The sequence below is a fragment of the Mycobacterium rhizamassiliense genome (genome assembly GCF_900157375.1).
GTDB lineage: Bacteria > Actinomycetota > Actinomycetes > Mycobacteriales > Mycobacteriaceae > Mycobacterium > Mycobacterium rhizamassiliense.
The window spans coordinates 228220-283287 of the sequence record NZ_LT721901.1 but is presented as its reverse complement, the minus strand read 5'-3'; the positions used below and the strand labels follow the sequence as shown (position 1 = coordinate 283287).

Here is a 55068-nt window from a genome sequence, read left to right as displayed (position 1 = left end):
GCGGGGGAGATGCGCTCGCGACTGCGCACGCTGGACGCCATCGCGCCGGCGGCCGCGGGCGTCGGCGCGGTGCAGGCCCTGACGTTTCACGCGGCCGCGCACCGGCAGCTGCGCTACTTCTGGCCGCGCGTGGTCGGCGACACCGGCTGGCAGCTGCTCGACACCAAATTCCCCGTCGTGGCCAGGGCGGCCAGCCGCACCAGGATGAACGCCAGCACCGACGACGTCCGCGACCTGGCCGGCGAGATCGAATGGGCCAAGGCGTCGCTGATCAGCCCCGAGCAGTACCCCGCGGCCGTAGCCGCCGCCAACCGGGACATCCCGTTGGACGCCGCCAAGGTCGCGGCCGTCTACGACGCGTACGAGGCGCTCAAGGTCCGCGACGAATCGGTGACGCTGCTCGACTTCGACGACCTGCTGCTGCACACCGCCGCCGCGATCGAGAACGACGCCGCGGTGGCCGAGGAGTTCCGGGACCGCTACCGCTGTTTCGTCGTCGACGAGTACCAGGACGTCACCCCGCTGCAGCAGCGGGTGCTGTCGGCGTGGCTGGGCGACCGCGACGACCTGACCGTCGTCGGCGACGCCAACCAGACCATCTACTCGTTCACCGGGGCCTCGCCGCGGTTCCTGCTCGACTTCTCCCGCCAATTTCCCGACGCCACCGTGGTGCGCCTGGAGCGCGACTACCGGTCCACCCCGCAGGTCGTGTCGCTGGCCAACCAGGTGATTGCCGCGGCGCGCGGCCGCGTCGCCGGCAGCAAGCTGCAACTGTCCGGCCAGCGCCCGCCGGGCCCGGCGCCGTCGTTTCACGAGCACCCCGACGAGACCGTCGAGGCCGCCGCGGTCGCCAAGGCGATCGCCCGGCTGATCGAATCCGGCACCGCGCCGTCGGAGATCGCGGTGCTCTACCGCGTCAACGCGCAGTCGGAGATCTACGAGGAGGCCCTGACCGGGGCGGGCATCGCCTATCAGGTCCGCGGCGGCGAGGGCTTTTTCAACCGTCAGGAGATCAGGCAGGCGCTGCTGGCCCTGCAGCGCGCGGCCGAACGCGGCGGCAGTGGGGCCCAAGAAGGCCCGCTGCCCGAGCTGGTGCGCGCGCTGCTGGAGCCGCTCGGGCTGACCGCCGAGGAACCGGACGGCACCCGGGCCCGCGAACGCTGGGAGGCGCTGACCGCGCTGGCCGAGCTGGTCGACGACGAGGTGGCCCAACGCCCGCAGCTGGAACTGCCGGCCCTGGTGGCCGAGCTCCGGACGCGGGCCGACTCGCGCCACCCACCGGTGGTGCAGGGCGTCACGCTGGCCTCGCTGCACGCGGCGAAGGGGCTCGAGTGGGACGCGGTGTTCCTGGTCGGCGTGGCCGACGGCACGCTGCCCATCTCGCACGCCCTGGCGCACGGCCCCGAAAGCGAACCCGTCGAGGAAGAGCGTCGCCTGCTCTACGTCGGAATCACCAGGGCCCGAGTGCATTTGGCGCTCAGCTGGGCGCTGTCGCGAAGCCCGGGCGGACGGCAGACCCGCAAGCCGTCGCGGTTCCTCAGCGGCATCGCGCCGCAGGCCCGGGTCGACCCGGCGTCGGCCAAGTCCCGCCGCAAGCAGGGCAAGACCCGCTGCCGCATCTGCAACCAGGACCTGACCACCCCGGCGGCCATCATGCTGCGGCGGTGCGAGACGTGCTCGGCCGACATCGACGAGGAGCTGCTCGGCCGGCTCAAGGCGTGGCGCCTGGACGTCGCCAAGGAGCAGAAGGTGCCCGCCTACGTCGTGTTCACCGACAACACCCTGATCGCCATAGCCGAGCTGCTGCCCGGCGACGAGGCGGCCCTGATCGCGATCCCCGGAATCGGCGCCCGCAAGCTCGAGCAATACGGCTCCGACGTGCTGGGCATGGTCCGCGGCCGCTGAGCGGCAAAACGCGCAGGTCAGAAAATCGTTTGCCAGTTTGTGCCGCGACCGTTTACCCTCGAAATCGCGTTTTCGCTGTCAAAAGGCATGAGAGGAGGTGGCCACGATGATCAACAACCTTTGGGTAGTAGACGTGGCCGGCGCGGTGCTGTCCGCGGGAACCTTCCATGCCGCCCACGCCGCCGTGCCGGCGGCCGCGGTCAAGCATGCCGCCGCCGCCACGACTGACGCGTCCGTGGATTGGGGCATTACCTAACCCGCCCCCTTTTCCCACATGGCCACGGACCCGAAGTCACCAGGATCCGTGGCCATAGTTTTCGGGTAGGCACCCGCAACCTGGTCCGGATCACCTCAGCAGGACACCCAACCAGGAAGCAGGTGAGCAGAATGTCGGCAGCGACGGTGCCTAGACAGACGCGGCCGGTGTTGCCATGCCACGTCGGCGACCCCAACTTGTGGTTCGCCGAGACCCCGGCCGACCTCGAGCGGGCCAAGACCCTCTGCGCCAGCTGCCCGGTCCGTCGCCAGTGCCTGGCCGCGGCGCTGGAACGCGCCGAACCGTGGGGTGTCTGGGGCGGCGAGATCCTCGAACGCGGGTCGGTGGTCAGCTACAAACGCCCGCGCGGACGTCCACGCAAAAGCCGCCGGCAAGACGGAGTCGCCGCCTAGCCAACAGAGCTAAACGGTGGCCGCGGTCTCGGGATCGGCGAAGCCGGGGACCAGTTCCTCGGTCAGCGCCTTGATCGGCACGTGCGCGTCCAGCTGGCACAGGATCGCGGCCACCGACAGGATCACCCGCATCGGGATCACCAGCTTGGGCGGCAGGTCCATCTGCCGGGCCGTCTTGATCTGCGACACCGACCGGTCGATCTCGATCGTCGACATCCTCTGCAGCCACTTGCGCGTGTAGTGGAAGACGTCGACCTCGATGGGTTCCACGTATTGGCGCAGCATTTCGTCGATGTCGCGCACCGACACCTGCTCACCCTCGCCCTTCTGGATGAAGCCGGCCTTCTCCATCGTCGGCAACAGCAGGTCGTAGTTCTTGTCGCGGGCCAGCCGGATCGTCATGCCGAGCTCGATCGGCAAGCCGCCGGGCATCGGGGCCACCGCGCCGAAGTCGATCACGCCCATCCGGCCGTCGGGCAACAGCATGAAGTTGCCCGGGTGGGCGTCGCCGTGCAGCATCTGGAGGCGCCGCGGCGCGTCGAAGGTGAGCTCGAGCAGCCGGGTGCCGATCATGTCGCGCTGCTCTACGGTGCCCTCGCGGATGATGTCGGCCATGTGCAGGCCCTCGATCCATTCCTGGATCACCACTTTCGGCGCGCTGGCCACCACCCGCGGCACCGCGAAGTGCGGGTGGTCCTGGTACGCCTTGGCGAAGGCGCGCTGGTTGTCGGCCTCCAGCCGGTAGTCCAGTTCCATCTCGGTGCGCTCGATCAGTTCGTCGACGACGCCCTGAATGTCGGCTCCAGGCGCGAGCTGCTTGAACACCCCGACCATGCGCTGCATGGTCTTCAGGTCGGCGCGCAGCGCCTCGTCGGCGCCCGGGTACTGGATCTTGACGGCCACCTCGCGGCCGTCGGACCACACGGCCTTGTGCACCTGGCCGATGCTGGCCGAGGCGATGGGCGTGTCGTCGAACGACGCGAAGCGCGCGCGCCACTTGGTGCCCAGCTGCGCGTCGAGCACCCGGTGCACCTTCTCTGCGGGCAGCGGCGGGGCGTCCTTCTGCAGCTTGGTCAGCGCCTCGCGGTAGGGCTCGCCGAACTCGTCGGGAATGGCGGCTTCCATCACCGACAGCGCCTGGCCGACCTTCATCGCGCCACCCTTGAGCTCACCGAGCACGGTGAACAGCTGGTTGGCGGCCTTCTCCAGCAGCTCGGCCTGGACCTCGTCTTTCGACTTACCGGTCAGCCGTTTTCCAAATCCCAGCGCCGCCCGGCCCGCAAAGCCGACCGGAATGCTGGCCAGTTTCGCGTTCCGCGCGGCGCGCCCCCGTTTGATCTCCGACACAAGCTCCATCATCCATGACAATTCGCGGGTCGCGGGATTGATCTACACAACACTGACGGCCGTCAACACCGGCACAACGGATGCCTGGTCCACTGCCGCGCGCGAATGGCGCCCGCGTTGAGGTCGAATTCCAGCGTCGCGTTGAGCGCCTGCGGCGGACCGGGATCGGGTACCTGCTGCTGGCCGCGCACCGCGGCGATCACCCGGTTCACCTGGCCGAGCGCCAGCGCGGCGGTGGCGAGCAGGGTGGCCCGGTCGGCCACCCCGACCGTCTCGCGCAGCTGGGCGGCGATCGCGGGCCACGCGGCGTCGCGGTCGCGGCGATGCAGGTCGGCGCAGGCCAGGCACGACGTGACGCCGGGGATGACCAGCGGCCCCACCAGCCCGGTGCCGTCGCGGACCCGGACCGCCAGGTGCGCTACGGCCTTGGCGTGCAGGTCACGCACCATGCGCGGGTCGGCGACGAGGTAGTCGGTCAGCACCACCAGGTCCACCGCCGCGTGCGACACCGCGGCGTGCGGCTGGCTGGTGTGCGCCACCCTCGCGCCCGAACAGCGCAACGCCTCGACCAGCAGGTCCGACAGCGGCCCGCGGCCGTGGATGCGGATCGACGCGGCCCGCCCGCCGGCCTGGCGGCAGCGCCGGGTCGCCACGCCCGCGCGAACCAGCTTCGTGAGCAGGTCGGTCAGGCCGTCGGCGTCGGTCAGCCCGCGGTCGGCGGCCTGTCGGTGCAGCTCGCCGATCGCCAGCGGTGAGCGCAGGGACCGCAACATCGCGGCCAGCTCCGCGGCGGCCAGGCCACCCGGGGGGCGGATCAGCACGGCCCGGCGCGGATCCCAGCCGACCTGCACGGCGCCGTCGGGCCGCAGCAGCACCGGCAGCGCCGGGTCCAGCGCATAGAGGGGCGTGGCCGGCATAACGCCTGAGGGTGCCACTCCGCGGCGAGCGGTCGGCTCAGTTATCCACAGCGTCACCGCCGATCGCCCGCATACTGGTGCGAGACAATGTCTTTTCCGTTTGCGAGCCGGAGAGGTGATGGTTGGTGGACGAGCCGGCGCGCAGCGACGCCAGGGGTCGCGATTCGGGCGCTACGTGCTGAGGCGGCTGCCGGGCCGAAAGGTGCTGGCGCCGATCGTTGTCGTCGTCGCCGTGATCGCCGGGTGTCACTCATCGACGCACCCCACCCAGGTCGAGCTGCCGTTCACCGGGCTGGTCGGCCCCAAGGGGTTGGCGCTAGACGCCGCCGGCAACGTCTACGTCATCGACGACGGACACAGTCGCATGCTCAAACTCCCTGTGGGATCGAATGTTTCGGTCGAAGTGCCGCTTCCCGGCCTGAAAGATCCGTTGGGCCTGGCGGTGAGCGACAACGGCAGCGCCTATATCGCGGACAACAGCGACAATCGGGTGTACGAGCTGCCGGCCGGGTCGAAGACCCCGGTCGAGCTGCCGTTCACCGGCCTGAAAATGCCCTTCGGCATGGCGGTGGATACCGCCGGCGACGTCTACGTCACCGACTACACGCCCCGGGTGCTCAAGCTGCCGGTCGGGTCGAGCACCCCGGTCGAGCTGCCGTTCACCGGCCTGCGAGATCCGCTGGGGACGGCGGTGAACGCCGCCGGCGACGTCTACGTCACCAACTGCGACGTCCCCGACGGTCGAGACAGCAGGGTGCTGAAACTGCCGGTTGGGTCGAGCACCCCGGTCGAGCTGCCGTTCAGCGGGCTGAAGTGCCCCAAGGGGGTGGCGGTCGATGCCGCCGGCGACGTCTACGTCATCGACGTGGGCGGCAATGCCGGACGGGTATTCAAACTGCCGGCCGGGTCGAACACTCAGGTTCAGCTGTCCTTCGCGGGCCTGACGACTCCGCTGGGAATAGCGGTGGATTCAGCCGGCAGTGTCTACGTCACCGACAACACCAACAACCGGGTGCTCAAACTGTCGGCGAAGTAAAAGCCGTTACGCGGGGCCTTCGGCGCCCGGGTCCTCCTGCTCCAGCCGGGCGATGGCCTCGTCGATCCCGCTGGTGTCGCCGCCGATGACGCGGTCGATGAAGCCGGCCGGCTCGTCGAGATCGTCGGCGCCCGGCAACAGGTCGGGGTGCTGCCAGATGGCGTCGCGGGCGTCCACGCCGGCGGCCTCGGTCAGCCGCTGCCACAGGGCGGCGGCCTCGCGCAGCTTGCGTGGCCGCAGCTCCAGCCCGACCAGCGTCGCGAACGTCTGCTCGGCCGGCCCGCCGCTGGCCCGGCGCCGGCGCAACGTCTCGCCCAGGGCGGCCGCACCCGGTATCCGGTCGCCGAGGGCCTCGGTGACCACGATCTGCACCCAGCCCTCGATCAGGGCGAGCAGCGTCTCGAGCCGTTCCAGCGCCTGCGTCTGCGCGGGCGTGGCCTGCGGCTCGAAAACGCCCTGCCCGAGCAGGTTTTCGATGGCCGCGGGGTCCGACAGGGTCGCGGGGTTGAAGTCGCGGGCCAGTTCCTCGATGCCGCTCATGTCGATCTTCATGCCCATGGCGTAGGCCTCGACGGCGCCCAGCAGCTGGCTGGATAACCAGGGCACGTGGCTGAACAGCCGGTGGTGGGCGGCCTCGCGCGCGGCCAGGAAGGTCAGGATCTCGCTGCGCGGCTGCTCGAGTCCGGAGGCGAACGATTCGACGGCGTCCGGCATGATCGCGGCCACGCCCTTGGGGCCCAGCGGCAGACCGATGTCGGTGGAGGTCAGCACCTCGCGGGACAGCCGGCCGAGCGCCTGGCCCAGCTGCGAGCCGAACGCCATGCCGCCCATCTGCGACATCATCGCCAGCAGCGGGCCGGCCATGCTCTTGGCCTCTTCGGGCAGCGACGAGGCCCACACCGTCGAGATCTGGCTGGCCATCGGGTCGCACAGCCGCTTCCAGGTCTCCAGCGTGTTGTCGACCCAGTCGCTGGGGCTCCAGCCCACGGCCTTGGCGGCGCCGGCGGGCAGCGCGGTGGCGCCGTCCAGCCAGGTGTCGGCCAGGTGCACCGCGTCGGCGATCGCCGAACTCGTGGTCGCCGGGATCGGCGCGACGAAGCCGATCGAGCTGGACGCCACCTGCCGGGCCAACTCGTAGTTGACCGGCCCGGACGTCTGGTCCCCGGAGGTCATCGTGCCTGCGTTGGAAAACATCTGACCCAGCTGCGTGAAGATCTGCCCGAGGTCGCCCACGCCGAAATCGCCGCCCATTCCGAACGGGTTGGATGCGCCCGAGCCGGACTCGGGATCTTTCCCGTGCTTGTCGCGGTCAGGGTCTTCTCCATGGGAGAAGCCGAAAGGCAGGTCAGGCATAACCACAACGGTACCCACCGCAGGAATGGAAAGCGCGACCTCGGGTCCTGCTTGTAGCTGAACGAGCCCGATCGGCGTCCGGTTAGGGTAATCGGCGTGAACAGGCGGATTCTGACCCTGATGGTCGCGCTGGTGCCGATCCTGGTCTTCGGCGTGCTGCTCGCCGTGGTGACGGTGCCGTTCGTCTCGCTGGGCCCCGGTCCGACGTTCGACACCCTCGGTGAGGTCGACGGCAAAGAAGTCGTCGCGATTCAGGGCACCCAGACCCACCCGACCACCGGCCACCTCAACATGACGACGGTGTCCCAGCGCGACGACCTGAGCCTGGGCGAGGCCTTGACGCTGTGGTTGTCCGGGCAGGAACAGCTGGTCCCGCGCGACCTCATCTACCCGCCCGGCAAGTCGCGTGACGACGTGGACAAGGCCAACAGCGCCGACTTCAAGAACTCCGAGGACAGCGCCGCCTATGCCGCACTGGGATACCTGAAGTACGCGCCCGCGGTGACGGTCGCCTCGGTCACCGATCCCGGCCCGTCGGCGGGCAAGCTCAAGGACGGCGACGCCATCGACGCGGTCGACGGCGATCCCGTCGTCAACGTCGAGCAGTTCACCGGATACCTGAAGAACACCAAGCCCGGGCAGGTGGTGACGATCGACTACCGCCGCAAGAACGAGCCGGCCGGCGTCGCCCAGATCACACTGGGCACCAACAAGGATCGCGACTACGGCTTCATGGGAGTCGCGGTGCTCGACGCGCCCTGGGCGCCGTTCGTCGTCGACTTCAATCTCGCCAACGTCGGCGGCCCGTCGGCGGGACTGATGTTCAGCCTGGCCGTCGTCGACAAGCTCACCACCGGCGGGCTGGCCGGATCGACGTTCGTCGCCGGGACCGGCACCATCACGTCGGACGGCAAGGTCGGACAGATCGGCGGCATCACCCACAAGATGGCCGCCGCCCACGCCGCCGGGGCCACGGTGTTCCTGGTGCCCGCCAAGAATTGCTATGAGGCCAGCTCGGACAATCCGTCCGGCCTGCGCCTGGTGAAGGTCGACAACCTCAGCGGAGCGGTGGACGCGTTGCACGCGGTCACCTCGGGAGGTCAGCCACCGAGCTGCTAGCCCGCAATCGCCGTGCGGCGATGCGTAGAGTTGTGTCCGCGCCAATAAACTGAATCGACGCCAGCCACCTTGACCAGGGAGCGTAGCCAGTGGGGATGCGGCCCACCGCACGGATGCCGAAGCTGACTCGCCGGAGTCGGATTCTGATCTTGATCGCACTGGGTGTGATCGCTTTGCTGCTCGCGGGGCCGCGACTGGTCGACGCATACGTCGACTGGCTGTGGTTCGGCGAGCTCGGCTACCGCTCGGTGTTCACCACCGTGCTCGTCACCCGGATCGTCGTGTTTTTCGTCGCCGGCCTGCTGGTCGGCGGCATCGTGTTCGCCGGCCTGGCGATCGCCTATCGCACCCGCCCGGTGTTCGTCCCGAGCAACGACAACGACCCGGTGGCGCGGTATCGCAGCGTCGTGGTGTCGCGGCTGCGGACGGTGGGAATCGGGGTCCCGGTGGCCATCGGCCTGCTGGCCGGCATCATCGCGCAGAGCTATTGGGTGCGGATCCAGCTGTTCCTGCACGGCGGCAACTTCGGCATCCGGGATCCGCAGTTCGGCAAGGACCTCGGCTTCTACGCGTTCGAGCTGCCCTTCTACCGGCTGGTGCTCAGCTACATCTTTGTCGCGGTGTTCCTGGCCTTCATCGCGAACCTGTTGTCGCATTACATCTTTGGTGGCATTCGGCTGTCCGGGCGCACCGGCGCGCTGAGCCGATCGGCCCGCATCCAGCTGGTCAGCCTGATCGGAACGCTGGTGGTGCTCAAGGCCGTCGCGTATTGGCTGGACCGCTACGAGCTGTTGTCGCACACGCGCGGCGGTAAGCCGTTCACCGGCGCGGGCTACACCGACATCAACGCCGTGCTGCCGGCGAAGCTGATCCTGGCGGCGATCGCGCTGATCTGCGCTGCCGCGGTGTTCTCCGCGGTCATGTTCCGCGACTTGCGGATCCCGGCCATCGGGCTGGTGCTGTTGCTGCTGTCGTCGCTGATCGTCGGCGCCGGCTGGCCGTTGGTCGTCGAGCAGATCAGCGTCCGACCCAACGCCGCCCAAAAGGAAAGCGAATACATCGGCCGCAGCATCGCCGCGACCCGGCAGGCCTACGGCCTGACGGCGGATCAGGTGACGTACCGCAACTACAGCGGCGACAGCCCGGCCAACGCCCAGCAGGTCGCGGCCGACCGCGCCACCACGTCGAACATCCGGCTGCTCGACCCCACGATCATCAGCCCGGCGTTCACCCAGTTCCAGCAGGGCAAGAACTTCTACTACTTTCCCGACCAGCTGTCCATCGACCGCTACCTGGACCGCAACGGCGCACTGCGCGACTACGTCGTGGCGGCCCGGGAACTCAACCCGGACAGGCTGATTGACAACCAGCGCGACTGGATCAACCGGCACACCGTCTACACCCACGGCAACGGATTCATCGCCTCGCCGGCCAACACGGTGCGCGGCATCGCCAACGACCCCACCCAAAACGGTGGCTACCCGGAGTTCATGGTCAACGTCGTCGGAGCCAACGGCGGCGTGGTATCCGACGGGCCCGCGCCGCTGGACCAGCCGCGCATCTACTTCGGTCCAGTCATCTCCAATACGGCGGCCGACTACGCGATCGTCGGCAAGAACGGTGCCGACCGCGAATACGACTACGAGACCAACACCGAGACCAAGAACTACACCTACACCGGGATGGGCGGAGTCCCGATCGGCGACTGGCTGTCGCGCAGCGTGTTCGCGGCCAAGTTCGCCGAGCGAAACTTCTTGTTCTCCAGCGTGATTGGCTCGAACAGCAAGATCCTGTTCAACCGCGATCCGGCGGCGCGGGTGGAGGCGGTCGCGCCGTGGCTGACGACCGACAGCTCGGTGTACCCGGCGATCGTGAACAAGCGGCTGGTGTGGATCGTGGACGGCTACACCACGCTGGACAACTACCCGTATTCCGAACTGACGTCACTGGAGTCGGCCACCGCGGACTCCACCGAGGTGGCGTTCAACCACCTGGGCCCGGACAAGCAGGTGTCCTACATCCGGAACTCGGTGAAGGCCACCGTCGATGCCTACGACGGCACCGTGTCGCTTTACGCGCAGGATGAACAGGACCCGGTGCTCAAGGCCTGGATGCAGGTGTTCCCGGGGACGGTCAAGCCCAAGAGCGACATCACCCCCGAGCTCGCCGAGCACCTGCGCTACCCCGAGGACCTGTTCAAGGTGCAGCGCATGCTGCTGGCCAAGTACCACGTCAACGACCCGGTGACGTTCTTCTCCACGTCTGACTTCTGGGACGTGCCGCTGGACCCGAACCCGACCGCCAGCAGCTATCAGCCGCCGTACTACATCGTCGCGAAAAACATTGCGAAGAACGATAATTCGTCGTCGTACCAGCTGACGAGCGCGATGAACAGGTTCAAGCGTGACTATCTGGCCGCCTACATCAGCGCCAGTTCCGATCCCTCGACGTACGGCAGGATCACCGTGCTGACCATTCCGGGTCAGGTCAACGGACCGAAGCTGGCCAATAACGCGATCACCACCGACCCGGCGGTCTCGCAGGACCTCGGTGTGATCGGGCGCGACAACCAGAACCGAATACGTTGGGGCAACCTGCTCACGCTGCCGGTGGCTCAGGGCGGGCTGCTTTATGTCGAGCCGGTCTATGCCTCCCCGGGCGCCAGCGACGCCGCGTCGTCGTACCCGCGGCTGATCCGCGTGGCGATGATGTACAACGACAAGATCGGCTACGGGCCCACCGTGGGTGATGCACTGACGGGTCTGTTCGGGCCCGGTGCGGGTGCGGCCGCGACGGGGATCGTTCCCACCGATGGCGGTGGTGCTCCGCAGAGCCCGCCCGCGCCGCAGGGCACGCCACCGCCGCCTGGCTCGCCTCCGCCGGCTGCGGTACCGCCCGCCCCGGACGGTGCGACGACGTTGTCGCCGGCGAAAGCCGCTGCGCTGCAGGAGATTCAGAGCGCGCTCGGCGCCGCGAAGGACGCGCAGAAGAAGGGCGATTTCGCGGGCTACGGCGCGGCGCTGCAACGCCTCGACGACGCCATCACCAAGTACAACAACACGAAGTAGCCGTCACGCGTAGGCGGTTTGGAACCTGCCCCGGTAGGCCTTCGGGCTGATGCCCAGGTGGTTGACGAACACCCGTCGCAGCGTCTCGGTGCTGCCGAAGCCGGCCATGCCCGCGGTCTCGGTGACCGACCGGCCGGATTCCAGTGCGCCGCGGGCGAAGTCGATGCGGACCAATTCGACGTAGCGGGCCGGGCTCATACCCAGCTCGGACTGAAACAGCCGGGTCAGCTGACGGGTGCTCAAAGATGCCCGGGCCGCAAGCCTTTTCACGCTGTGGTCGCCGGCGGGGTCGGCCGCGATCGCGTCGGTGACCGCGCGCAGCGGCGACTGTGGCGGCGGGTCGGCCTCGACCAACACCGAGAATTGCGATTGGCCGCCGGCGCGTTTGAGATAGACGACCAGCCAGCGGGCCACGTCGCGGACCAGCGCGCTGCCGTAGTCCATTTCGACGAGCGCGAGCGCCAGGTCGATGCCCGACGAGATACCGGCCGAGGTGAACACGTCGCCGTCGCGGACGAAGATCGCGTCCGGCTCGACGGTGATGTCGCGGAAGGCCCGGCCCAGCCGCCGGGCATCGTGCCAGTGCGTGGTGGCGCGCCGGCCGCTGAGCAGCCCAGCTTGGGCGAGGACGAACGACCCGGTGCAGATGGACCCCATCCGCCGGGTCCGCGCCGACATCGCCCTGACGGCCTCCACGAGCGCGGGGTCGATCGGCCGGCCCGGCAGGTCGTCGCTGCCGGCGACCAGCACGGTATCCGCGGATTCGATCGACGAGATGCTGTCGGTGACGCCCAGCCGGGTCCCGATCGACGAGGTCACGTCGTCGCCGTCCAGCGACGCGATCTTCAGCCGGTAGTCGGCGCCGAACCGGTTGGCCTCGACGAAGACCTCACCCGCCCCCGCGACGTCTAACAGCGTCACCCCGTCGAAGACGACGATCACCACCACCCGCGAACTTTGCGCCACCCAGCCATTGTGTCGCTTTCTGTGGACAGGACGGCTCGAACGCCGAAGGTCGAATCGCCTGCGCGTCGGCAAACTGACTCTCCAGACCGCCTAACCAAGGAGACCAAGATCATGGATATTCAGTTGATGGACACCATCGCCGACGTCGTCATCCCGGACACCGCGCTGGTGCGCGACATCACCGAGTTCATTCGCGGCGCCGAGGACGATCTGCTGTTCGACCACTCGCGCCGCGTGTTCCTGTTCGGTGCGCTGCAGGGCCGCCGTCGCGGAATCGAGCCCGACCTGGAGCTGCTGTACGCCGGCGCGATGTTCCACGACATGGGCCTGACCGAGCGCTACCGCACCTCGAACCTGCGCTTCGAAGTGGACAGCGCCAACCTGGCCCGCGAATTCCTGCTGGACCACGGCGTCGAACAGGCCGATGCTGACAAGGTGTGGTTGGGCATCGCGTTACACACCACCCCCGGCATACCGGACTTCCTCGCACCCGAAATCGCCTTGGTCACCGCGGGTGTCGAGACCGACGTGCTCGGCATCGGCCGCGACGACCTTGCCCCGGAGGCCCTTGCGGCCGTAACCGCCGCCCACCCGCGGCCGGATTTCAAGCAGCGCATCCTGACGGCGTTCAACGACGGCATGAAGCACCGCCCGCACAGCACCTTCGGCACCGTCAACGCCGACGTGCTGCAGCACTTCGACCCGACGTTCGACCGCGACAACTTCGTCGACATCATCCTGCGCAACACCTGGCCCGAGTAGCGGGACGGAACGGCGAAATGGACATCTACGAAGGCCTTTACACCACCAGGATGATGCGGCGGCTGCGGCCGGATCCGGTCCCGCTCGAGACGCAGGCCCGCATCCTCGACGCGGCCGTGCGCGCCCCCAACGGGGGCAACACGCAACGCTGGCACTTCCTAGCGGTCGACGATCCGGAGCTCATCGCTGCGTTCGCTCAACTGTTCCGGCGGGCCCGCGCGCTGGAGTACGAGAAGTTCCAAACGGGGACCGGACCGATGGTGGCGACGGCGCCCGGTGCCGACGCCGCCGCGCATGTCGCGACGATGCGGCGGATGAAGGGCTCGGGCGATTACCTGGCCGACCATTTCGAGGAAATCCCGCTGCTGCTCTTCGTCTTCGCGATCGACGACCTCGGCGGCGCCAACATCTACCCGGCGATCTGGAGCGCGTTGCTCGCCGCGCGTGCCGAGGGTGTCGGCGGGGTCATGACGATGGTGCTGCGCAATTTCGAGGACGAGGTGAACGGGTTGCTCGGTGTGCCGGTCGAGGAAGGCTGGAAGATGTCGGCGATGCTGACGCTCGGTTACCCGTTGGGCAACTGGGGCGTGGCAGCCAATCGCCATCCCGTGCAAGAGGTTTCGTCCCGAAACCACTGGGGCAAGCCGTTCGGTCTCGAGGTGCCGCAGCCGCTGTGGCCACCACAGGACGCAGTGAGCGCATAGGAAGGAGCGTCAATGGCCAACATCGGGGTTTCGGTCGTGCAGCCCGGGGAGGGTGACTACGCAGCCATTCCGGGCTTCGGCGCGACGTTCAAGCTATCCGGCAAGAACAACAACGGCGAGGTGTCCATCGTCGAGCATCCGTTCGAGGTCGGCTTCATCTCCGCCGCGCACCGCCATACCCGCGAGGACGAGCACTCGTACGTGCTGGCCGGCGAGATCGGCTTCCGGTCCGACGACAGCGAGGTGGTGCTCGGCCCCGGCGGTTACATCACCAAGCCGCGCGGCCAGATGCACGCGATGTGGAACGCCGGCAGCGTGCCCGGCCGCATCATCGAGATCATCACCCCCGGCGGATTCGAGCACTACTTCCGCGAGCTGGGGGAGCTGCTCGACGAGCACGCGGCCGACTCGGCCGGCAAGCCGCTGCACGAGCTGCCGGAGTTCGGTGAGTTGGCGACCAAGTACGGCATCACCTACGGCTCGCCGGCGTGGATGGACGACATCGCGCAGCGGTATGGGCTGCGGCCGCCCACCCACTGAGCTGGCCCGTTGCGCCTACTTAGCCCGCGATTTGGTTGGCTCGACACCGGTTCGGTAACCTCTCATTTACCAACGCGGGGTGGAGCAGCTCGGTAGCTCGCTGGGCTCATAACCCAGAGGTCGCAGGTTCGAATCCTGTCCCCGCTACTAGCGGGACGGCCCCCGGAGATTCTCCGGGGGCCGTTTTCATGCCGTCCGCATCTCGCCCGGGCGTTGTGCCGTGCTGAGAAGCGGGTAACCGACGCCGTAGTGCTGGGAATCAGGTCTAATCGGAAGGCGGGGTCATGGGTGGTTACGAAGGCGGCCGGTGGGATGTCGGTGTCGAGGGTGGTGCGGTCTACGTCGAGCGCATCTCTGAGGACGACAAGTCGCTATTCGAAGACTCGTTGGAACCGGAAGAGGCTCGCCAGCTCGCCGGGCTCCTGACGAAGTACGCCGACAAAGCCGAGCAGGCTGGGGAGTCCGACGAGGATGACGAGGACTCCGACGACGAGGACTCCGACGGCGAGAAGTCCAAGTCCGCCAAGTCCGACGGCGAGTCTGACGACGACGACTCTGACGACGACTCTGACGACGAGGACTCCGACGACGAGGACTCCGACGACGATAAGGCCAAGGACTCCGACGACGAGGACTCCGACGACGACAAGTCCAAGGACTCCAAGGACTAAGGCAGCACGGCCTCGATCGCGCTGATCACCTCGGGGGCGTCGGGCTCGGTGCGGGGCCGGAAGCGATTCGCCACCTCACCGCCGGGCCCGATCAGGAATTTCTCGAAGTTCCACTGGATGTCGCCGCCCTGGCCGTCGGCATCGTTGGCCTTGGTCAGCTCGGCGTACAGCGGGTGGCGGTCGTCGCCGTTGACGTCGGTCTTGGCCAGCAGCGGGAACGTCACGCCGTAGGTCGTCGAGCAGAATTCCTGGATCTCGTCGGCGCTGCCCGGCTCCTGGCCCATGAACTGGTTGCACGGGACGCCGACGACCGTCAGGCCGCGGCCGCCGTAATCCTTGGCCAGCTTCTCCAGCGCGGTGTACTGCGGGGTCAGCCCGCATTTGGAGGCTACGTTGACGACAAGCGTTGCGCCGTCGGACAATTCGGCCAGCGTGGTCGGCTTGCCGTCGAGGGTGGTTAGGGCGATGTCTTTGAGGGTCACGCCGATGACGCTAACACCGAGGATCATCGGCGGAAGACCAACCACCGCATCGCGGAGTACATGTACACGGCCTCGCAGATCGCCGCCGCCAGGCGCGACAGCTGGTACTGCACGCCCAGGGCCGCCAGCCCGGTGGACACCCCAAGGATGAAGGCCAGGTAGTTGACGATCACCACCACCACATAGATCGCGAGCTGTGGCCCGACCGGCGCGTGGGACTGAAAGTTGAAGGTGCGGTTGAGCGCGTAGCTGAGCGTGAACGCGCACGCATAGGCGACCGTGACGGCGATCGGCACCGCTACACCGAGGCCGCTGTGCAGGCCGGTGAGGATCGCCAGGTCGACGCTGAACGTGAAGCCGTTGATCAAGCAGAAGCCGAGAAACGTCGGCGCGACGACCGACGCCAGCCCGAACGGTAGCCGGGCGACGACGGCCTCACACCACTGATGAAAGCGGTCGATGAGGCGTGGGGGATGGGTCCGCGCTTCGCCTGCCACAGGCGCACCGTGCCATGAACAGGTATCCGCGACGTGACCGGGTGGCAACTGCCAGGCAGACAGAACGGCCGGCTCCCCGCCCGGTGCGGGCATTTCGGCAATGTCAGGCGCCCGACCCCCGCGTATGCGACAGTGTCCAGTGAACGCCGCAAATGCGCGTCAGCAACGATTCGCTCCGCGAGGAACGTAATCCCCATATCGAGGAGTCAACAATGAAGAGCACGGCACGGTTGACCGGCACCGTGGTGGCCGCACTGGGGGGCCTTTGCCTGGCCGCCGCCCCGATGGCGAGCGCCGATGTCATGGATGACGCTTACCTGCACGCGCTGACGCAAGGTGGCATTAGCTGGGACAATGGCGCGGATTCGAAGATGATCACGGTCGGCCACGCGGTGTGCCAGGACTGGGCCGGCGGCAATACGCTCGACCAGACCGTCACCGACGTGCGCAAGGCGCTCGGGCTGAGCGACAACGGCACCGGAACCATCATCGGTGCCGCGACTGCGGCGTACTGCCCGCAGTATCAGAGCAAACTCCCGACATAACGCCGAGTTAACGCGCGGGCGTCTTCGCGCCGAGGCGGCACGCGATCGAATCGAAGAGCGCGGCCACCAGCTCGACGACGTCCTGCCGGGACAGCCCGGACTCCCCGTTGAGCCACTCGAGCAAATAGGCGTCGGCCGCGGCGACGACGCCGAGCCCGAACATGTGCCTGTCCCGGTCGCTCACCTTCGGCGTCGCGGGCAGCAGATCGGCGACAAGCTGGGCGAGTTGGGCCAGGCCCGCTTGCCTACTGTTCCGCGCCAGCGGGCCGCCGCTGATGACTTCGCGCAGCTTGATGCGGCCTCGGCCGGGGTTGCCCTCCAGCTCGCGGCTGATCGCGTCGATCATGGCGCGCGCGCCGTCGGTCCCGCCCTTCGAGGCTTCGATGGCGGCGCGGCTGCCCGCGATCTCGTCCGCGACCAGCTGGTCGTAGACGGCGGCCAGCAGCGAGTCCAAATCCGGGAAGCTCTCCCCGAAGTAGCGATCGCGCAGGCCGGACTGACGCAGTACCGCCCGGATCGAGGTGCCCGCGTAGCCGTGCTCGCCGAACAGCTCGATGCCGGCGTCGATCAACCGCGCGCGGCGTTCGGCGACGCGTTCGGCCGCCGTCTTGCCGTCGTAATCCCGCATCGGTCGATGCTAGATCAACGCGACGCCGGCGGGAGCGATATGTGAGGGCAATCACTATCAGATGACACGGAGCCGCAGACGCACGCATCCGAAATTGGCTGCCGCCACGCCACTTCGGTGGCAATGCGTGTTGTCAATGCCCCGCTCGGTGAGTAAATCCCGCGACCCTCGGACAGAATTGCGCTGTGCCGCAACGACGCTCTGCCGGGTTCTTGTCGCGCGAACGAATCGTCGCCAGCCCAGGCTGGAGCCGATGGCTGGTTCCTCCCGCCGCGCTTTCGATACACCTCGCTATAGGCAGCGTCTACTCCTGGAGCGTGTTCAAGCTTCCGCTACACGAAACCCTCGGAGCCTCAGGACTTCTCAGTGCCATGCCGTTCACTCTGGGCATCGTCATGCTGGGGCTGTCGGCGGCCGTCTTCGGCACCGCGGTCGACCGCAGGGGCCCGCGTTGGGCGATGTGCATCGCGGCTTCGTGTTTTTGCGGGGGATTGTTGGTCTCGGCGTTGGCCGCCGAGATCGGCCAGATGTGGCTCATCATCGTGGGTTACGGGGTGATCGGCGGGATCGGTCTCGGAATCGGTTACATCTCACCGGTTTCGACGCTGATGAAGTGGTTTCCCGACCGGCCGGGCATGGCCACGGGATTCGCGATCATGGGATTCGGCGGTGGCGCACTCATCGCCTCGCCGTGGTCGTCGCAGTTGATGAAGTGGTTCGGCATCGATCGACAGGGGCTGGCCGCGACGTTCGCGGTGATGGGGCTGGTGTACGCGGTGTTCATGTCCGCGGGAATCCTCCTGATTCGGCTGCCCGCAGTGGATTTCGCGCCGCCGGTCGCCCGGGCCGCGCCCAAGGCGCGCCGCGTCGCGGGTCCCGACCGCACGGCCGACGAGGCGATCAAGACCCCGCAATTCTGGCTGCTGTGGGTGGTGCTCTGCTTCAACGTCACCGCGGGAATCGGCATCCTGGAGCGGGCGGCGCCCATCTACCGCGACTACTTCCCGCGCGCGACCTCTCCGGCGGCGGTGACGGCGGCCGCGGCGGGATTCGTGGCGATGCTGTCGCTGGCGAATTCGATGGGGCGCATCCTGTGGTCCTCGGCTTCGGATGCGGTCGGGCGCAAGAACTCCTATCGGCTCTACCTCGGTGTCGGCGCGGTGCTCTATCTGGTCCTGATCCTCGCGCACAACGCCAGCAAGCCGCTGTTCCTGCTGGTGTGCATCGTGTTGTTGTCGTTCTATGGCGCCGGCTTCTCGACCGCGCCGGCCTATCTGCGCGACCTGTTCGGCTACCAGGAGGTCGGCGCCATCCACGGCAGGTTGTTGACCGCCTGGTCGACCGCGGGAGTCTTCGGGCCGGTTATCGTCAACGCGATAGCCGACAACCGGATTGCCGCCGGCGTCGTTGGGCCCGCCCGTTATCGATGGTCATTCGCGATCATGCTCGGACTGTTGCTGATCGGATTGGTTTGCAACGAATTGATCCGTACGCCGCTTCCGCCCAATTCGGTTGCACCCAAAGCTAATACAACCGTGCGGGCGGCGGCGATTCCCGAGGAGGTCGGCTGATGACTCAGCGATCGAGCGTGGCCAACGCGATCGCAAGCTGGTTGTGGGTGGGGGTGCCGTTCATGTATGGCGTCTACCAGCTGGTCGCCAAGATTCCCGCCCTTTTCACCAATTGACGCTGCGCCGGGAATAGCCGGGCGTTCGCGGGGGTTCCCCCGGCCATGACTGCTTTCAGTGAGCCCCAGCGTGAAGATTTCCTCGCGGCACTGCACGTCGGCGTGTTGTCGGTCGCGGCCGAGGACGGCCGTCCCCCGGCCAGCGTCCCGATTTGGTACGACTACACCCCCGGCCAGAACATTCGGGTGAACACCGGTGCGTCGTCGCGCAAGGCCAAGCTGATCGAGCGCGCCGGTGTGGTGACGCTGGTCGTCCAGCGCGAGGAGCCGCCGTATCAGTACGTGGTCGTCGAGGGCAGCGTCGTCGACACCACCGAGCCCACCCCGATCGAGGTGCGCGAGGAGATCGCGATCCGCTACCTCGGGGAAGAGGGCGGGCGCGCGTTCGTCCGCAGCCTCGAAGGGCAACAGAGCGTGCTGTTCACCATCCGCCCCGACCGTTGGATCACGGCGGACTTCTCGGGTGAGCTCTAGGCGCTTTTGACGCGCTGATGCGCGGTCAACAGCAGGTGGTCGAACTCCGCGTGTGAGGTCAGGCCCGGCCCGGCGCCACGGAACTCGTCGCAGATCCGCTCGGCCAGCGGCCGGAGCTTGACGTTTGCGTCCTGTGACAGCCATTTGAGCAATTCGAACGCCGCGGTCTCGCCGATCCCGTAGATCAGCATCAACATCCCCTTGGCCTGCTCGATGCACGCACGCTGTTCGGCGATTTCGGCCAGCCTCGCCGTGACCATGTCTTCGTTTTGCTGATCCGACGGCGGCGTGACGTCGACATAGAAGCCGTGCGATCCGATGATGTCACCGTTGTTGTTGTACAGCTGGTCACCCACGACGACGACGTGGTGAACCTCCCCGGCGGTGTCGATGATGCGGTGCCGGGTGCTGAACGCCTGGTAGGTGTTCAGGATCTGATCGATGGTGGCCGCGACCTGGCCGCGGTCGTCGGGGTGCTTGTGCGCGAGCACCAGGTCGGTGGTGGGGGTGACGGTGCCCGGCGCGTACCCGTGCATCCGCTGCACCTGCTCGGACCATTCCCATCGCTGGTCGGCGAAATAGAACCGGAACCATCCCGCGCGCGCAGGCTCACCGCCGGCCAAGGCCTGCTCGACGTCCGCCGAATCGCCATTCAGGTTCCAATTCATTTCGGCTCTTCTCCTCGGGCTCAGTTCACCGGGCGCGCGACCGTGGAATTGGGCGTGCGCCATTGAACCGGGTGGGTACGGGGTGAATGCGAAAACTCGCGAGCCGGTCCGACATTGCGGGCCGTTGGGGATGGTGCTGACTGTTCAACACCGAGGGCGGAATCAAATATGTCATAAGGCGCTGACCTCCGGTGGAATGCTCGATCAATGGCGGAGTGCTGTTGCTGGGCGGGCGGCGACGGCCGGGCGGCGGCCGCCGCCCGCCACGCGATCAGGCGTTGATGACCTCGCGCTTTGCGGTGCTCTCGGCGATCGCCTGGTGCCCGGCGTTGCGGCCGACCGAGATCTTGCGTGGCTTCGCCTTTTCGGCCACCGGAATGCGCAGACTCAGGACGCCTTCGGAGTAGGTCGCCTCGATCCGTTCGGTGTCGAGGTTTTCGCCGAGTATCAGCTGACGGCTGAACACTCCCCGCGGCCGCTCGGTGGCCAGCATTTCCCGGTTGGGGTCGACGCCCGGCCGTTCGGCGCGCACAGTGACGACGTTGCGCTCGATGTCGATGTCCAGCGAGTCGGCGTCGATCCCGGGCAAGTCGAATTCGACGACGAATTCTTCGCCTTCCCGCCAGGCGTCCATCGGCATCACCGCCGGACGAGCCGCCGTGCCCAGCACGTGGTGGGCGAAACGGTCCAGCTCCCGGAACGGGTCGGTACGCATCAGCATTGCAGTCACCTCTCACTCCAATCTGTTGCTCTGTGCTAGCGTTATATCTATGCCATGAGGCACAGATTTTATATATCACCATCGAAAGTTCAGTGCAAGTGTAGTAAACAGATTTTCTGTGGCAGTCCAGCAAGGGGGTGCTCGATGACCGATCTTCCGGGTGGCGGCGGTGGGCCGTCGTCCGATCACGGCGTATACGGGATCTCGGTGGCCGCGGAGCTTTCCGGTATTCCGGTGCAGTCATTGCGCCTCTACGAGCGCCACGGATTGCTTATGCCAGACCGAAGCGGTGGCGGGACCCGCCGCTACAGTGCCGACGACTTGGCCCGCCTCAAGCGAATCAGCGCGCTGGTCGAGGCCGGCGTCAACCTGGTCGGCATCGCGCGCATCCTCGGCCTCGAGGACGACAATGCCGCGCTGTCGGAGGCCAATACGGACCTGCGGTCCAGCAACCGCTCGCTCCGCGAGTCAGCGAAATCTGCTCGCCCCGAACGTAACTCGGATTAGTTTCCGGCATCTGAGTCGCCACTGGCTTCACCGTCGGGCTGATCTTTGCGCCGAGGTTCACCCGGTTGATCGCGGGCACCTGCCCAGCGCACCGTGATTCACCTCTCGACGTTGTAGAACGATTCGCCGTCTTCGGGCGTGCCGTCGATTTGGCCGCGCTCGCGACCGTGCGCATCGGGGTCGATGCCGTCCAGGTCGGGCTGCTCGGCCGGACGGTCCAGGCCCGCGCGGTCGGAGATCTCGGCCGCGAGCTTCTCGTCGAGAGTTTTGTGTTCCTCGGCGCTGATCCAGCGCTCGGGTGGATCGACCACCGCGTCACCGTCGTCGTTGCGCACCTCGTCGGAGTCCAGGCTCTCCGACTGCTCGAGCATGTTGTCGCTGTTGTCGCTATCCACGATGGCCGGTTGCCCGACACCGCGGGGGATTAAACGGCCGGCGTCAGCTGATCTTCGGCAGCGGGATGCCCTCGCTGGTGGAGAACTGCGCGTCGTCTTGCGACGACAGCCCGATCGACACCACCGAACGGGCGAACAGCGCGTCGGTCAGGTAGGCCAGCGAGACCGCCCACCGGTTGACCGGCCGCGGGATCGCGTACAGGTGGTAGGCGCGCGTCACCACCTTGGCGGGAAAGCCGGACAGGTGGACGTTGAGCGGGTTGGCCACCGCGTAGTGCGGTCCGAGGTCGACCACCAGGCCCAGGTTGCGGTGTTTGTATTCCTTGGCGGTGCCGTGTCCGAGGCTGGCGGCCACGTTGCGGGCGAGCACCTTGCCCTGGCGGGTCGCGTGCTGGGCGGTCGGCGGGGTGATCTTGCCCGGCTGGGTCAGGTCGGGGACCGCGGCCGCGTCGCCGGCCGCGAACACCTCGGGGTGCTCGGGCACTTGCAGGTCGGGTTGCACCTTGAGCCGGCCCTTCTCGGTCGGCAGGCCCAGATCCGAGATCAGCGGCGCGCCGGTGACCCCGGTGACCCAGGCGACCGTATGCGTATCGATGCGCGAATCATCTTTGAGGACAACGTGATCGGCGTGCACTTCCTTGAGCGTCATGCCGAGCCGGACGTCGATGCCGCGGCGGCGCAGCACCTTCAGCGCGGCCTTGCCGAGTTTCTCGCCGACCTCGGGCATCACCTGCTCGGCGGTGTCCAGCAGCACGAACTTGACGGAGTCGGCGTCGAACCGCATCTGCTTGGCCGCCGCGTCGGCCAGTGCCCGCAGCTGCGCGACGAGTTCGGTGCCGGAATAGGACGCGCCCACCACCACGACGGTGCGCCGCGCCGCGGCCACCCTGGGGTCGTCCTCGATGTTGGCCAGCTCCAGCTGCTCGACGATGTGGTCGCGCAGGTAGAGCGCCTCGGCGGCGGTCTTCAGCCCACGCGCGTGCTCGGCCAGCCCCGGGATGTCGAACAGCCGGGTCACCGAGCCCGGCGTCAGCACCAGCCGATCCCAGGACATGCGACGTTGACGTCGCTCCAGATCGCAGTAGGTCAGGGAGCGTTGTGCGAAATCCACGCCCTCGACCCGGCCGCGCACCAGGCGAACGCCTTTGAGGGCGTTGGCCAGCGGCACCGCGACGAAGCGGGCGTCGACCACGCCGCCGGCGACATCGGGCAGCAGCGGCGTGTAGAGCATGTAATCGACCGGGGAGATCACGGTGATGTCCACATCGTCGTGCCGTCGACGAAGGATGCGGGACAGGCGGCGGGCGCAGGTGAATCCGGTGAAACCACTGCCGACGATCACTATTGAAGTCACGGATCCGAGTCTAAAGCGCAATCGGGGGCATTGTGAAAAGTGTTGCGCTCGAATGTGTTACGCGGACGATTTCGTTAATTGGTTACGGAGTTCTATTTTGCCTAGACAGCCGAACTTTCGCGGGTGACCATGGGGTGAGGGGGTGGCGTAGCCTTGAGCTCGCAATATGGGCCGAGGTCGACGTCCAGGAAGGGGCGCTTCATCACGGACAGCACGAACGCGATCGTCGCCCAGCTGGCCGACCTCGTCGCCAGCCTGGAGCGCGAGGACACCGACACCACGACCGGCCTGCGCGAACTCGTCGACAATGGCGCTCGGCACGTGGCGGGGTCGCAGTACGCGGGGATCACGCTGGCTGAGGGCGGCAAGGCGGTCACGAATGTCGTTGCTACACACCGCTATCCCGAGATCCTCGACGCGGTCCAGAACGAGTATCGGGAAGGGCCGTGCGTTGCGGCGGTCTGGCAGCACCACATCATGCACGTGACCGACCTGAGCTTGGACGAGCGCTGGCCGCGCTATCAGCAGTACGCGCTGGCCCAGACGCCGATCCGCTCGATCCTGTCCTTCGAGTTGTTCGTCGAGGGCGATACCACCGCGGCGCTCAATTTCTACGCCGAGGAGCCGCACGCGTTCACCGAGGACGCGGTGGAGCTCGGCGCCGTCTTCGCCAGTCATATAGCGCTGGCCTGGTCGATGCTTCGCCGCCAGGACCAATTCCGCAGCGCGTTGGCCACCCGCGACGTCATCGGGCAGGCCAAAGGGATCGTGATGGAGCGTTTCAATCTCGACGCTATCGAAGCATTCGAGCTGCTGTCCCGCCTGTCGCAGCAGTCCAACACCAAACTCCACGACATCGCGCACGCGCTGGTCGACAGCGAACATCCGCTCAAGCGCCGGCATCGCTGAGCCGCAGCCGTTACTCCATCGGCATCGGACACGGCCGCTGCTCGGCGATCAGCCGCTCGCCGAGGTCGTAGTCAGCGTCGGCGTTGTAGGTCAGGACGCCGACGGTAGCGTCGCCCGATTCGTACCAGACGGTGAAGCCGTCGCCATGGTCGATGAACCGGCTGCGTTCGTAGCCGCCGCCCCAGGCATGGTACTTCAGCGTCGCCTCACCGATCGAGGTCCAGAAGCCTGGCACCCCAACCCATTTCGTCTGCGAGCCCGCCGCGCAGGTACCGGCGATCGCACCCTGGTCGGTCGCGTCCTGCCAGTGTTCGATCGCCACGCGGCGCCCGGCGACCTCGTGGTAGGCCAACGCGACGTCGCCCGCGGCGTACACACCGGGGGTCGAGGCGCCCATGTCGGAGCCGACGATTATCCGGGAGCCGTCCAGGCTCAGGCCGGCCTCCGCCGCGATGCGGCTCTGTGGCTCGACGCCCGTGGCGGCCAGCACCAAGTCGGAATCGATCGTGACGCCGTTGTCCAGCCGCACGCCGGCTTCGGTGATCTCCTGGACCGACACGCCGCCGACGTGGCGGGCGCCCGTGTCGTTCACTAGGTCGCGCAGGCGTTCGGCGGCCGCGGTGCCGAGCCGCTTCTCCTGTGGAAGTGGTTCGGGCGCAACGAGAGTCACCGGCACGCCGCGCATCGCCAGGGAGGCGGCGGCCTCACAACCGATGAAGCCGGATCCGATCACCACCGCCGAGGTCGCGGTGTGCGCTTTGTCGCGCAGTGCGGCGGCGTCGGCCAGTGAGCGTAACAGCCGCGCGCGCTGAGCGCCCGGCATCGGTGGCGCGACGGGGGCCGCCCCGCAGGCCAAAATCAGGGTGTCGTAGCCATGGCGCTGCCCGCCGGCGTAGACGGCGCGCTCGCCCACGTCCAGGCGGTCGACCGTTGCGCTGCGGGTGATTTCGATGTCCCGGTCGTCGAACCACTGCGCCGGATGCAGCGCGACGTCGTCGGTCGCCCCGCGCAGAAATTCCTTGCTCAGCGGCGGTCTCGCATAGGGCAGGTCGGCATCGGCGGTGAGGATTCGCACCGGCGCCGTGGAGTCGTGCTCGCGGAACGATTCCGCGGCGGCCACTCCTGCCGGCCCGCTGCCCACGATGATCACGCCGAGATTGGTCACCTCGGCGTGGTTACCCACCCGCGTCCGGCGCAACCGCCGCCGTTTCGGCGTCGATGAGGCGGGTACCAGCCCACCATGCGAGCTGTTACCTGGCAGGGCAAACGCGATGTGCGCGTCGAGTCGGTGCCCGACCCCAAGATCGAGAAGCCCACCGATGCCATCGTGGAGATCACCTCGACGAATATTTGCGGGTCCGACCTACACCTCTACGAGGTCCTCGGGGCGTTCATGAAGCCCGGGGACATCCTCGGGCACGAACCGATGGGAATCGTTCGCGAGGTCGGAGCCGAGACCGGTGACTTGCGGGTGGGCGACCGGGTGGTGATTCCGTTCCAGATCTCTTGCGGCAGCTGCCACATGTGCCACAAGCAGCTGTTCACCCAATGCGAGACCACCCAGGTGCGCGACCAGGGGATGGGCGCGGCGCTGTTCGGTTATTCGGAGCTCTACGGCGAAGTCCCCGGCGGCCAGGCCGAGCTGCTGCGGGTGCCCCAGGCCCAGTTCACCCACATCAAAGTTCCTGAGGGGCCACCGGATTCACGGTTCGTCTACCTCTCCGATGTGTTGCCGACCGCCTGGCAGGCGGTGGCCTATGCGGACATCCCGGACGGGGGAACGGTCGCCGTGCTCGGGCTGGGGCCCATCGGGGACATGGCCGCGCGCATCGCCGATCATCTCGGTTACCGGGTCATCGCCGTCGACCTGGTGGCCGAGCGCCTCGCCCGCGCCGCCAAGCGCGGCATCCATACCATCGACCTGAGCCGCCTGGACGCGCCGCTGGGCGACGTGATCCGGGACCTGACCGACGGGCGGGGCGCCGACTCGGTCATCGACGCGGTGGGCATGGAATCTCACGGCTCCCCGGTCGCCAAGTTCGCCCAGCAGGCCACGACGATATTGCCGGACGCAATTGCCAAGCGGTTCATGCAAACCGCGGGCGTGGACCGCCTCAACGCGCTGTACTCCGCGATCGACATCGTGCGCCGCGGCGGGACGATCTCGCTGATCGGGGTCTACGGCGGGATGGCGGATCCGCTGCCGATGCTCACGCTGTTCGACAAACAGCTGACGCTGCGAATGGGCCAGGCCAACGTCAAGCGATGGGTCGACGACATCATGCCGCTGCTGAGCGACGACGACCCCCTTGGCGTCGACGATTTCGCGACGCACGTGTTGCCGCTGGACCAGGCGCCGCACGCGTACGAGATCTTCCAGAAGAAGCAGGACGGGGCCGTCAAGGTCATCCTCAAGCCCGGGCTCGCGTCCACCGCCTGAGGCACTCAAAAGCGCTGGCCGCCAAAGACTTTCGGCCGCGGGTTTGGCTGTGGTCGCCGTAGGGTATCAAGTGGCCCATGACCAGAGCAGACGCGCCTCTTCCGACGCCTACCGGTGAACTGTGGCCGGGCAAGGCGTACCCCCTTGGCGCCACGTACGACGGCGCGGGCACCAACTTCGCGCTGTTCAGTGAGGTGGCCGAGCGCGTCGAGTTGTGCCTGTTCGACGCCGACGGCACCGAAACGCGAATCACGTTGCCGGAGGTCGACTACTTCGTCTGGCACGGCTACATACCGGGCATCGAGCCCGGGCAGCGTTACGGCTATCGCGTGCACGGCGCATACGAGCCCGAGGCCGGGTTGCGGTGCAACCCGAACAAGCTGCTGCTGGACCCGTATGCGAAGGCGATCGATGGCACGTTCGAGTGGAACCAGTCGCTGTTCAGTTACAACTTCGGCGATCCCGACAGCCGCAACGACGACGACTCGGCGGCGAGCATGCCCAAGTCGGTGGTGATCAACCCCTTCTTCGACTGGGGCAACGACCGCCCGCCGGAACACGAGTACGCCGACACCGTCATCTACGAGGCGCACGTCAAAGGCCTGACGCAGACCCATCCGGACATCCCCGAGCAGATCCGCGGCACGTACACCGGGGTGGCGCACCCGGTGATGATCGAGCACCTGAAGAGCCTCGGGGTCACCGCGATCGAACTAATGCCGGTGCACCACTTCGCCAACGACTCCACGCTGGTCGACAAGGGTCTGTCAAATTACTGGGGCTACAACACGATTGGGTTTTTCGCGCCCGACTTCAAGTACACCAGTTCCACGTCCCCGGGCGGGCAGGTGCAGGAATTCAAGGCGATGGTGCGCGCCCTGCACGAGGCCGGCATCGAGGTGATCCTGGACGTCGTCTACAACCACACCGCCGAGGGCAACCACATGGGGCCCACGCTGTCGATGCGCGGCATCGATAACCCCGCCTATTACCGCCTGGTCGACGACGACAAGCAGTACTACATGGACTACACCGGCACCGGCAACAGCCTCAACGTCGGGCATCCGCACGCGCTGCAGCTGATCATGGACTCGCTGCGGTATTGGGTGACCGAAATGCACGTCGACGGTTTCCGATTCGACTTGGCCTCGACACTGGCGCGCGAGTTCTACGACGTCGACCGGCTGGCGGCGTTCTTCGAACTCGTGCAACAGGATCCGGTCGTCAGCCAGGTCAAGCTCATCGCCGAACCGTGGGATGTCGGACCCGGCGGCTACCAGGTGGGTGGCTTCCCGCCGCAGTGGACGGAGTGGAACGGGAAATACCGTGACACCGTCCGGGACTTCTGGCGCGGCGAGCCCGCCACGCTCGACGAGTTCGCCTATCGACTCTCCGGATCGGCCGACCTCTACGAGCACACCGGGCGCCGGCCGGTGGCATCGATCAACTTCGTCATCGCCCACGACGGGTTCACCCTGCGCGATTTGGTCTCCTACAACGAGAAACACAACGAGGCCAACGGCGAGGACAACAACGACGGCGAGAGCCACAACCGGTCCTGGAACTGCGGCGCCGAAGGGCCGACCGACGACGCGGGCATCACGGCACTGCGCGCCCGCCAGGAGCGCAACTTCCTGACCACGCTGCTGCTGTCGCAGGGCGTCCCGATGATCTGTCACGGCGACGAGCTGGGGCGCACGCAACAGGGCAACAACAACGGATACTGCCAGGACAGCGAGCTGACCTGGATTGACTGGGACGCCGTCGACACCGACCTGCTGGCGTTCACCCGGGTGGTGTCGGCGCTGCGCGCGAACCATCCGGTGTTCCGGCGGCGGCGCTTCTTTTCCGGCAAGCCGGTGGGCCGGCGCGGGCAGGGTGGTCTGCCAGACATCGCTTGGTTCGCACCGGACGGCTCGGAGATGAGCGACGAGGACTGGGGCGCGGGCTTTTCGAAGTCCGTCGCGGTGTTCCTCAACGGGCATGGCATACCGGACCGCGATGCGCGCGGGCAGCGGGTGCTCGACGACTCGTTCGTGCTCTGCTTCAACGCCCACTACGAAGCCATCGAATTCACCCTTCCGCCAAAGGAATTCGGGGCCGCTTGGCAATTGGTCGTCTTCACCGGGCCCGAGGAGGAGACGCCCGCCGACGAAGTGCCGGGGGGCGGCACGCTGACCGTCGACGCCCACAGCGCCGTGGTGCTGCAGGCCCTGTCCGCCGAGGCATAAATAGCATCTGACGCACCAACATTCGCCGAAATGCGCGCATTTGTCGATCGCGTGACATCGGTGGGTTTCTTCGCGCACAATAGCGATGCCGCAGAAACGCTCGGTGTCATCGCGGCAGGGGAGGCGGCGGATGGAGGGACCGCGCCCCGACGTGCTCCTGGAATCCGCGTTGCCGCGGTTTGCCCGGGCGATTCCGGCGTTCGTAATCGTGGTGGCCACCGTTGCCTGGGTGGGCTGGACGACCGGCGTCGACTCGTTGACGAGGCTCTATCCGACCTGGCCGGTGATGACGCCCTGGACCGCGATGTGCCTCGCTGCCCTGGGGGCCGCGACATTGACGCAATTGGGGCATCCGTTCCGCGGGCGGGTGTGGGTCGCTCGGGGCCTGGCTCTCGCGGTGGTTGTCTTCGCCGTCGTCGTGCTCGCGGAGTACATGACCGGCAGGTCGTTGGGTGTGGACCAGGTGTGGTTTGGCGATGCCGTGCGACTACGCCAATCGTCCTGGCCGGGACGCCCCAGCCCGCAAACGGCCCTGTCGGTGCTGTTCGTGGCCGCCACGGTCGCGCTGATACGCCTGGATCGTGGTATGCGCCTGCTGTGGCCGCTGTGTGTGGCGGCCGGTGCGGTCATCCCGGTTGTCACCGTCGCGGCCTACCTGTTCGACGCGCTGGCGCTGGTGGGTGTGTCGACGTCAACCGGTCAGGCGATGGCTACCGGGTCGGCGCTGCTGCTGCTTGTCGTCGCGGCTTCGCTTGCGCGCCCCGACCGGCCGCCGCTGGCCCTGCTCATCGGCAGGCCCGACTGGCGCTCGTTGGTCCGGCTGGTGGGCATTCTGGCGGCTTTCCCGCTCGTCGTGGCGCTCGCCAGGGCGACCTTCCTGGCGGTCGGCCTGCGCGGCGAGCACGCGGAGTGGTCCCTCTCGATAGTCGTGGGCACCCTCGTCGTCGGGGTGGTCACGTTCTACCTGAGCCAGCGCGAACAAAAGGAGCTGATCCAAAAGGAGTCCGTCAGCAAGCTGCGCGCCGACGCCGAGATGCGCTACCGGATCCTTGCCGACAACGCCGTCGACGTCATCGTCCACCTTCGGGGCCGCGACGCCGCGTGGGTCTCGCCGTCGGTCGTGGGCGCCCTGGGCGGGCCCCCGCAGCGGTGGCTCGGCCCAGGCTTCAGCGACCGCATCCATCCCGACGACGTCGCAACCGTCGAAGCGGTACTGCGGGGAATCACCGACAGCGATTCGGTCATACAGCGATTCCGGGTCCACTCCGTCGACTCCGGGTACCGCTGGGTCGACGGCCACGCGAAGCTTTATGTCGACGCCGACGGCAACGCCGATGGTCTGATCGCGGCGCTGCGCCTCGCCGACGATCAGGTCGAGACCGAGCAGCGGCTCTTGCGCTTGGCCCGTTTCGACACCCTGACCGGGCTGGCGAACCGCGCCGAGACCATGACGCGCCTCGAATCCGCGCTAGCGCAACCGCGACCCGCCGGAACCTACGTCGGCATCCTGTTCTGCGACGTCGACCATTTCAAGGACATCAACGACACGTGGGGACACGGCATCGGTGACGTCGTGCTCGCGACCCTGGCGGAACGGATCCGAGAAAGCGTCCGCGATGGGGACACGGTCGGGCGCACGGGCGGCGACGAGATACTCGTCGTGGCGCCCGACGTTCGCGGCTTCGACGAGCTCTCTGAGATCGCCGAGACTATTCGCCACCATGCCGCCGAGCCGATCGACGTCGCCGGAAACGCCCTGCGCGCGACCCTGAGCATCGGCGCCACCATTGCCCTTCCCGGCGAGCCCATTTCGTCGGTGACGGCCCGTGCGGACGCCGCGATGTACCAGGACAAGCAGGGCGACAAGAATGCCGTCGCCCGATTTTCGGCGGAGCGATCCCTGCGCCGCGCGCGCAGAGCGTCGTCGTGACCCAATTACCCAGGCGCACATAGCCTTTCGGGTCCCAGCCGGGCCAATGGTCCGCCCCTCGTCGTCCGGCCCGGTCGCGGTCGATACGCTGTGCTGCAGCGTGCTCGTTACAGGAGAGGGCAAATATGTCACGGACAGTGGTGGTTGGCGCGTCGAGTGGCCTGGGGCGCTGTATCGGAATCGGGCTTGCCCGGCGCGGCGATCAGGTCGCGCTGCTGGCCCGCCGGCGCGAGCGCCTCGACACCGCCGCGAAAGAGGCCGGTGGGGGCGCGATCGCCGTCGAGTGCGATATCACCGACCAGGCATCGTGCCAGGCGGCCATCGGTGAGGTCGCCAACGCGTTCGGCGGCATCGACAACATCGTGTACACGCCCGCCATCAGCCCGCTGGTTCGCATGGTCGACACCGATGCCGACACCTGGCGCCGGATCTTCGACACCAACGTCGTCGGGGCGTCGCTGGTGACCGCGGCGGCGATTGCCCACCTGACCGAGTCGGCGGGCAAGGTGGTCTACCTGTCCTCCGACGCGGGGCCCTACGGGCCGGTGTGGCCGGGCCTGGGCGCCTACGGCGTCAGCAAGGCGGCCCTGGAGCGACTGGTGGAGGCGTGGCGGTCCGAACACCCCGAGGTCGGCTTCACCAACCTGATCGTGGGGGAGTGCGCGGGCGGCGAGGGTGAGGCGGCGACGGGAATGAACGCCGGCTGGGACACAGACCTCACCATGCAGGCCTATCCGCTCTGGGTGTCGCGCGGCTGCATGCCGGGCAAGCTGATGCCCATCGAAGACCTGATTTCAGTGGTGCACACCATCCTGAGCACCAACTCCTCGACGTCGATGCCGCTGGTGGTCGCCAGGGGCGCGCCAACCGGCACGGCCGCCTTTCCAGCTTCCTAACGACGCCCTAGCTTCTCCCGAGCCAGATCCGTCAGGAAGCGCCCGGCCGAAACCGGCCGAAACGCCAGGGCCGCCTCGGTGAGCGCGTCCCGGGACGCGGTGGGCAGCTCGATGTCGGCTGCCGCGACGTTGAATTCGAGCTGCTCGACGCTGGACGCACCCGGGATGGCCACCACGCCCGGATAGCTGATCAGCCAGGCCAGCGCGACCTGTGCCGGCTTGGCGTCGACCTGCGTGGCGACGTCGCGCAGCGTCTGCAGCAGCGGCTCGACGCGGCGCAGGTTTTCGGTGCCGAACAGGGAGTTCAGCGCGCGGATGCCACCGGGCCGGTTGTCCACGCCGTACTTGCCGCCCAGCAGCCCCTGCTCCAGCGGGCTCCAGGCGATCACTACGCGGTTCTCCCGCTCGGCGAACGGCACCAGATCCCGCAGCGCCCTGGGAAAGGCCAGCGAGAAATGGACCTGGTTGCTGATCACGGGCCGCCCGAGCGCCGCGTCGGCCTTCTGCCACCGCTGTAGCGAATAGTTCGAGACGCCGGCCGCGCCGATCTTGCCACTGTCGAGGAGGTCGCGCATGCCCGGCATGATCACCGAATCGGGGACCACCGGGTTGGACTGATGGATCTGGTAGAGCGGGATGCGGTCCAGCTGCAGCCGTCGTGCGCTGGCCCGCGCGCGCTGCTTGATCACCGGGGGAAAGGGTGCCACCGGGAAAATCTTGCTGGCGACGGCCACCTCGGCGCGCTCGTCGCCCAGCGCCTCGCCGAGGATCCGTTCGCTCTTGCCCAGCCCGTAGACCTCGGCGGTATCGAAGAACGTCACCCCCAGGGCTCGGGCGCGTTGCACGATGTCGCGGGCGGGACCGGAGGCGTAATCGTCGCCGTAGCCCCATTCGCGTGAGCCGAACTGCCAGGTGCCCAGCCCGATTCGGCTGATCGGTCCCACTCCGTCGACGTCGATGAATTTCATAGCGCCACCGTAATCGAAAGGCCTAGCCCGGGATCTTGGCGAGTACGTAGTTGGCGATCGCGACCGCCGCCTGCCGGGCACTGCCGGCGTCGGTGGTGCCGAGCTGGACCACATAGAGGTCGACGACGACGTTGGCCTTGGCCGCGGCCGCCCGGACGAAACGCACCTTGAGTCCCTTGGGCGCCAGATCCATCGTGGTGATGCCGTTGCCCGCGTCGGCGGGCGGGCTCAGCGTCAGGGTGTACGTCAGCCCGCCGGTGGCCGTCAGCGTCACGGGCACGCTGCCGCACTGGCGCCAGCCGTCCACCAGCTTCGCCTCTTGCGATTGGGCGGTGGACGGATCGCGAAAGCCGATGGCCACCTGAGTCACCTGGATCGACTTCAACAGGGTCCGCGTGTCCGAGTACGTCTCCGCGCGGTACCGGACCATGGCGTCCGAGGTGTACGCCTCTGGGGCGCCCGGGATGATGCTGCCCCAGCACTCAGGGCGGTCGACGGCGCCGTCCTTGTCGGACCTGGCGGGACGGTCGTAGGTCTGGCCCGCCTCCAGATTCTGGTCGCCGGTGAGGTCCTTCAGCACGCCCAGGCTGGGCAGCAGCTTCATGACCGCGTCCGGCGCCACCGTCGGTGGCGGTGGCGTGTCACTGGTGGTGGCCGGTGCGCTGGTCGCCGGCGCCGCGACGTGGCTTTGGGTGGCGCCCGGCAGGGTCGCCCAGCCGGCCAGCGCGACGACGGCGAGCACGATGAATGCATACGACAGGGAAACGCCGACCAGCGCCCGGCCGCGGCCGAGTTCACCGGTGCGGCGGATCTGCGCGAGCCCTAGATGGCCCAAAACCGCGCCCACCGGGGCGAATACGAAGGCGAACACCAGCGACAACGTCGCGAATGTGTTGACGCGCGGGCGGTATGGCGGTGGTGGTGGGGGTGGGAACATCGACGGCCCCATCGGTGGCCCCATGGGCGGACCCATCGGCGGTTCGACGGGCGGCCCGGCGTACGGGACGCGGCCGAGCGGGTCGTAGGTGAACGGGTTGTTCCAGAACGGATCCTGAGGGTTGGTCAACGGGCGCCCTCCTTCGCCGGTGATCCTGTCGCGACTGTAGTTCACGGCGCCCCCGCGTGCACCGAGGCCAGCCGTTTGCCGCCTAGACCGCCGGGTATTACGCAACCGCGGGCCTTCTCGTCGAGACTGCGCAACGCCTTTCACCTGTCGGGACTGCTGCGTGGCCGGATCTACCCGCGATACCAATGAGCGCAGGCAATTGATCGGGGAGGGGACACGATGACCGGAAAGCACCGCAAGGAAAAGGCAGCGGAAGATATCGAGGCCGATCCCAACGTCGCGGGATCGAGGGCCAGCCGCAACGGCGACGGCAGCTACGTGGGCCGCGCGTCCGCGGACGACGACTTCGGCAGCGGGGAAACCGGCGCCGAGGCGCGCAGCCAAGGCTAGTTACGGTCAAGTGCCGTGTGGCACAACGGTATCCGTGGCGCGGTCACACGGTCGACGCCGCGGGAACGAGCGATCTCGACCACTGCATCCCGCGTCCCCTCAGCCTGGCGGTCACGCGAGATCCGGCGGTTCCGGTTGGCCCCGATAACAGCGACGGTGGTCGTTCACTTCCGGTTTCAGTGGTCGATTGCACCACCCGACCGCAAAACGTTCAAACGGGCGCTGTGGCCAGAATTTTCGCGAACCTGCGTGACCCGGACAAGTTTGACGATCCCAGCCCCGGGAAGCCCTTAGTTGCGGACGTGTTGAGCGGCGCGGTGTATGTGCCGAGGCGGTACCGAGCAGCGTAGTCGGACCCAAAGCAGTTCAGCCGATCCGCAACCCTGAGGGGAACAAGCTCAACAACGCCGAGAGAGAGGTATATCCATGGGCGAGAAGAGTGGACCACAAGAGGCCGTCGAAGGTGCCGTCGAGGGCATCAAGGGTAAGGCCAAGGAATTCGGCGGAACGATCGCCGGCCGTGATGACCTAGTCAAAGAGGGCCAGGCGCAGCAGGACAAGGCCGACGCGCAGCGCGACGCCGGCAAGAAGGAAGCCGAAGCCGAAGCCGCCCGCGGTGGCGCGAAAGCCGCCGAAGAGCGCCAGAAGGAACATCAGTAATACGCACGCGAAAGTGGTCCGGTCCGGCTGCGGGCCGGACCACTTTTATGCGCCCATGCTGGTGTAGCATCGGCGCCGGCCAAAGCTTCATCGCCATTTCATCGACTGGGAGGTTTCGAACCGGCATGCGAGGTTATCCCAGCGAGTGACCAACGCTATTGAACGGCGTTCGGTGAGGTTAGCGAGGTAGCCGATGGGCCTGGGCCACAGCGTTTCGCGCGTCGTTGCATTCTTTCGCGGTGGGTATCCCGCCGGAACACCCACCGTGGGCTACGCGCCGCTGTTGGCGCTGCTGCCGCGACGAGTGTCCGAAGACGAAATGGCTTTGTTGGCAGCCAAACTCGCCAGCGCCAAGCGCCGATTCCTGGACCGAATCGACCTCGGCGTCGAAATCACCAGGCTCACGCACGAAATGCCGTTGCTGGACGACATCGATCGCCTGCAGCGACGCCTCTCCGCCTTCGGACGGCGCGGCAGTGGCTCATCCACCGGTCAGGTCGACGACTAGCGGCCGGTGATCCGAGATCGGCGTCAGCTCCGACTCCGTCACTCCACCGCGCAGCCGATCGTCGTCGGTGAGGATGTGGTCGAGCTGACGGCCGGGCGCGTCCGCGGGAAACGTGTCCGCCACGGCCAGCGGCCGCATGCCGGACCAGCGATGCACCGTCGCGGGCGTCATGTTGAGATCCCCGAGGAGCATCCGCGGCGTAGGGAAGCCGCGCATGTCGTGAACGAGCCGCCGCAGCTGCCGCCGATTCCAGCCCGGTACGAAAGACAGGTGCGTGTTCGCCACCGTGAGCAGGCCGAGCGGGGTGTGCATCTGCGCGATGACCGCCGCCCGCGGCTCTTCGTCGACGATCATCACCCGGTTGGGCCCCGGCAGATACATGGGAAACCGCATCGGGATTCGCGGCAACCGCACGACTTGCCAACTGGCCACCGGGAATCGGGACAGCAGCGCGATCCCGTACGCCGCGGTCCCCGGTTGCTCCAGCCCGGTGGCCGCCATCCACGTCGCTCCGGGGGTACCGGAGATCGCGGCCACGAATCGGTGCGCCACCGCCCCCATCGCCTTGGCGGCGACCGCGGTGAGGTCGGCCAGGGAGGACCGTGGTTGGTCGCAGTCCACTTCCTGCAGCGCCAAGATGTCGGGGTCGAGCCGTCGCACGCAGTCCTCGAGCCGCTGCGGATGCACCCCGTCGCCGACTGTGCGCCCGTGCAGGATGTTGAACGTCGCCACGCGCATGGGCTTTAGCGGGCCCCGGGCACGTCTTCGCGGGCCGCGACCGAGCGGCCGTCACCGGTGTCGAACACCTCGACGACGACATCGCGATCGCGGTAGCGGCCCAGCGCCGTCAGTCCCGGCGTCGCGGCGATGACCTCGTGGGCGGCATCGCCGGAGAGCGGGTAGTCGGCCACCGGATGACGCCAGTGTGCGGCAACGACATTCGCGTCGGGTTGCAGGCGGGCACATTCGCGCTCCAGCACCTGCGCCAAGTGGTCCGCCTCCAGGTAGTAGGCGACCTCGCTGAGCACCAGCAGATCGAAGGGGCCCGCCGGCCACGCCGCATCCACGGATGCCCGGCTCAGAGTCACCCGATCCCGGCAGCCGGCCTGCCGCAGCCGCATACCGGCGCCGCGCAGCGCGGCCTCGGCCACGTCCACCGCGGTCACGTGGTCGCAACGCTGCGCCAGCAGCTCAGTCAGTGTGCCGATCGAACAACCCGGCTCGAAAGCGTGGCGGTAGCGGGGGTTTGGCAGCATCGCCAGCGTGATCCCGTACTTGCGTTGCTCGTACCACCGCGTCGACAGTTGCCACGGATCGTCGTCGCCGGCATAGATCTCGTCGAAGTATGTGTCGGGCAGCCGGGTGCTCACCGGAACACCAGCTCGCCCACCGCCAGTAGCCGCGGCAGCACGAACGCAGGCAGGACGGGCGCCGACTGGGCGGCACCCGGCTCGAACTGGCTGCGGAAGCATTGCGCCGCAAGGCGTTTGCGCGCGACCGCCCAACCGGAAACGGCCACCGCAGATGCGTTTTCCCACGGCACCGCCGTGTCGAACGGGCGGCCCCAGTGCCACATCCAGATCGGATACTCGAGCAGCGTGGCGCCGGTGCGCGCGCACGCTGTCGCCGCGGCCCGGCCGACGGCTTCGTGATCGGGATGCCCGTCTCCCCGCCAGTTTGCGGCGCACCACGCCCCGGGCCCGGCGGACGCGAGGGTCTCGGCGAGCAGATCCGCGAGCCTGTCCTCATGGTCGGCCAGCTCACCGTCCGGCAGGCCCAGCGACACCGGCAGCGGCACCTTCAAAACATCTGCCGCTCTGCGTAATTCATGCCTGCGGGTGGCTTCCAAGCGGGTCCGCTCCCACCGCGTCGCGTTCGGATCGGCGGCCCCGCCGTCGCTGGCCGACACCACGCGGACGTCGACACCCGCGGCGACCAGTTGCGCGATCATCGCGCCTAGGCCCAGTGTCTCGTCGTCGGGGTGGGCGGCGGCGACGACCAGGCCCGGGCACTGCGTCAAATCCAGTTGGGGCAGCGACTTTTGGTCGAGGCCGGCCAGCCACACCGGCGCCGGTGTCCCGCCGTGCGTCAGCGGCTTGGCCGCAAACCGGGCGCAATTCCCCATCGATGTGATCGCCACGTCGGCCCTCAACGCTGGCGTCCCGCCAGCCGCCCGAGTGTGGCAAGGTCGCGCTCGGCGTGGCTCTGTCGTATGTAGATGCTCAGGTCCGCCACCCGTTGGGCGTGGCGCCCATCCTGACACAACGGTCCCGGGCCTAGGGCGCGGCCGGTGCGGGTGATCGCTTCGTCGGCGGCGTGTTCCACGATGGCGCGGGTGCGGTGGGCCAGCAGTTGCGCGGACTCGGCGCGGTCGAACGGATCCGAGTCGACCTGCGCCGCCGCGACGGTCAGCATCGCCTCGCCTGCGGCCAGCGCGGCGTCGACGGCGCCGAGATGCGCCAGCGAGTAGGCGTCCGCCGATTCGGCTGCGGCGCAACGGTATAGCGGCTCGGCCACCCGGCGGGCGCCGCCGAGCCAGCACGCGGCCACTCCGATGCCGCCGTGCCAGAATCCCGGCCGGTCCAAGTAGGCGCCGGGGTCGCCGACGGCCACCGCCTGCGCGTTGGTGAACTGCACCGGCCGGGTGTCGCTGCCAGCCATCCCGGCGTTCCACCACGTGGTCGGCAGCGCCTTGATCCCGGGGTCGTACAGGGACACCGCGAACAGGCCGCGCTCCCCGTCGTCCAGGCGTGCGGTCACCAGGGCATGCGTGCAAAACCCCGCTCCGGAGCACCACACCTTGGTCCCGCTGAGGGTGTACGCGCCCCCACCGACGCTCGTGGCCTTCAGCACGGCGTCCGGGGCCTCGGCGGCCCAAACGCCCCACAGCTGATTGGAATCCGGTGGCTTGCCGCCTAGTTCGTGCAGTATGGCAACCGCGTCGACGTGTGCCTCGGCGATGCGGGCCGCCGCAATGTCATCCTCGGCGAGGGAGGCCAGGCGTTGCCAGCGTTCCGCGGTACGTCCGGACGCGGGCAGCGGCATCTCGAGCCTGCCCGAGTCCAGCCAATGCTGTACCAGCCCCGCCGTCACGCGCAGTCACCCGCCGCCGTTCTGCCCAATTGGCTGAGGTAGTGAGCGAATCCCTGAGGGGCCCGACCCTGGGTTCGCGCTGATGTGATGACCGACAATTCGGTGTCGCGGTGAATGCGGTAGCCCGCGGCCTCGAACTGCTCGACCAGGTCGACGTCTTCGCCCGTGGGAAGCGTGCGAAATCCGCCGACGCGCCAATACGCCCGGGCGCTGAAACCCATGTTGGCTCCGTGAATGTGCGGGTGGCCGTCCTGGCCCGATATGCCGGCCCGGTAGGCCCGCGCATAGCGATCGGCGAGCTCCGCGGGACGCTGGCGCCAGCTGGCAATCCGCACCACGCCCAGCACCATGTCGACGCCGAGCTCGAGCTGGTGGATCAGCCAGTTGGGATCCACCTTGCTATCGGCGTCGGTGGTGGCGTACCAGCACACGTCGTCCGCCGCGCACAGCGAGCGCCCGTAGCCGAAACCGATCGCTCGCGCGGCCCCCACGTTGTGGACGTCGACGCTGACGAAATGTACGTCGGGCCCGTACTGACCGGCCAATTTGACGCTGCCATCGTCGCTGGCATCCAGCACCACGATCACCGTGACGGAAATCGGCACGCATAGGGCGGCCGTGAGCACCGCGCGCAGACACGCCGGCAGGTCCGCTCGTTCATTGTGGGCGGGGATCACCACGACGGCGCGGTCATAGGCGCGAGACGCAGGCGCAAGCATATTTTCCGATTGCCCATTCGGCCGTTACTTAAACAGGCGACAAACGGTGACGCAGTGCGTTGTTCACTCCGGCGGTGGGTATGACATACCCACCATTGCACACACCGAGCCGTCGAATTCGCCCCTCTGCTCCGCGCCGTTGCGCGAAGCGCTGCGCGCGGCGGCGTCGGCGCTCAAGGCGCACGGCCCGCGGTTCGCCCTGGCCGGTAGTTACGCGCTGTGGTCTTACGGCGCACCCGAACCGAGCCACGACGTCGACCTGGTGGTCGCCGAGACCGACGTGGCGGCGGCAACGGTGACGCTGCGCGACGCCGGCTTCGTCATCGAACGTCCGCCCGAGGATTGGCTGTTCAAGGCCCGCGCCGGCGACACCCTGGTGGACGTGTTGCACCGGGTCAACGGTGTGGCGGTGGATCCGGCCTTACTGGACTGCGCCGAGCTGCGCGACGTGTTGGCCGTCAGAATGCCGGTGCTGCCGCCGACCATGGTGCTGACTCAGAAGCTGCTGGCCCTCAACGAGCACCATTGCGATTTCGCGAAGCTGCTGCCGGCCGCCCGCGCCGTCCGGGAGCGGCTGGACTGGGACGGCATCAGGAAGGAAACCGACCACAACGATTACGCGGCCGCATTTTTGGTGCTCGCGGAGCGGCTAGGCCTGACCACGTGACCGCGTCAGTGGTTGCGCAGCTTGCTGACCAGTTTGTCCTTGCTCAGCCCCGAGTAACCTGACATGCCAAGCTCTTTGGCGCGCTTCTTCAGCTCCGGCACCGTCCAGTCGCTGTAGGACCCGGCCTTGCCGCCCTTGCGGGCCACCGAGGACTTGCCCCGGCCGGCGGCCGCATTGGAAATTCGCGCGGCCTTTTCCTTGGAGTCGCCCTGCTTGCGCAGATCCTTGTACATCTTCTCGTTCTTGATCGACGAGTTCGGCATTGGTCTTCACCTCCCGTGCTGATGAGACGCCGTTGCCAGGATTTCCCGGCCTGACCGCCGTCAAACACGGGTGTCGGTGTCGCGGACGCCCTGCTGGGTGGTCAGGTATCCGGTGTCGCGCTCGGTGCCCAAGGGCTGCGGGTACCTCTGCCAGACGAGGACAAACGGCAATAATTCGCGCACCTATCCACCACGGTCAGGTTGTCCAGGCTAAACGGGGGTAGTCGAAAGCGGTGACCACCGGGGTGAACGGCGACCTGTGCGGCGTGCTGGCGCTCGGCGCAGCGGCGGGTGGAGTCGGTGAGGTCGATGACTGAATCCAGCACACTCATCCAGATCGAAGCGGAACGCCACGATCAGGTGGCGATTCTCGCGGTGAGCGGAGTACTGGACAGCGCGACCTACCGCGAGCTGCGCGATGCCGTCATCAAGGCCGCATTGGAGGAGCCGCGTGCTGTTGTCGTCGACGTCAACTACCTGGTCGTGCCCTTCGAATCGGCGTGGTCGGCGTTCACCAGCGCCCGATGGCACGTCAGCACATGGCCGGATGTACCGATTCTCCTGGTGTGCGAAGACCAACATTCCCGGCGAGCCATAATTTCGGTCGGTGTGACCCGGTACGTTCCTGTGCATCGCAGCCGCGAGTCCGCGGTAGATGCGGTGGGCGACCGGTCGCTGGATGACCGTCGGTGGGCGCGGACTGAGCTTCCCCCGCGGGGAGTCAGCGTAAGCCTGGCCCGGGCATTGATCCGCCGGTGGTTGGCCGGGTGGGCGCAGAGCCATCTCATCCCCGTGGCCGGAACAGTGGCGACGGTATTCATCGAGAACGTTCTCGAGCACACCGACAGCGCGCCGGTACTCATCGTCGAGAACCATCGCGACACCATCACCGTCGCCGTGGAGGATCACAGCACGTTACCCGCCAGCCGGATCGAAGATGCCGAGAGCGGCGCCGACATCCTGTCTGGTTTGGCCATCGTCGCGGCCTTGAGTCGTGCCTGGGGAAGCTCCCCGACCTCGTCGGGCAAGACGGTGTGGGCGACGGTCGGTCGCGAGAACCAGCTGTAGCCTCGCGACGAGTGTTCGAGACCGTGCCAGCGCGGTCTGAAAGTCGTTTATCCAGTACTCCGTTCGGGTAGTCGGACACCGCCTGCGTAGAGATTCGAAGGCGTTGAGAAGCCTTCTGTCCCAAGACTTTCCCCGCAAGGGCATGGGAGCCGCCGGGCGGAGCCGGGTGCTGTCACGCTTCACCTGGCAGCGCATCGCCATCGACGCGCTGAGTATTTACGAGCGGGCTCCGTTCCCAGCAGTTGGCATCGTCGCCGCCGCAGCCGACGGGAGTACGGTAGGTGGATGGGTGAGGTCACGCGAAGACCGGTCTGCGGCCCGCCGCGATGACGGGATTGGTCGAAAAGCCGGCGCCGGGCCCGCTCGATGCCTGTGCGGCCGCGTTCCATTCTCGCGCTGTCTCTTCCCGATTGGCCGGCCCGGCCGCGGTTTCCTACGACCAGTTCCGCGCGGCCGATGCGGCGAGCGTGCGGCGGTACTTTTGGGGCGCGTATACGCCGGGCTGGGAGCTGACTGCGCTGACGAGTGGGTCGACCATCACCCACCGGCGGTGTGAATCGGCGGGGTTGACGCTTGACGAGGTGCTGGTTCAGGGTCGGGCGTGCTTCGAGATATCCTGCGGCGAAAGCTTTTTGGTGATCCAGCCGCGGGTAGGTTCGCTGACGGTGACGGGCGAATCGACTCCCGCAGCCGACGGCCCGCTGCTCGTCGTCCCCGGCACGTCCCGTGTGCTCGACGTGAATACGGCGCGGTTCCAGGTCATCAGCGTGGCGGCGGACGTGCTGCGCAAGGTCGCCGCCGACCGGCATCTGCCGTTGCCGCGGCGGATCCTGTTCTTGAACACGCGCCCCCGGTCGCGCGCAGCGGTGCGGTCCTGGCACCGAGGGCTCGATTACGTGACGGCCACCCTCGGTTCCGCCGATACCGCCCGCCAGCCGCTGACCGTTGCTTCCGCGGCGGCGCTGCTCGCGGCCCTGCTGCTCGAGTGCTATCCCTCCAACGTGACCGCCGAGCAGGATCTGCTCAGCGACCCGGCGGTCCCCGAGCCGCTCAAAGAGGCCGTGTCGTTCATCCATACCCACGTCGGGCGCGACATCGGCATCAATGATGTCGCGGAAGCGGTGCACCTCACCCCCAGGGCGGTGCAGTACCTGTTTCGCCAGCAGCTCGATACCACTCCGACCGAGTATGTGCGGCGGGTCCGGCTGCACCGGGCCCATCAGGAGTTGGTGGTGGGCGATCGCTTGTCGATCACCGTCGCCGAGATCGCGCAGCGCTGGGGTTTCATCCATACGGGCCGGTTCGCGGTACTGTATCGGCAGACATACAGCCAGAGCCCGCACACCACGCTGCGACTTTAGTCGACTGAGTCGGAACAGACTGCAGCGCTTGGTGTTTCGCTTCAATGTGCGTGCTATAGGTAATGATGCTAAGCTTTGCGCTAGTTGAGTCTGCAGCTACCGATTTAACGAGTGGCACATTTACGACTCTGTTTTTGTCGCTCGCCCTGCTTTCCACCAGTTATGGGGGCGTAACCGGATGACCGCTCTACCCGATACTTACGCGCGCTTTGAGCGCTGCGAACCACGCAATCGCTACCTGATCGACTGCGGCGCAGCACAATTGCATGTTCACGCCCGCGGCACTGCCACCGTCCTGCGCCTCGAAGGCGACATCGACGTGTCCAACGCGAACCTGATCGGCCAGGCGATCCGGCGATTCTGCCGGCTGAACGCGCCGCTGATTCTTGACGTCAGCCACCTGGACTTTCTGGGCGTGGCGGGCCTGCGCATGCTGCTCACCCTGAACCAGGAAATTCGGCACGCCGACCTGCACTGCAGCGTGGTCGGCGGCGCGGCGCTGCGCCACCTCACCCGGGTGTTCATCGACCACGGCTTGCCGATCGTGGATTCGGTTTCTGAGGCGATGGCCGCCGTCGACGATCGCATCACCGCGCGGCGGCTTGCCCGCTCCGGTGCCCTGCACCAACGGGAGCCGCAGCGCGAAAAGCCTTATGCGGCAATAGAAACTATCACGACGCTAAGCGCTCTTGGCTAGGGCCTGCGATCCGGATACGCTGTCGCTCTTGGCGACTCGGCGAATCAGCGTCCTGGTGGCCTTCTCTAGAATCCCCTGCGCGGCATCGGGCCGCCGGCGGGCCCGGTCGGCTCGGCGTAAAGCCGCCGCGATTGTCAGGTCCCGCTCGTAGGCGGTGACCACGCGCGGATCTACGTACGAGCCGCGTGCCACCGCGGCAGTGTTGCCCAGCTCCTCGGCGACCTCTTTCATCACCGCCGCCGCAACACGTTTGGCGACCCGCTGCGATACGGCGGGGTCGGCGTCGGCGAATGCCGCTGCGGCCAAGACGGTTCCGTGCCAGGTCCGCAAGTCTTTGACCGTGTAGTCGTCTCCGACCAGCTCCTTGAACCGGACATTGAGGTCGTCGGCGCGGATCTCCACCCAGCCGGATGCGTTGCGGCACGCCAGTAGTCGCTCGGAGCGTTCGGGACGGCGCATCAGCGACCGCACCGCGCGGACCACTTCGGCGTCCTCAATCTCCAGCGTCTGCTGCACCCCGCTCTTACCGGGGTAGTCGAATTCGACCGCATTGCTGTGCACCTTCACGTGGTCGCACAGCAAGGTGGAGATGCCGTAGGACTCGTGTTCCTCGGCGTATTGCTCACCGCCCGCGCGGAAGTAGCCGCGGTCGAGCAGGCGCAGCGACAGCGCCAACACCCGGTCGCGCGACAGGCCCTTGCGCTTGAGGTCGGCGGCGATGTGGGCGCGAAAGTCGGGTAGCCGCGTCGACATTTCCAGGACGCGGTCGAACTTCTCCTCGGCACGCTCCTGCTGCCACCGGGAGTGGTAGAGGTATTGGCGGCGCCCGGCCACGTCGGTGCCGACGGCCTGGATGTGGCCGTTGGGGTGCGGCGAGATCCACACCTTTTTCCAGGCCGGCGGGATCACCAGGTCCTTGATGCGCTGCAGGACCTCTGGGTCGGACAACGGGCGGCCATCGACGTCGTAGTAGGCGAAACCCTTGCCCCGGCGTTTGCGCGCTATTCCGGCCTTGTTGAGCGTGCTACGACGCAGCCGCATGTTCACCTCCAGTCCCGTTGCCTGACAGGAGATTTACCCGCTCGGCGACGTATTCACACGCAAAACGACCCGCCACAGCGCTGGGGCGGGTCGTTGCTGATCGGATTTAGCCGGCCATGAACTCGTGGTAGGCGGACTCCAGGTTGCCCGGCAGCGCCGACACGTTGCACTGACGCTCGGTGTCGCCGATGGGCGCCAGGATTCCGCGCAGGTCGTAGTACTCCTGCGGGTGTGCCGTGAAGTAGCCACGCAGGTTGGACGCGGCCTCCCCGCGGGGCTGCCCGTAGGCGGCCGTCACCACCTGGCTCGCGCCCGGGTGGCTGGCGAGGTACTGCTGCGCGGCGCCCTCGGCCGAGGACACCGTGGCGTTGACGCCTGCCGGGCTGCAGTCGGGTGCGGCGGCCGCCGACGGCGCGACGACGAGACCAATGGCCATGCCCCCGAGCACACAGCCCGCGCTGATGCCGGCCACGCGCCGGCGGGCGGCAATAGTGCTGTTTTTCATGATTCTTGTTGCCCTTCGAATGTCGAACTTGATTCGCCGGGGCGCCCGAACCCCACTGGGCCCAAGGTAGCTGAGCGCGATGCGCGGATGTCCGCTGAAGCTCTGTGCAGCTAATAATAGATTCGGAGCTAGTTCTTAGAGTACTGGCTCTTCTGGATGAATTTCCTGGTGTCTGAATGCTATTTGCCGCGTCCTCGATCTAAGAAGGACAGCTAATTAGTCCTAGCTGAGACGGGTACTAGCAAAGTCTGTTTCGGCGCTTCTTTGCGGTTAGCGGGGGCGCTGCGCCGCCGAGCAACGGCAGGCCTCGGGGCGGTCGGAGGCTAGCATGTCCTTGGGCACCGCCGTCACCGCCGAGCAGGAGTTCCGATGGTTGAGATTCACTTGGAAAAGACGATCGCAGCGCCCGTGGAGCGGGTCTTCGACTGGCTTGCCGATCCGGTCAACCTGGCAAAGGCCCCGCTGGCCCTCAAGGCCGGCTGGACCAAGGACACCCCCGGGCCGGCCGTGGGCGCGCTGCGCCAGGTGATCGGGGCCGGCACCTACTTCCTGGAAGAGATCACCGCCTACGATCGCCCGCACAGTCACTCGTACCTCATCATCCGATCGGTCCCGCCGTTCCGGCACGACGGCGGCACGCTCAACTTCACCGCCGCCGACGGCGGCACGCACGTCGACTGGCTGACCAATTACACCCATCCGGCGTGGGTGGGGGGCAAGCTGCTGGAGGCCGTGACCCGCCCGCTGCTTCGCTCGAGCTTCCTGGCGATCCTCGACGCGTGCGCACGAGAACTCGAATCGTAGCGACGAGCTGTGTTGCCGGCCAAGGCTAGTGGTTCGGCGTCACCGAACCGGCCAGCAGCGTTCCGATGATGAACGTGACGGCGATCAGCGCCAATCCCGCGGCCGGCCACACCCACATCACGCGCTGACGAATAGCAGCGAAGACCGTGCCCCCGATCGCGACGATCGCCGCCACTGCGAGGCCACCCCATGCCACCACGTAAGCCCAAGTGAGCGCCGTGGTGTCGCAATTGTTGTTGCTGCACGGGTCGGTGGCCATCACGAAAAGCGGTGAGAACGAGAGCGAAAGCACTCCCACGGCGACGGCGAGCACGAACGCGACGATCGTGGCGATGATGTCGGCAGTGGAGCGCTGCCGCGGTGTGGTTCCGGTCTGGGATCCAGATGCCGTCATGTCCCAGCTATTCCCAATTTGTGCGGGTCCTAACAGTGAGCGGGCGGTCCCGAATGGACGGCCGGTGTTCGGGTATCCGTTGCTGATGGATATCGCGAAGGACATCAGGGACTTCTTGATGACCCGCCGCGCGAGAATCACCCCCGAACAGGTGGGCTTGCCCCCGGGCGGGCGGCGCCGGGTGCCCGGGTTGCGGCGCGAAGAGGTCGCGAAGATGGCCGGCGTGAGCATCGATTACTACACGCAGATCGAGCGGGGCAACGTTGCCGGCGTCTCCGACGAGGTCTTGCACGCCGTCGCTCGCGCATTGCAGCTCGGCGAGGCCGAGGAAAAGCACCTGTTCGACCTCGTCCGCGCCACCACCAGGGCAGGTCGAACCAGGGCTCCCCGGCGCACGGCGCGGACGATCCCCGAGGGCGTGCAGGCATTGCTCGACAGCATGGTGACCGCACCGGCGATCGTGCTCACCGGTCCTTTCGACATCGTGGCGACCAACGCGCTCGGGCGCGCGCTGTACGCGCCCGTGTTCGCGCGCGCCAAGGGGATTCCGAACGTGGCCAGGTTCATGTTCTTCGACACCGCCGCCGACCAGTTCTTCCCGGACTGGGCCAAGGAAGCCGATGACGTCGTCTCCCTGCTGCACGCCGAGGCGGCGCGCGCTCCCGATTCCGCGGCCATCACGCGACTTGTCGGCGAATTGGAAAGGCGCAGCGAGCAATTCCGTGCCCGCTGGGCCGCCCACAACGTCAAGGCGCACCGCCACGGCATCAAGCGGTTCCGGCTCTCCGAAGTCGGGGAGCTGTCGCTGACCTACAACGTCCTCGACATCACGGGCGCGGGCGGGTTGTCGTTGATCGGCCATAGCGCGCAACCGGGTTCGCGCTCCGACGACGCGCTGCGGCTGCTGGCCAGCTGGACGGCGGCCGACCCCTACGTGCCCGACCCCCGCAGCGACAACGCGTCGACCTAGCGGGAGGCTCCGAAACCTATTGAGCGCGGGGCACTCTCTGCATCAACTGGTCGGCCGCGTGCCGCCCGCTGCGCAGCGCCCCGCTGACCGTGGACGGATTGCTGACCCCGACGGCCTCGCCGGCAAGGTAGAGCCGGTCGGTGATCGGCTCCTGAAGTTTCAGTCGATCGTCGAGCCCGGAACCGGGTGCGTGGAACGAGTAGCTGCCGCGCGCGTACGGGTCGGTGTTCCAGGTCGTGGTCCGCACCTCGACGGGCGCAACGTCATTGCCGAACAGCTGGCGCGCGGCGGGTAGCGCGCCGCTGATCACGTCGTTGGCCGACGACGACTCCACCGAGCGGCCGAAGCCGCCCGCGTTGAAGGCCACCGCGATGGGCCCGGCGGCGCTCGGCGCGGTGAACCACTGGGCCCACGGCCCGGGATTGACGCCGATGAATTGGTAGAAGGCGTTGGGCACCTTCCACGTTCGCCGGTCGAAGCGGAAAAAACTCTTGGACAGCACCCCGAACCCCAGCGCCCTGACCGCGTGGGCATGACCGTCGGGCAGGGGCGGGTCGAAGGCGATGGTGCCGGATTTCAGCACGCCGAGCGGAACGGTCACGATCGCGGCGGCCCCCTCGAACGACTGGCTGCCCGCTCGCACGACGACGGACGTGTCCTTGCGGACGATCGCGGTGACCGGCGTGTTGAGCACGATCTGCAGCCCCTTGGCTAGCTGGTTCGGTACCGCGTCGTAGCCGTTGGCGATGATGTCCTGGTCGCCGGTGGAGTACTCGCCCTTGTCGAATGTCTTGGCGGACAACTGATTCGCGTCGGCCGCGTATTCGTCCTCGATCTCGGTGGCGACGTAGAAGGCCAGCTGGACGCGGTCCGAACGGGACAGCCGTTCGAGGTTGGCCGCGGTGTCGAGCGCGGCGGCCAGGCTCCCGCCCTGGACCCTGCCGCACGCCCGCTCGACGAATTTCGGCCAGGTCTCTTTGTCGTAATTCAGCGGCTGCAGTGTGGGATCCACCGCGAGCTTGGCCCACCCGTCGTAATCGGAGGGCACGAGCTCGGCGCCGGCGCTGCGCGCCAATTCCATCAGCGGGTCGTTCGTCGTGCCGTGGATCCAGGACGCGCCCATCTCGATCGGGACGCCCCAGTCGCGGTTGGTGTACACGCGGCCGCCGATGCGATCGCGGGCCTCGATCACGCGCACCGGCCAGCCCGCGTCGGTCAGGCTGCGCGCGGCCGCCAGCCCCGCCACGCCGGCGCCGACGACAAGCACCGACTTGGCATCCGGCGCCGGTGCCGACGCCGACGCCGGCCGCGGGCTCGACGCCGGCTGACCGCGCGCGCAGGCAACTGCTATCCCGCCACCGACCAGGCCGGTCGTCGCGGCGAACAACTCGCGGCGGGACAACGGGGACATGGGTGTTAGCGTCTCACACCGGCTACGGCGGCGAGCGGGTTTGCGCTTCGCCAGCAAACGATTGCGGTGCGACGCGCGATTGGCCGAATTGCCGAGTTTGGTGTGGGCTTCGAGCTACCATCGTGGGATCCAGAGCCGGCAATGTGGCCGTGTTCGACGGGGGGAGCGGCGATGAGTGCTCGGCGATCGACACGCGTATCCGAAGGGCTGCCCCCACTACCGCCGGGTCGCGCGCAGGCGGTGCGCGCCATTGACGGCACCCCGTTGCACGCGGAGGTTTTCGGCCCGCCCGACGGCTATCCGATCGTGCTGACGCACGGCATCACCTGCGCGGTCCGCGCCTGGGCCTACCAGATCGCCGAGCTGTCCGCGGACTACCGCGTGATCGCCTTCGACCATCGCGGCCATGGCCAGAGCGGTGTCCCGCGGCGCGGCGGGTTCAGCCTCAAATTGCTTGCCGCCGACCTGAATTCGGTGCTCGAAGCGACGCTGGCACCGCACGAGCGCGCGGTGCTGGCCGGGCACTCGATGGGTGGCATCACCATCGCGGCGTGGTCGGCGCGCTATCGCCACAAGGTCACCCGGCGCGCCGACGCCGTCGCGCTGATCAACACCGCCACCGGCGACCTGGTGCGCGAGGTGAAACTGCTGTCGCTGCCCACGATCCTGGCGCCGGCCCGGACCGTGGCCGGGCGTCGGCTGATCGGCACCTTCGGCGGGCTACCGATTCCTGCCGCAGCCTTGCTCGCCAGCCGCTCCCTGGTCGCGATGCTGGCGGTCGGACGGGATGCCGACCCGAGCGCGGCGGCCCTGATCTACGAGCTGTTCGCCCAGACGCCCCCCGCGGGGCGCGGCGGCAGCGCGAAGATGCTCGTCGACGCGCTGGGCTCGCGCCATCTTGACCTGGCCGGCCTGACGGTGCCCACGCTGGTCATCGGCAGCGAGCACGACCGGCTGACGCCGATCAGCCAGTCGCGCCGGATCGCGCGCACCGCGCCGAACGTAGTCGGCCTGGTCGAGCTGCCCGGCGGCCACTGCTCGATGCTGGAACAACACCGCGCGGTGAACCGCGAGCTGCGGGCGCTCGCCGAATCCGTGAACCCGCGGATGGCGAAGATCAGCTCATAGCTTGGCGATGACGTCGGCGGCCGCCCGTTGGCCGGATCGGACCGCGCCGTCGAGGAATCCGGTCCATTCGTCCGCGGTCTCGGTGCCGGCCCAGTGAATCGGCCCGACCGGTTCGCGCAGCCACGGCCCGAAGCGTGTCCACGACCCCGGCGGCACCGCCGCCGTCGGGCCGCCCGGCGCGAAATCCTCTGCGCCCCAACGCTGATCGACGTAGTCCAGCGGATCGAGCGCCCGGTCGCCGAACAGGGAGGCGAAGCAGCGCAACGCGTCCCGGCGGCGCTGGTCGGTGGGCAGGGAATCGAATGCCCGCGCGTCCACGAACCCCATCAGGATGCCCGGCCCATCGTCGTGCGGGCTGACGTCGAACGTGATGAACACCGGTCCCTTGTCCGAAAGCGCCTGACCCGAGAAGCCGTTGGCCCGCCAGAACGGTGTCGAATACGCCGCGTAGGCCTTGCTGAGCCGGCCCTGCGGCCAATGCTGCGCGAGTTGTTGGTACCCCGCGGGCAGCGGGGGAGCGAACTCGATCGGCGCACGCTGGGCCGGCGGGACCGCGACGATGACGAACCCCGCCTCGGCTTGGCCGCGGTCGGAGGTGACCGTGACGCCCCTGTCGTGGCGGTCGATGCGCCGGACCGGGGCGTCCAACACGACCCGGTCGCCCAGCTCGGCCGCGGCCGCCTTCGCGATTTGCTGGGTGCCGCCGGGGAATCGGTCCTGTTGGGCGCCGTTCTCGACGTCGAGCAACCGGTCCAGCCCGCCCGCGGTGTGGATGTAGCGCGCCGCGTGCAGCATCGACACGTCGTCGGGTTCGCATCCCCAGGTGACCCGGGCCATGATCGCCATCAGGTCGCGGGACGAGGCGGTGGCGCGCGCCGCCCGCAGCCACGCACCCAGCGACAGGCCGTCCAGCTGGCGCGCATCGTGTGCGGCCCAGGGCGCCGAGACCGGGATTCGGCGCGCGATTCGCTCGAATTGCCAACGCAGCCGGCCGATGTCGATCAGCCCGGCCAGGGACAGCCTGGGGATGGTGCCGCGGTAGGACCGCGTCCGGCCGCGCCACTGGATCACGTTCTTGCCGTCGTGGTAGGTCGGCGTGCTCGCGACCCCCAGTTCGGCCGCCAGCGCGAGCACGGCGTCTTGCGTCGGGCCGACGAACGTGCCGCCCATATCCGCAGGCAGTCCCGCGACGCTGCCGGTGAACGAACGCCCGCCGACGCGGTCGCGGCCCTCGAAAACCAGCACGTCATAGCCCTGCTGGGTCAGCTCGCGCGCCGCCGCCAGACCTGCGAAGCCGGCGCCGACCACCACCACGTCGACATTCCACGGCGAGTTCGGCACGCCTCCCATACTTACGTTGACACCACGCCGATGGCAAACCTCTGGCCAGGCGGATGCGACGTTCGGCGCGGCAAATCGAAAAGGTTAGGGCGCCACCGTCAACCAATCGGCGAAACCGGACGGGTCGTGGCGGCCCAGCGCGCCGTGCTCGTAGAGGCCCCAGCCCTCGACCGGCTCGCCGTCGCCATCGCGGCACACCGCGCGCCCGACATGGTCGATGACGCCGAAGCCCGCCCGGCCGATGATGGCCGGGTCGGTCATGTCGTAAGTCAGTCGCTCGGCGAACTTTTCGCCCTTCCACATCCCGTGGATCCAGTCGGAGTCGCCGCCGTAGCCACCGCCGACGTGGATCGGGACGGGGAGCTTGGACTCGACGTCGAAGTGGACCGGGGTGCCGTCGGGCGTGGTGGCGTCGATCGTCGCGCCGGTCGGGATCCGGGTGCCAGACCGGTAGTGGATCTTGACCCGCGGCCAGCCCAGCTGCTCGACGCGGCCGTCTCGCCAGATCCGGGTGCAGTCGTTGAGTGAGCGGAACCCGTTGGGCTCCTCCTGGATGATCAGCACGATCGCGAAGTCGTCGAACGCCATGGGCACGTAGAGCCACCACATGCCCTCGAAGGGCGGGTCGGCCGGCCGGCCGGCGGGCTCGGCCTCGCCGATCGGGCGGATGCCCCAGGACCGGTCGCGGCTGCCCAGCCAGGTGTTGGGGTCGACGACGATTTCCTCGCCGTCGATCACGATGTGACCGCTCCAGCTGCCCAGCTGCGCGAAGCGCTGCGCGTCCAGCGTGATCCGGTTGCCGGAGCGCAGGATGTGCCGCTGCTCCTGGACGACGTCGAACAGACCATTCCAGGTGAGATCGGCTGCCATGCCTTCGGTTTCATCGAGGATCAGCCGCAGCTTGTGCAGCGGCTCGACGACCTCGATCCGGTAGCCGTTGACGTGCTGGTTGAGCCGATCTTGGTCAATGGCGTCCGAAACGTGCACGGCGGTCTGGGTATCCCCGCGCCTGACGAGCAGGAACGCGTCCTTCACCCCGAGGTTGGGGTAGTAGCCGATGCCGCTGATCACGAAGATGTCCCCGGTGCGGTCGTGGGCGTTGTAATAGGAGCGGTCGTAGAAGTTGCGGTCCGAGGAGCCCGGCCAGGCGATCGGCTGGGGAATCTGGTGTACCGGGAATTCGTCGAGCGGTCCGAGCATTACTGATCCTCTCCGATAAGACGCTTCATCAATCCGGCGTGGTAGAACAGCGATTCGACGTCGTCGGGCTTCTCGGTTTCGCCGAAGTGCACGCGCCGGGCGCCGGTGCGCATGAAGACGCACGCCCACATCACCCCGGAGTAAACGTAGAACCAGTTGAGGTCGCCGATCTGGACGCCCGAGAGCTTTTGGTAGGTGGCGCGCACGTCGTCCTCGCGCATCACGTCGGGCAGGCCGGGCAGGCCGGCGAGGCTGGTGAGTTCTTGAAACACCAAGTGCGCGTAGATCATCCACGCGACATCGAGCTCGCGCGGGCCCAGCGTGACCATCTCCCAGTCCAGCACCGCGACCGGCTTGAAGTCCTGGTACAACACGTTGCCGATGCGGGCGTCACCCCACAGCAGCACCGGCTCCCGCGCGTCGACCTCGGTCGGCCAGTTGTCTTCCAGCCAGGCGAAAGTCCGGTCCAGCAGCGGCGATCGGCCGATGTCGGGCACCGCGAAGTCGTACCAGCCGCGCACCCAGTTGAAGTGCTTGCGCAGGGCGGTGTCCCCGTCCTGTCCCTCAGTCAGGAACCCAAAGGTGTTCTCCGCGTGGGGAATCGAGTGCAGGGTGGCAAGCACGCCCACGGTGGTGTCCTGCAGCTCGCGTTGCCGTTCGACCGGCGCGTCGGCAAACCAGTTGTTGCCGAAGGTGTACGGCATGACGTCCGGGGGTACCACGCCGTCGACGTAGTCCATCACGAAAAACGGTGTGCCCAGGACGTCGCCGGTCGGCTCGAGCCAGCGCACCGGCGGCACCGGGACGTCGGTGAGTTCGCCGACCTTGCGGATCACGTCGAACTGGTGGTCAAGTCGATAGGTGGGGAAGACCTGGACGTCTTCGGGGGCCGGCGCCACCCGCGTCACGAGCTTCTGCTCGACGGGCCGCCCGTCCTGCTGCCAGCGAGCGGTCAAGATGATGGTTTCCGACGACATGCCCGTCGAGTCGATGCCGCTTTCGACCGTGACCTCGGGATTCGCCCCTTCCGGAAGGACGGTCGACAGCCATTTCGACATCACCGAAGGCAGGGTGGTGACGTCGCGGCTGGACCGCTGCAGTTTGTCGACGTTGTCAAGCACAGGCTCGTTTGCCACAGTGCCTCCTTCTTTGAGACTTCTTCGCGGCAATTACGATACGGTAGGTAGCGTTATGAAAGCAGACCCGTCCGACCTTGACAAGGGCCCAGGTGCCGGCCGCCCCCGGGACCCGCGGATCGACTCGGCCATCCTATCGGCGACCGCCGAACTGCTTGTCCAGATCGGCTACTCCAACCTGAGCCTCGCCGCGGTCGCGGAGCGTGCGGGCACCACCAAGTCGGCGCTGTACCGCCGCTGGTCGAGCAAGGCGGAGTTGGTGCACGAGGCGGTGTTTCCGACGGCGCCGAGCGCCCTGGAGGCGCCCGCCGGCGACTTCGCGGCCGACCTGCGGATGATGATCGAGGCCACCCGGCAGGTGTTCACCGCGCCGGTGGTGCGCGCGGCGCTGCCCGGCCTGGTCGCCGACATGACCGCCGACCCCGACCTCAACGCCCGGGTGATGTCGCGCTTCACCGACCTGTTCATCGCGGTCCGGGTGCGGCTGCGCGAGGCGGTCGACCGCGGCCAGGCGCATCCCGACGTGGACCCGGACCGGCTCATCGAAATGATCGGGGGAGCGACGATGCTGCGAATGCTGCTGCGCCCCGAGGAAGAGCTCGACGACGCGTGGGTGGCCCAGACCACCGCCATCGTGGTGCACGGGGTGACGCGATGACGCCTCGCCTCGACGGCCGGACCGCGATCGTCACCGGCGCAAGTCGCGGGCTGGGCCGGGCGATCGCGCTGCAGCTTGCCGCCGAGGGTGCGGCCGTGGCCGTCGTCGGGCGCACCGAGCAGGTGTGGGACGACCGGCTGCCGGGAACCATCGGGGAGACGGTCGCGGCCATCGAGGCCGCGGGCGGCCGCGCGGTCGCCGTGCGCGCCGACCTGACCGACCGCGACGACATCGCCCGGCTGGTCGGCGAGGCGCGAGAAGCGCTGGGCCCCATCACAATCCTGATCAACAACGCCGCCTTCACCGCGCCCGGGCGCCCGCCGGTGCCCGGCGCCGAGGCACGCCCCAAGGCGCCCAAGCCCGCGGGAGCCGGTGGCGCCAAGCCCGGCTGGCCCGGGTTTGTCAGCACCCCCCTGCACGCCTTCCGGCGCCACTTCGAGGTCGCCGTCTTCGCGGCCTATGAGTTGATGCAGCTGGTGTCTCCGGACATGATCACCGCCGGCGGCGGCTCGATCGTCAACATCACCTCGGTCGCGTCTCGGCTGCCCGGCGACGGCCCGTATCCGGACCGCAGCGGCGGCGTCCTGCCCGGTTACGGCGGCTCCAAGGCGGCCCTCGAGCATCTCACGCAGTGCGCGGCATTCGACCTGGCCGGCCATCACGTCGCGGTGAACGCGCTGGCGCCGTCGAAACCGATCATGACGCCCGGCCTGTCCTACTATGCGACCGCGTTCGACGACACCTCTTCCGAAGACGAATTCGCCAGGGCCGCAGTGCAGTTGGTGCTGGTGGACCCGGCGGCGGTGACGGGACGCACGATCGGCCACCTCGAAGTCCTCGACGGCAGCTTCCGGCCGTTCACGCCTGACTAATTATGCCCACGGCGATCCGCGCGAGCATTCTGGCGATGCAATCGCCGGTCCGCACCGTCGAATTACTGGCCGCCGCGTTGGCATGCTTGGCAGTGGCGTTGGGGCCCGTCGTCATCAGGCGCGTCCAACGCAAGGCTGCACCCGCACCGACAACGTTCCGTGGGACGGCGCTGGCCTACACGCCCCCGCGGCGCGAGCGACCTGGAATGTCGAAGGTGACGGTGTTGGGGCTGGCGACCGCGGCCCTGTTCGTCGCCGCCATCTGGCTGCCTTTGCGCCGGCCATTACCCACCCACCTCGCGTTACCCACCGCGAGCGCCATCGGACCGGGCGTCGGCGTCGAGGTCGACGCTTCGGACGGTTCGGTCGTAACCGGTTGTACTGCCGGGTTTTTGGTCACTACGCGCACTCGCCAGCCCGCCTTTCTCACCGCAGGTCACTGCAATAAGTCCGGCGGTGCCAGCCCGGTCGTCATCAATTCGGCAAGCTCGCACGGCTACGTGACAGTCGGTCACTTCAGCCGAACGGTCAACGAGGGCACAGTTGGCGAACAACACGACATCGGCCTCGTCGTGCTCGACGGTGATGCGGTTCCCCAGGCGCCGGCCGTCACCGGGGCGTGGCCCGTTTCCGGTGTCTCCGCAACGGTGACGTCGGGCCAACTGCTCTGCAAATTCGGCATGACAACCAATGCGCCGGCCTGCGGTCCCGTCATTTATCTCACCGA

The 55068-nt window shown here is 67.7% G+C and carries 60 protein-coding genes, 1 tRNA gene and 1 pseudogene (2 of these 62 cut by a window edge); 34 read left to right on the top strand and 28 right to left on the bottom strand.

All coding sequences use genetic code 11. The features are described 5' to 3' along the window. The 3 genes from MRAB57_RS01410 to MRAB57_RS01405 all read left to right on the top strand — a co-directional run. On the top strand, positions 1-1905 hold the 3' portion of the coding sequence (locus MRAB57_RS01410; protein WP_173813987.1) for an ATP-dependent DNA helicase UvrD2. The gene continues 204 nt to the left of window position 1, outside the view; the window shows 1905 of its 2109 coding nt (coding positions 205-2109); its start codon lies beyond the left edge, outside the window; its stop codon occupies positions 1903-1905. Positions 1906-2011: 106 nt separating this feature from the next. Then, positions 2012-2161, top strand: coding sequence for a hypothetical protein (locus MRAB57_RS29030; RefSeq protein WP_245835785.1), 150 nt, complete (start codon positions 2012-2014; stop codon positions 2159-2161). A gap of 131 nt (positions 2162-2292) precedes the next feature. Then, positions 2293-2574, top strand: coding sequence for a WhiB family transcriptional regulator (locus MRAB57_RS01405; RefSeq protein ID WP_077085966.1), 282 nt, complete (start codon positions 2293-2295; stop codon positions 2572-2574). Between the two features lie 9 nt (positions 2575-2583). Here the strand turns inward: MRAB57_RS01405 and MRAB57_RS01400 are convergent. Together MRAB57_RS01400 and MRAB57_RS01395 are read right to left on the bottom strand one after the other, a co-directional pair. Further along, positions 2584-3937, bottom strand: a pseudogene (locus MRAB57_RS01400) (macrolide-binding ATPase MABP-1). 46 nt (positions 3938-3983) lie between these two features. After that, positions 3984-4838 carry a cyclodehydratase gene (locus MRAB57_RS01395; protein WP_077085965.1) on the bottom strand — a complete coding sequence of 285 codons (855 nt, stop codon included), beginning with the start codon at positions 4836-4838 and terminating at the stop codon, positions 3984-3986. Between the two features lie 118 nt (positions 4839-4956). Here MRAB57_RS01395 and MRAB57_RS01390 point away from each other — a divergent pair, with 118 nt between their 5' ends. Continuing rightward, positions 4957-5874: an NHL repeat-containing protein gene (locus MRAB57_RS01390; protein ID WP_083743271.1), complete on the top strand. Its 918-nt coding sequence runs from the start codon at positions 4957-4959 to the stop codon at positions 5872-5874. Positions 5875-5880: 6 nt separating this feature from the next. On the opposite strand, the gene MRAB57_RS01385 is transcribed toward MRAB57_RS01390, so the two are convergent. Then, positions 5881-7245: a zinc-dependent metalloprotease gene (locus tag MRAB57_RS01385; RefSeq protein WP_173813887.1), complete on the bottom strand. Its 1365-nt coding sequence runs from the start codon at positions 7243-7245 to the stop codon at positions 5881-5883. Between the two features lie 78 nt (positions 7246-7323). On the opposite strand from MRAB57_RS01385, the gene MRAB57_RS01380 reads away from it, so the two are divergent. Then, positions 7324-8346, top strand: a complete 1023-nt coding sequence (locus MRAB57_RS01380) for a YlbL family protein (RefSeq protein ID WP_077085962.1) — start codon at positions 7324-7326, stop codon at positions 8344-8346. 89 nt (positions 8347-8435) lie between these two features. Beyond that, positions 8436-11414: a UPF0182 family protein gene (locus MRAB57_RS01375; RefSeq protein ID WP_077085961.1), complete on the top strand. Its 2979-nt coding sequence runs from the start codon at positions 8436-8438 to the stop codon at positions 11412-11414. Positions 11415-11417: 3 nt separating this feature from the next. Here MRAB57_RS01375 and MRAB57_RS01370 read toward each other — a convergent pair whose 3' ends face one another. Further along, positions 11418-12362 carry a GlxA family transcriptional regulator gene (locus MRAB57_RS01370; protein ID WP_077090319.1) on the bottom strand — a complete coding sequence of 315 codons (945 nt, stop codon included), beginning with the start codon at positions 12360-12362 and terminating at the stop codon, positions 11418-11420. Positions 12363-12491: 129 nt separating this feature from the next. Between MRAB57_RS01370 and MRAB57_RS01365 the strand changes: the two genes are divergently transcribed. The 5 genes from MRAB57_RS01365 to MRAB57_RS01345 all read left to right on the top strand — a co-directional run bounded on the left by MRAB57_RS01365 (position 12492) and on the right by MRAB57_RS01345 (position 15057). After that, the gene (locus MRAB57_RS01365; protein ID WP_077085960.1) at positions 12492-13142 is read left to right on the top strand and encodes an HD domain-containing protein; all 651 of its coding nucleotides are present in this window, start codon (positions 12492-12494) and stop codon (positions 13140-13142) included. A gap of 17 nt (positions 13143-13159) precedes the next feature. Next, entirely contained in the window at positions 13160-13846 is a 687-nt protein-coding gene (locus tag MRAB57_RS01360) for a nitroreductase family protein (protein ID WP_077085959.1), read from the top strand. Positions 13847-13858: 12 nt separating this feature from the next. Continuing rightward, positions 13859-14386 (top strand): cupin domain-containing protein, encoded by a 528-nt coding sequence (locus MRAB57_RS01355; RefSeq protein ID WP_077085958.1) that lies wholly within the window; start codon positions 13859-13861, stop codon positions 14384-14386. 73 nt (positions 14387-14459) lie between these two features. Further along, positions 14460-14533, top strand: a tRNA-Met gene (locus tag MRAB57_RS01350). A 137-nt stretch (positions 14534-14670) separates the two neighbouring features. After that, positions 14671-15057 (top strand): hypothetical protein, encoded by a 387-nt coding sequence (locus MRAB57_RS01345; RefSeq protein ID WP_077085957.1) that lies wholly within the window; start codon positions 14671-14673, stop codon positions 15055-15057. On the opposite strand, the gene MRAB57_RS01340 is transcribed toward MRAB57_RS01345, so the two are convergent. Beyond that, on the bottom strand, positions 15054-15539 hold the full coding sequence (locus MRAB57_RS01340; protein WP_077090318.1) for a glutathione peroxidase: 486 nt from the start codon (positions 15537-15539) through the stop codon (positions 15054-15056). The two genes, MRAB57_RS01345 and MRAB57_RS01340, sit on opposite strands and share 4 nt — an antisense overlap. Before the next feature lie 23 nt (positions 15540-15562). After that, positions 15563-16036, bottom strand: a complete 474-nt coding sequence (locus tag MRAB57_RS01335; RefSeq protein WP_077085956.1) for a GtrA family protein — start codon at positions 16034-16036, stop codon at positions 15563-15565. A 212-nt stretch (positions 16037-16248) separates the two neighbouring features. Between MRAB57_RS01335 and MRAB57_RS01330 the strand changes: the two genes are divergently transcribed. Next, positions 16249-16581: a DUF732 domain-containing protein gene (locus MRAB57_RS01330; RefSeq protein WP_077085955.1), complete on the top strand. Its 333-nt coding sequence runs from the start codon at positions 16249-16251 to the stop codon at positions 16579-16581. 7 nt (positions 16582-16588) lie between these two features. On the opposite strand, the gene MRAB57_RS01325 is transcribed toward MRAB57_RS01330, so the two are convergent. After that, entirely contained in the window at positions 16589-17209 is a 621-nt protein-coding gene (locus MRAB57_RS01325) for a TetR/AcrR family transcriptional regulator (protein ID WP_077085954.1), read from the bottom strand. 185 nt (positions 17210-17394) lie between these two features. Here MRAB57_RS01325 and MRAB57_RS01320 point away from each other — a divergent pair, with 185 nt between their 5' ends. From MRAB57_RS01320 to MRAB57_RS01315, 3 genes are read left to right on the top strand one after another with little or no spacing between them, the layout of a single operon-like run. Beyond that, on the top strand, positions 17395-18780 hold the full coding sequence (locus MRAB57_RS01320; protein WP_077085953.1) for an OFA family MFS transporter: 1386 nt from the start codon (positions 17395-17397) through the stop codon (positions 18778-18780). Beyond that, entirely contained in the window at positions 18780-18896 is a 117-nt protein-coding gene (locus tag MRAB57_RS29560; protein ID WP_425436654.1) for an MFS transporter small subunit, read from the top strand. Before MRAB57_RS01320 ends, MRAB57_RS29560 begins: the two co-directional genes overlap by 1 nt. A gap of 45 nt (positions 18897-18941) precedes the next feature. Further along, positions 18942-19370, top strand: a complete 429-nt coding sequence (locus tag MRAB57_RS01315) for a pyridoxamine 5'-phosphate oxidase family protein (RefSeq protein ID WP_077085952.1) — start codon at positions 18942-18944, stop codon at positions 19368-19370. On the opposite strand, the gene MRAB57_RS01310 is transcribed toward MRAB57_RS01315, so the two are convergent. Then, positions 19367-20038, bottom strand: coding sequence for a PAS and ANTAR domain-containing protein (locus MRAB57_RS01310; RefSeq protein WP_077085951.1), 672 nt, complete (start codon positions 20036-20038; stop codon positions 19367-19369). The genes MRAB57_RS01315 and MRAB57_RS01310 overlap by 4 nt on opposite strands. Before the next feature lie 271 nt (positions 20039-20309). Beyond that, positions 20310-20759, bottom strand: a complete 450-nt coding sequence (locus MRAB57_RS01305; RefSeq protein WP_077085950.1) for an Hsp20/alpha crystallin family protein — start codon at positions 20757-20759, stop codon at positions 20310-20312. A 144-nt stretch (positions 20760-20903) separates the two neighbouring features. Between MRAB57_RS01305 and MRAB57_RS01300 the strand changes: the two genes are divergently transcribed. Beyond that, positions 20904-21266, top strand: coding sequence for a MerR family transcriptional regulator (locus MRAB57_RS01300; protein ID WP_077085949.1), 363 nt, complete (start codon positions 20904-20906; stop codon positions 21264-21266). A gap of 98 nt (positions 21267-21364) precedes the next feature. Here the strand turns inward: MRAB57_RS01300 and MRAB57_RS01295 are convergent, their stop codons facing one another. Then, positions 21365-21637, bottom strand: a complete 273-nt coding sequence (locus tag MRAB57_RS01295) for a hypothetical protein (RefSeq protein ID WP_077090317.1) — start codon at positions 21635-21637, stop codon at positions 21365-21367. Between the two features lie 67 nt (positions 21638-21704). After that, the gene (locus MRAB57_RS01290; protein ID WP_077085948.1) at positions 21705-23015 is read right to left on the bottom strand and encodes an NAD(P)/FAD-dependent oxidoreductase; all 1311 of its coding nucleotides are present in this window, start codon (positions 23013-23015) and stop codon (positions 21705-21707) included. Between the two features lie 201 nt (positions 23016-23216). On the opposite strand from MRAB57_RS01290, the gene MRAB57_RS01285 reads away from it, so the two are divergent. Beyond that, on the top strand, positions 23217-23924 hold the full coding sequence (locus MRAB57_RS01285) for a GAF and ANTAR domain-containing protein (protein WP_077090316.1): 708 nt from the start codon (positions 23217-23219) through the stop codon (positions 23922-23924). A gap of 10 nt (positions 23925-23934) precedes the next feature. Here MRAB57_RS01285 and MRAB57_RS01280 read toward each other — a convergent pair whose 3' ends face one another. Next, a complete protein-coding gene (locus tag MRAB57_RS01280) occupies positions 23935-25089 on the bottom strand; it encodes an NAD(P)/FAD-dependent oxidoreductase (protein WP_077090315.1) in 1155 nt (384 codons plus the stop codon). Positions 25090-25164: 75 nt separating this feature from the next. On the opposite strand from MRAB57_RS01280, the gene MRAB57_RS01275 reads away from it, so the two are divergent. The 4 genes from MRAB57_RS01275 (at position 25165) to MRAB57_RS01260 (ending at position 31421) form a co-directional block, all read left to right on the top strand. After that, positions 25165-26364, top strand: a complete 1200-nt coding sequence (locus MRAB57_RS01275) for a zinc-dependent alcohol dehydrogenase (protein ID WP_077085947.1) — start codon at positions 25165-25167, stop codon at positions 26362-26364. A gap of 77 nt (positions 26365-26441) precedes the next feature. Beyond that, complete coding sequence (glgX, locus tag MRAB57_RS01270) at positions 26442-28595, top strand: glycogen debranching protein GlgX (protein ID WP_077085946.1); 2154 nt, start codon at positions 26442-26444, stop codon at positions 28593-28595. A 130-nt stretch (positions 28596-28725) separates the two neighbouring features. Next, positions 28726-30525 carry a sensor domain-containing diguanylate cyclase gene (locus MRAB57_RS01265; protein WP_077085945.1) on the top strand — a complete coding sequence of 600 codons (1800 nt, stop codon included), beginning with the start codon at positions 28726-28728 and terminating at the stop codon, positions 30523-30525. Positions 30526-30662: 137 nt separating this feature from the next. After that, entirely contained in the window at positions 30663-31421 is a 759-nt protein-coding gene (locus MRAB57_RS01260; RefSeq protein ID WP_083743267.1) for an SDR family oxidoreductase, read from the top strand. Here the strand turns inward: MRAB57_RS01260 and MRAB57_RS01255 are convergent. Both MRAB57_RS01255 and MRAB57_RS01250 read right to left on the bottom strand, forming a co-directional pair. Beyond that, entirely contained in the window at positions 31418-32389 is a 972-nt protein-coding gene (locus MRAB57_RS01255; protein WP_077085943.1) for an aldo/keto reductase, read from the bottom strand. The genes MRAB57_RS01260 and MRAB57_RS01255 overlap by 4 nt on opposite strands. Positions 32390-32411: 22 nt before the next feature. After that, a complete protein-coding gene (locus tag MRAB57_RS01250) occupies positions 32412-33455 on the bottom strand; it encodes a sensor domain-containing protein (protein WP_077090314.1) in 1044 nt (347 codons plus the stop codon). A 219-nt stretch (positions 33456-33674) separates the two neighbouring features. On the opposite strand from MRAB57_RS01250, the gene MRAB57_RS28715 reads away from it, so the two are divergent. The 3 genes from MRAB57_RS28715 (at position 33675) to MRAB57_RS01240 (ending at position 35013) form a co-directional block, all read left to right on the top strand. Continuing rightward, positions 33675-33845 (top strand): hypothetical protein, encoded by a 171-nt coding sequence (locus MRAB57_RS28715; RefSeq protein WP_173813884.1) that lies wholly within the window; start codon positions 33675-33677, stop codon positions 33843-33845. A gap of 426 nt (positions 33846-34271) precedes the next feature. Further along, positions 34272-34505 (top strand): microaggregate-binding protein 1, encoded by a 234-nt coding sequence (gene mbp1, locus MRAB57_RS01245; protein ID WP_077085942.1) that lies wholly within the window; start codon positions 34272-34274, stop codon positions 34503-34505. Positions 34506-34698: 193 nt separating this feature from the next. After that, positions 34699-35013: a DUF3349 domain-containing protein gene (locus MRAB57_RS01240; RefSeq protein WP_077085941.1), complete on the top strand. Its 315-nt coding sequence runs from the start codon at positions 34699-34701 to the stop codon at positions 35011-35013. Here MRAB57_RS01240 and MRAB57_RS01235 read toward each other — a convergent pair. From MRAB57_RS01235 to MRAB57_RS01215, 5 genes are read right to left on the bottom strand one after another with little or no spacing between them, the layout of a single operon-like run. Then, the gene (locus tag MRAB57_RS01235; RefSeq protein WP_077085940.1) at positions 34987-35751 is read right to left on the bottom strand and encodes an endonuclease/exonuclease/phosphatase family protein; all 765 of its coding nucleotides are present in this window, start codon (positions 35749-35751) and stop codon (positions 34987-34989) included. The two genes, MRAB57_RS01240 and MRAB57_RS01235, sit on opposite strands and share 27 nt — an antisense overlap. A 5-nt stretch (positions 35752-35756) precedes the next feature. Beyond that, positions 35757-36383: an SAM-dependent methyltransferase gene (locus MRAB57_RS01230; RefSeq protein WP_077085939.1), complete on the bottom strand. Its 627-nt coding sequence runs from the start codon at positions 36381-36383 to the stop codon at positions 35757-35759. Then, complete coding sequence (locus tag MRAB57_RS01225; RefSeq protein ID WP_425436653.1) at positions 36380-37153, bottom strand: PIG-L deacetylase family protein; 774 nt, start codon at positions 37151-37153, stop codon at positions 36380-36382. Before MRAB57_RS01225 ends, MRAB57_RS01230 begins: the two co-directional genes overlap by 4 nt. Positions 37154-37161: 8 nt before the next feature. Further along, entirely contained in the window at positions 37162-38106 is a 945-nt protein-coding gene (locus MRAB57_RS01220) for an acyl-CoA dehydrogenase family protein (protein ID WP_077085938.1), read from the bottom strand. Next, a complete protein-coding gene (locus tag MRAB57_RS01215; RefSeq protein ID WP_077085937.1) occupies positions 38103-38825 on the bottom strand; it encodes a glycosyltransferase family 2 protein in 723 nt (240 codons plus the stop codon). The genes MRAB57_RS01220 and MRAB57_RS01215 overlap by 4 nt, the downstream gene beginning before the upstream one ends. Positions 38826-38919: 94 nt before the next feature. Between MRAB57_RS01215 and MRAB57_RS01210 the strand changes: the two genes are divergently transcribed. Then, the gene (locus tag MRAB57_RS01210; RefSeq protein WP_077090312.1) at positions 38920-39492 is read left to right on the top strand and encodes a hypothetical protein; all 573 of its coding nucleotides are present in this window, start codon (positions 38920-38922) and stop codon (positions 39490-39492) included. Positions 39493-39497: 5 nt separating this feature from the next. Here the strand turns inward: MRAB57_RS01210 and MRAB57_RS01205 are convergent, their stop codons facing one another. Then, positions 39498-39755, bottom strand: coding sequence for a DUF7218 family protein (locus MRAB57_RS01205; protein WP_077085936.1), 258 nt, complete (start codon positions 39753-39755; stop codon positions 39498-39500). A gap of 60 nt (positions 39756-39815) precedes the next feature. Further along, positions 39816-39938 (bottom strand): hypothetical protein, encoded by a 123-nt coding sequence (locus MRAB57_RS29360; protein ID WP_281254356.1) that lies wholly within the window; start codon positions 39936-39938, stop codon positions 39816-39818. Between the two features lie 126 nt (positions 39939-40064). Here MRAB57_RS29360 and MRAB57_RS01200 point away from each other — a divergent pair, with 126 nt between their 5' ends. From MRAB57_RS01200 to MRAB57_RS01190, 3 genes are all read left to right on the top strand, one after another. Further along, positions 40065-40823, top strand: a complete 759-nt coding sequence (locus MRAB57_RS01200) for an STAS domain-containing protein (RefSeq protein ID WP_077085935.1) — start codon at positions 40065-40067, stop codon at positions 40821-40823. A 335-nt stretch (positions 40824-41158) separates the two neighbouring features. Further along, the gene (locus MRAB57_RS01195; RefSeq protein ID WP_245835782.1) at positions 41159-42184 is read left to right on the top strand and encodes a helix-turn-helix transcriptional regulator; all 1026 of its coding nucleotides are present in this window, start codon (positions 41159-41161) and stop codon (positions 42182-42184) included. A 178-nt stretch (positions 42185-42362) separates the two neighbouring features. Next, on the top strand, positions 42363-42881 hold the full coding sequence (locus MRAB57_RS01190; protein WP_083743264.1) for an STAS domain-containing protein: 519 nt from the start codon (positions 42363-42365) through the stop codon (positions 42879-42881). Here MRAB57_RS01190 and MRAB57_RS01185 read toward each other — a convergent pair. Further along, positions 42864-43922, bottom strand: a complete 1059-nt coding sequence (locus MRAB57_RS01185) for a DNA topoisomerase IB (protein WP_077090310.1) — start codon at positions 43920-43922, stop codon at positions 42864-42866. The genes MRAB57_RS01190 and MRAB57_RS01185 overlap by 18 nt on opposite strands. A gap of 106 nt (positions 43923-44028) precedes the next feature. Further along, positions 44029-44427: a heme-binding protein gene (locus tag MRAB57_RS01180; RefSeq protein WP_077085933.1), complete on the bottom strand. Its 399-nt coding sequence runs from the start codon at positions 44425-44427 to the stop codon at positions 44029-44031. A gap of 369 nt (positions 44428-44796) precedes the next feature. Here MRAB57_RS01180 and MRAB57_RS01175 point away from each other — a divergent pair, with 369 nt between their 5' ends. After that, the gene (locus MRAB57_RS01175) at positions 44797-45231 is read left to right on the top strand and encodes an SRPBCC family protein (protein ID WP_077085932.1); all 435 of its coding nucleotides are present in this window, start codon (positions 44797-44799) and stop codon (positions 45229-45231) included. 25 nt (positions 45232-45256) lie between these two features. Here the strand turns inward: MRAB57_RS01175 and MRAB57_RS01170 are convergent, their stop codons facing one another. Continuing rightward, positions 45257-45625 (bottom strand): hypothetical protein, encoded by a 369-nt coding sequence (locus MRAB57_RS01170; protein WP_077085931.1) that lies wholly within the window; start codon positions 45623-45625, stop codon positions 45257-45259. 85 nt (positions 45626-45710) lie between these two features. On the opposite strand from MRAB57_RS01170, the gene MRAB57_RS01165 reads away from it, so the two are divergent. Continuing rightward, entirely contained in the window at positions 45711-46595 is an 885-nt protein-coding gene (locus MRAB57_RS01165) for a helix-turn-helix domain-containing protein (RefSeq protein WP_077090309.1), read from the top strand. A 16-nt stretch (positions 46596-46611) separates the two neighbouring features. Here MRAB57_RS01165 and MRAB57_RS01160 read toward each other — a convergent pair whose 3' ends face one another. Then, positions 46612-48006: a flavin monoamine oxidase family protein gene (locus MRAB57_RS01160; protein ID WP_077085930.1), complete on the bottom strand. Its 1395-nt coding sequence runs from the start codon at positions 48004-48006 to the stop codon at positions 46612-46614. A 171-nt stretch (positions 48007-48177) separates the two neighbouring features. Here MRAB57_RS01160 and MRAB57_RS01155 point away from each other — a divergent pair, with 171 nt between their 5' ends. Beyond that, on the top strand, positions 48178-49134 hold the full coding sequence (locus tag MRAB57_RS01155; protein WP_077085929.1) for an alpha/beta fold hydrolase: 957 nt from the start codon (positions 48178-48180) through the stop codon (positions 49132-49134). On the opposite strand, the gene MRAB57_RS01150 is transcribed toward MRAB57_RS01155, so the two are convergent. From MRAB57_RS01150 to MRAB57_RS01140, 3 genes are all read right to left on the bottom strand, one after another. Then, positions 49129-50475: a flavin monoamine oxidase family protein gene (locus MRAB57_RS01150; protein WP_108637856.1), complete on the bottom strand. Its 1347-nt coding sequence runs from the start codon at positions 50473-50475 to the stop codon at positions 49129-49131. The genes MRAB57_RS01155 and MRAB57_RS01150 overlap by 6 nt on opposite strands. An 84-nt stretch (positions 50476-50559) precedes the next feature. After that, complete coding sequence (locus MRAB57_RS01145; RefSeq protein WP_077085927.1) at positions 50560-51675, bottom strand: Rv3169 family protein; 1116 nt, start codon at positions 51673-51675, stop codon at positions 50560-50562. Next, positions 51675-52811: a phosphotransferase family protein gene (locus tag MRAB57_RS01140; protein ID WP_077085926.1), complete on the bottom strand. Its 1137-nt coding sequence runs from the start codon at positions 52809-52811 to the stop codon at positions 51675-51677. The genes MRAB57_RS01145 and MRAB57_RS01140 overlap by 1 nt, the downstream gene beginning before the upstream one ends. 55 nt (positions 52812-52866) lie before the next feature. Between MRAB57_RS01140 and MRAB57_RS01135 the strand changes: the two genes are divergently transcribed. From MRAB57_RS01135 to MRAB57_RS01125, 3 genes are all read left to right on the top strand, one after another. Continuing rightward, complete coding sequence (locus tag MRAB57_RS01135) at positions 52867-53469, top strand: TetR/AcrR family transcriptional regulator (RefSeq protein ID WP_077085925.1); 603 nt, start codon at positions 52867-52869, stop codon at positions 53467-53469. After that, positions 53466-54341 carry an SDR family NAD(P)-dependent oxidoreductase gene (locus MRAB57_RS01130; RefSeq protein WP_077085924.1) on the top strand — a complete coding sequence of 292 codons (876 nt, stop codon included), beginning with the start codon at positions 53466-53468 and terminating at the stop codon, positions 54339-54341. Before MRAB57_RS01135 ends, MRAB57_RS01130 begins: the two co-directional genes overlap by 4 nt. A gap of 224 nt (positions 54342-54565) precedes the next feature. Next, a protein-coding gene (locus MRAB57_RS01125) for a chymotrypsin family serine protease (protein ID WP_245835780.1) crosses the window boundary here: on the top strand, positions 54566-55068 show its 5' portion. Its footprint extends 238 nt past the window's final position; only the first 503 of its 741 coding nucleotides appear in the window; it begins with the start codon at positions 54566-54568; its stop codon lies beyond the right edge, outside the window.

Bases quoted from the DNA above. Each gene is read 5' to 3' on its own strand.
- MRAB57_RS01365 (WP_077085960.1), top strand. From the start codon at position 12,492: ATGGATATTCAGTTGATGGACACCATCGCCGACGTCGTCATCCCGGAC.
- MRAB57_RS01315 (WP_077085952.1), top strand. From the start codon at position 18,942: ATGACTGCTTTCAGTGAGCCCCAGCGTGAAGATTTCCTCGCGGCACTG.
- MRAB57_RS01255 (WP_077085943.1), bottom strand. From the start codon at position 32,389: ATGAAATTCATCGACGTCGACGGAGTGGGACCGATCAGCCGAATCGGG.
- MRAB57_RS01165 (WP_077090309.1), top strand. From the start codon at position 45,711: ATGGATATCGCGAAGGACATCAGGGACTTCTTGATGACCCGCCGCGCG.
- MRAB57_RS01185 (WP_077090310.1), bottom strand. From the start codon at position 43,922: ATGCGGCTGCGTCGTAGCACGCTCAACAAGGCCGGAATAGCGCGCAAA.
- glgX (WP_077085946.1), top strand. From the start codon at position 26,442: ATGACCAGAGCAGACGCGCCTCTTCCGACGCCTACCGGTGAACTGTGG.
- MRAB57_RS01155 (WP_077085929.1), top strand. From the start codon at position 48,178: ATGAGTGCTCGGCGATCGACACGCGTATCCGAAGGGCTGCCCCCACTA.
- MRAB57_RS01325 (WP_077085954.1), bottom strand. From the start codon at position 17,209: ATGCGGGATTACGACGGCAAGACGGCGGCCGAACGCGTCGCCGAACGC.
- MRAB57_RS01215 (WP_077085937.1), bottom strand. From the start codon at position 38,825: ATGCTTGCGCCTGCGTCTCGCGCCTATGACCGCGCCGTCGTGGTGATC.
- MRAB57_RS01390 (WP_083743271.1), top strand. From the start codon at position 4,957: ATGGTTGGTGGACGAGCCGGCGCGCAGCGACGCCAGGGGTCGCGATTC.
- MRAB57_RS01240 (WP_077085941.1), top strand. From the start codon at position 34,699: ATGGGCCTGGGCCACAGCGTTTCGCGCGTCGTTGCATTCTTTCGCGGT.
- MRAB57_RS01300 (WP_077085949.1), top strand. From the start codon at position 20,904: ATGACCGATCTTCCGGGTGGCGGCGGTGGGCCGTCGTCCGATCACGGC.
- MRAB57_RS01145 (WP_077085927.1), bottom strand. From the start codon at position 51,675: ATGCTCGGACCGCTCGACGAATTCCCGGTACACCAGATTCCCCAGCCG.
- MRAB57_RS01175 (WP_077085932.1), top strand. From the start codon at position 44,797: ATGGTTGAGATTCACTTGGAAAAGACGATCGCAGCGCCCGTGGAGCGG.
- MRAB57_RS28715 (WP_173813884.1), top strand. From the start codon at position 33,675: ATGACCGGAAAGCACCGCAAGGAAAAGGCAGCGGAAGATATCGAGGCC.
- MRAB57_RS01275 (WP_077085947.1), top strand. From the start codon at position 25,165: ATGCGAGCTGTTACCTGGCAGGGCAAACGCGATGTGCGCGTCGAGTCG.
- MRAB57_RS01200 (WP_077085935.1), top strand. From the start codon at position 40,065: ATGACTGAATCCAGCACACTCATCCAGATCGAAGCGGAACGCCACGAT.
- MRAB57_RS01160 (WP_077085930.1), bottom strand. From the start codon at position 48,006: ATGTCCCCGTTGTCCCGCCGCGAGTTGTTCGCCGCGACGACCGGCCTG.
- MRAB57_RS01360 (WP_077085959.1), top strand. From the start codon at position 13,160: ATGGACATCTACGAAGGCCTTTACACCACCAGGATGATGCGGCGGCTG.
- MRAB57_RS01295 (WP_077090317.1), bottom strand. From the start codon at position 21,637: ATGCTCGAGCAGTCGGAGAGCCTGGACTCCGACGAGGTGCGCAACGAC.
- MRAB57_RS01330 (WP_077085955.1), top strand. From the start codon at position 16,249: ATGAAGAGCACGGCACGGTTGACCGGCACCGTGGTGGCCGCACTGGGG.
- mbp1 (WP_077085942.1), top strand. From the start codon at position 34,272: ATGGGCGAGAAGAGTGGACCACAAGAGGCCGTCGAAGGTGCCGTCGAG.
- MRAB57_RS01355 (WP_077085958.1), top strand. From the start codon at position 13,859: ATGGCCAACATCGGGGTTTCGGTCGTGCAGCCCGGGGAGGGTGACTAC.
- MRAB57_RS01305 (WP_077085950.1), bottom strand. From the start codon at position 20,759: ATGCTGATGCGTACCGACCCGTTCCGGGAGCTGGACCGTTTCGCCCAC.
- MRAB57_RS01235 (WP_077085940.1), bottom strand. From the start codon at position 35,751: ATGCGCGTGGCGACGTTCAACATCCTGCACGGGCGCACAGTCGGCGAC.
- MRAB57_RS01180 (WP_077085933.1), bottom strand. From the start codon at position 44,427: ATGAAAAACAGCACTATTGCCGCCCGCCGGCGCGTGGCCGGCATCAGC.
- MRAB57_RS01310 (WP_077085951.1), bottom strand. From the start codon at position 20,038: ATGAATTGGAACCTGAATGGCGATTCGGCGGACGTCGAGCAGGCCTTG.
- MRAB57_RS01190 (WP_083743264.1), top strand. From the start codon at position 42,363: ATGACCGCTCTACCCGATACTTACGCGCGCTTTGAGCGCTGCGAACCA.
- MRAB57_RS01135 (WP_077085925.1), top strand. From the start codon at position 52,867: ATGAAAGCAGACCCGTCCGACCTTGACAAGGGCCCAGGTGCCGGCCGC.
- MRAB57_RS01395 (WP_077085965.1), bottom strand. From the start codon at position 4,838: ATGCCGGCCACGCCCCTCTATGCGCTGGACCCGGCGCTGCCGGTGCTG.
- MRAB57_RS01205 (WP_077085936.1), bottom strand. From the start codon at position 39,755: ATGCCGAACTCGTCGATCAAGAACGAGAAGATGTACAAGGATCTGCGC.
- MRAB57_RS01405 (WP_077085966.1), top strand. From the start codon at position 2,293: ATGTCGGCAGCGACGGTGCCTAGACAGACGCGGCCGGTGTTGCCATGC.
- MRAB57_RS01265 (WP_077085945.1), top strand. From the start codon at position 28,726: ATGGAGGGACCGCGCCCCGACGTGCTCCTGGAATCCGCGTTGCCGCGG.
- MRAB57_RS29560 (WP_425436654.1), top strand. From the start codon at position 18,780: ATGACTCAGCGATCGAGCGTGGCCAACGCGATCGCAAGCTGGTTGTGG.
- MRAB57_RS01130 (WP_077085924.1), top strand. From the start codon at position 53,466: ATGACGCCTCGCCTCGACGGCCGGACCGCGATCGTCACCGGCGCAAGT.
- MRAB57_RS29030 (WP_245835785.1), top strand. From the start codon at position 2,012: ATGATCAACAACCTTTGGGTAGTAGACGTGGCCGGCGCGGTGCTGTCC.
- MRAB57_RS01170 (WP_077085931.1), bottom strand. From the start codon at position 45,625: ATGACGGCATCTGGATCCCAGACCGGAACCACACCGCGGCAGCGCTCC.
- MRAB57_RS01345 (WP_077085957.1), top strand. From the start codon at position 14,671: ATGGGTGGTTACGAAGGCGGCCGGTGGGATGTCGGTGTCGAGGGTGGT.